The 57,494-nt window shown below is 66.5% G+C and carries 48 protein-coding genes and 1 tRNA gene (1 of these 49 running past the window's edge); 14 read left to right on the top strand and 35 right to left on the bottom strand.

All coding sequences use genetic code 11. From position 1 onward, the window contains the following. Positions 1-2,085, bottom strand: partial view of a methyl-accepting chemotaxis protein gene (locus V3B48_RS01870; protein ID WP_032127542.1) — the 5' portion only. 138 nt of this gene lie to the left of the window's left edge; only the first 2,085 of its 2,223 coding nucleotides appear in the window; the start codon lies at positions 2,083-2,085; the stop codon falls past the left edge of the window. Positions 2,086-2,365: 280 nt separating this feature from the next. Between V3B48_RS01870 and V3B48_RS01865 the strand changes: the two genes are divergently transcribed. Further along, positions 2,366-2,758 carry a ribonuclease inhibitor gene (locus V3B48_RS01865; RefSeq protein ID WP_329893054.1) on the top strand — a complete coding sequence of 131 codons (393 nt, stop codon included), beginning with the start codon at positions 2,366-2,368 and terminating at the stop codon, positions 2,756-2,758. Between the two features lie 28 nt (positions 2,759-2,786). Here the strand turns inward: V3B48_RS01865 and V3B48_RS01860 are convergent, their stop codons facing one another. After that, positions 2,787-3,779, bottom strand: coding sequence for a glycosyltransferase (locus tag V3B48_RS01860; RefSeq protein WP_329893053.1), 993 nt, complete (start codon positions 3,777-3,779; stop codon positions 2,787-2,789). Further along, positions 3,779-5,056, bottom strand: a complete 1,278-nt coding sequence (locus V3B48_RS01855; RefSeq protein ID WP_032127545.1) for an O-antigen ligase family protein — start codon at positions 5,054-5,056, stop codon at positions 3,779-3,781. The genes V3B48_RS01860 and V3B48_RS01855 overlap by 1 nt, the downstream gene beginning before the upstream one ends. A gap of 340 nt (positions 5,057-5,396) precedes the next feature. Between V3B48_RS01855 and mutS the strand changes: the two genes are divergently transcribed. From mutS to V3B48_RS01840, 3 genes are all read left to right on the top strand, one after another. After that, on the top strand, positions 5,397-7,952 hold the full coding sequence (gene mutS, locus V3B48_RS01850) for a DNA mismatch repair protein MutS (RefSeq protein WP_329893124.1): 2,556 nt from the start codon (positions 5,397-5,399) through the stop codon (positions 7,950-7,952). A 327-nt stretch (positions 7,953-8,279) separates the two neighbouring features. Continuing rightward, positions 8,280-9,791: a catalase gene (locus tag V3B48_RS01845; RefSeq protein WP_329893123.1), complete on the top strand. Its 1,512-nt coding sequence runs from the start codon at positions 8,280-8,282 to the stop codon at positions 9,789-9,791. Between the two features lie 108 nt (positions 9,792-9,899). After that, entirely contained in the window at positions 9,900-10,502 is a 603-nt protein-coding gene (locus V3B48_RS01840; RefSeq protein WP_049424483.1) for a DUF937 domain-containing protein, read from the top strand. A 72-nt stretch (positions 10,503-10,574) separates the two neighbouring features. Here the strand turns inward: V3B48_RS01840 and V3B48_RS01835 are convergent, their stop codons facing one another. The 3 genes from V3B48_RS01835 to V3B48_RS01825 all read right to left on the bottom strand — a co-directional run bounded on the left by V3B48_RS01835 (position 10,575) and on the right by V3B48_RS01825 (position 12,532). Continuing rightward, the gene (locus tag V3B48_RS01835; protein ID WP_032127549.1) at positions 10,575-11,762 is read right to left on the bottom strand and encodes a cellulase family glycosylhydrolase; all 1,188 of its coding nucleotides are present in this window, start codon (positions 11,760-11,762) and stop codon (positions 10,575-10,577) included. Positions 11,763-11,875: 113 nt separating this feature from the next. After that, complete coding sequence (locus V3B48_RS01830; protein WP_004149153.1) at positions 11,876-12,283, bottom strand: RNA-binding S4 domain-containing protein; 408 nt, start codon at positions 12,281-12,283, stop codon at positions 11,876-11,878. 9 nt (positions 12,284-12,292) lie between these two features. Next, complete coding sequence (locus V3B48_RS01825; protein WP_032127550.1) at positions 12,293-12,532, bottom strand: hypothetical protein; 240 nt, start codon at positions 12,530-12,532, stop codon at positions 12,293-12,295. A gap of 62 nt (positions 12,533-12,594) precedes the next feature. On the opposite strand from V3B48_RS01825, the gene V3B48_RS01820 reads away from it, so the two are divergent. Then, on the top strand, positions 12,595-14,055 hold the full coding sequence (locus tag V3B48_RS01820; protein ID WP_049399635.1) for an MATE family efflux transporter: 1,461 nt from the start codon (positions 12,595-12,597) through the stop codon (positions 14,053-14,055). A gap of 69 nt (positions 14,056-14,124) precedes the next feature. Here the strand turns inward: V3B48_RS01820 and V3B48_RS01815 are convergent, their stop codons facing one another. The 11 genes from V3B48_RS01815 to ffh form a co-directional block, all read right to left on the bottom strand. Further along, complete coding sequence (locus V3B48_RS01815) at positions 14,125-14,535, bottom strand: DUF1801 domain-containing protein (RefSeq protein ID WP_032127552.1); 411 nt, start codon at positions 14,533-14,535, stop codon at positions 14,125-14,127. Positions 14,536-14,573: 38 nt separating this feature from the next. Continuing rightward, on the bottom strand, positions 14,574-15,008 hold the full coding sequence (locus V3B48_RS01810; RefSeq protein ID WP_329893052.1) for a DUF1801 domain-containing protein: 435 nt from the start codon (positions 15,006-15,008) through the stop codon (positions 14,574-14,576). A 79-nt stretch (positions 15,009-15,087) separates the two neighbouring features. Then, entirely contained in the window at positions 15,088-15,468 is a 381-nt protein-coding gene (locus V3B48_RS01805; protein ID WP_049462347.1) for a DUF6404 family protein, read from the bottom strand. A gap of 82 nt (positions 15,469-15,550) precedes the next feature. After that, positions 15,551-15,952: a 50S ribosomal protein L19 gene (rplS, locus tag V3B48_RS01800; RefSeq protein ID WP_005408597.1), complete on the bottom strand. Its 402-nt coding sequence runs from the start codon at positions 15,950-15,952 to the stop codon at positions 15,551-15,553. 154 nt (positions 15,953-16,106) lie between these two features. Continuing rightward, the gene (gene trmD / locus V3B48_RS01795; protein ID WP_032127555.1) at positions 16,107-16,865 is read right to left on the bottom strand and encodes a tRNA (guanosine(37)-N1)-methyltransferase TrmD; all 759 of its coding nucleotides are present in this window, start codon (positions 16,863-16,865) and stop codon (positions 16,107-16,109) included. Positions 16,866-16,873: 8 nt separating this feature from the next. Continuing rightward, positions 16,874-17,386, bottom strand: a complete 513-nt coding sequence (gene rimM, locus V3B48_RS01790) for a ribosome maturation factor RimM (protein ID WP_110711630.1) — start codon at positions 17,384-17,386, stop codon at positions 16,874-16,876. A gap of 44 nt (positions 17,387-17,430) precedes the next feature. Further along, positions 17,431-17,691, bottom strand: coding sequence for a 30S ribosomal protein S16 (gene rpsP, locus V3B48_RS01785; protein WP_005415733.1), 261 nt, complete (start codon positions 17,689-17,691; stop codon positions 17,431-17,433). A gap of 188 nt (positions 17,692-17,879) precedes the next feature. Beyond that, positions 17,880-18,482 carry a suppressor of fused domain protein gene (locus V3B48_RS01780; protein ID WP_329893051.1) on the bottom strand — a complete coding sequence of 201 codons (603 nt, stop codon included), beginning with the start codon at positions 18,480-18,482 and terminating at the stop codon, positions 17,880-17,882. Positions 18,483-18,610: 128 nt separating this feature from the next. Continuing rightward, positions 18,611-19,393, bottom strand: a complete 783-nt coding sequence (locus V3B48_RS01775) for an aminotransferase class IV family protein (RefSeq protein ID WP_121503898.1) — start codon at positions 19,391-19,393, stop codon at positions 18,611-18,613. Beyond that, entirely contained in the window at positions 19,390-20,466 is a 1,077-nt protein-coding gene (locus tag V3B48_RS01770) for a nitronate monooxygenase (protein WP_279913862.1), read from the bottom strand. Before V3B48_RS01770 ends, V3B48_RS01775 begins: the two co-directional genes overlap by 4 nt. Before the next feature lie 146 nt (positions 20,467-20,612). Beyond that, positions 20,613-21,989: a signal recognition particle protein gene (ffh, locus tag V3B48_RS01765; RefSeq protein WP_005408591.1), complete on the bottom strand. Its 1,377-nt coding sequence runs from the start codon at positions 21,987-21,989 to the stop codon at positions 20,613-20,615. 122 nt (positions 21,990-22,111) lie between these two features. Between ffh and ccsA the strand changes: the two genes are divergently transcribed. After that, positions 22,112-22,906 (top strand): cytochrome c biogenesis protein CcsA, encoded by a 795-nt coding sequence (ccsA, locus tag V3B48_RS01760; protein WP_032127560.1) that lies wholly within the window; start codon positions 22,112-22,114, stop codon positions 22,904-22,906. Positions 22,907-22,996: 90 nt separating this feature from the next. Here the strand turns inward: ccsA and V3B48_RS01755 are convergent, their stop codons facing one another. The 4 genes from V3B48_RS01755 to radA all read right to left on the bottom strand — a co-directional run bounded on the left by V3B48_RS01755 (position 22,997) and on the right by radA (position 29,367). Next, positions 22,997-23,458 carry a hypothetical protein gene (locus V3B48_RS01755; RefSeq protein WP_329893050.1) on the bottom strand — a complete coding sequence of 154 codons (462 nt, stop codon included), beginning with the start codon at positions 23,456-23,458 and terminating at the stop codon, positions 22,997-22,999. A gap of 176 nt (positions 23,459-23,634) precedes the next feature. Then, the gene (locus V3B48_RS01750) at positions 23,635-25,941 is read right to left on the bottom strand and encodes a tetratricopeptide repeat protein (protein ID WP_329893049.1); all 2,307 of its coding nucleotides are present in this window, start codon (positions 25,939-25,941) and stop codon (positions 23,635-23,637) included. Between the two features lie 48 nt (positions 25,942-25,989). Further along, positions 25,990-27,846 (bottom strand): ATP-binding protein, encoded by a 1,857-nt coding sequence (locus V3B48_RS01745; protein ID WP_329893048.1) that lies wholly within the window; start codon positions 27,844-27,846, stop codon positions 25,990-25,992. A 144-nt stretch (positions 27,847-27,990) separates the two neighbouring features. After that, positions 27,991-29,367, bottom strand: a complete 1,377-nt coding sequence (gene radA / locus V3B48_RS01740) for a DNA repair protein RadA (RefSeq protein ID WP_014646395.1) — start codon at positions 29,365-29,367, stop codon at positions 27,991-27,993. A gap of 149 nt (positions 29,368-29,516) precedes the next feature. Here radA and V3B48_RS01735 point away from each other — a divergent pair, with 149 nt between their 5' ends. Further along, complete coding sequence (locus V3B48_RS01735; protein ID WP_329893047.1) at positions 29,517-31,577, top strand: bifunctional diguanylate cyclase/phosphodiesterase; 2,061 nt, start codon at positions 29,517-29,519, stop codon at positions 31,575-31,577. Between the two features lie 119 nt (positions 31,578-31,696). On the opposite strand, the gene cyoD is transcribed toward V3B48_RS01735, so the two are convergent. The 4 genes from cyoD to cyoA are packed head-to-tail and all read right to left on the bottom strand — an operon-like array spanning position 31,697 to position 35,713. Next, positions 31,697-32,038 (bottom strand): cytochrome o ubiquinol oxidase subunit IV, encoded by a 342-nt coding sequence (gene cyoD / locus V3B48_RS01730; RefSeq protein ID WP_005408584.1) that lies wholly within the window; start codon positions 32,036-32,038, stop codon positions 31,697-31,699. Next, positions 32,038-32,676, bottom strand: coding sequence for a cytochrome o ubiquinol oxidase subunit III (gene cyoC, locus V3B48_RS01725; RefSeq protein WP_012510428.1), 639 nt, complete (start codon positions 32,674-32,676; stop codon positions 32,038-32,040). Before cyoC ends, cyoD begins: the two co-directional genes overlap by 1 nt. Further along, positions 32,673-34,670: a cytochrome o ubiquinol oxidase subunit I gene (gene cyoB / locus V3B48_RS01720; protein WP_049462341.1), complete on the bottom strand. Its 1,998-nt coding sequence runs from the start codon at positions 34,668-34,670 to the stop codon at positions 32,673-32,675. Before cyoB ends, cyoC begins: the two co-directional genes overlap by 4 nt. A 2-nt stretch (positions 34,671-34,672) precedes the next feature. Beyond that, entirely contained in the window at positions 34,673-35,713 is a 1,041-nt protein-coding gene (gene cyoA, locus V3B48_RS01715) for a ubiquinol oxidase subunit II (RefSeq protein WP_049424459.1), read from the bottom strand. Positions 35,714-36,065: 352 nt separating this feature from the next. Here cyoA and V3B48_RS01710 point away from each other — a divergent pair, with 352 nt between their 5' ends. Continuing rightward, positions 36,066-36,701: a GyrI-like domain-containing protein gene (locus V3B48_RS01710; RefSeq protein WP_285302730.1), complete on the top strand. Its 636-nt coding sequence runs from the start codon at positions 36,066-36,068 to the stop codon at positions 36,699-36,701. Positions 36,702-36,772: 71 nt separating this feature from the next. Here the strand turns inward: V3B48_RS01710 and V3B48_RS01705 are convergent. The 3 genes from V3B48_RS01705 to V3B48_RS01695 form a co-directional block, all read right to left on the bottom strand. Further along, positions 36,773-36,848, bottom strand: a tRNA-Thr gene (locus V3B48_RS01705). A gap of 50 nt (positions 36,849-36,898) precedes the next feature. Continuing rightward, positions 36,899-37,903: a 2-hydroxyacid dehydrogenase gene (locus tag V3B48_RS01700; protein WP_329893046.1), complete on the bottom strand. Its 1,005-nt coding sequence runs from the start codon at positions 37,901-37,903 to the stop codon at positions 36,899-36,901. Between the two features lie 97 nt (positions 37,904-38,000). Further along, positions 38,001-40,874, bottom strand: a complete 2,874-nt coding sequence (locus tag V3B48_RS01695) for an autotransporter domain-containing protein (RefSeq protein ID WP_329893045.1) — start codon at positions 40,872-40,874, stop codon at positions 38,001-38,003. A 256-nt stretch (positions 40,875-41,130) separates the two neighbouring features. Between V3B48_RS01695 and V3B48_RS01690 the strand changes: the two genes are divergently transcribed. The 5 genes from V3B48_RS01690 to V3B48_RS01670 are packed head-to-tail and all read left to right on the top strand — an operon-like array spanning position 41,131 to position 47,134. Then, positions 41,131-41,640, top strand: coding sequence for an RNA polymerase sigma factor (locus V3B48_RS01690; RefSeq protein ID WP_029379863.1), 510 nt, complete (start codon positions 41,131-41,133; stop codon positions 41,638-41,640). Continuing rightward, on the top strand, positions 41,637-42,605 hold the full coding sequence (locus V3B48_RS01685; protein WP_032127573.1) for a FecR domain-containing protein: 969 nt from the start codon (positions 41,637-41,639) through the stop codon (positions 42,603-42,605). Before V3B48_RS01690 ends, V3B48_RS01685 begins: the two co-directional genes overlap by 4 nt. An 11-nt stretch (positions 42,606-42,616) precedes the next feature. Beyond that, on the top strand, positions 42,617-45,415 hold the full coding sequence (locus V3B48_RS01680) for a TonB-dependent receptor (RefSeq protein WP_071227738.1): 2,799 nt from the start codon (positions 42,617-42,619) through the stop codon (positions 45,413-45,415). A gap of 46 nt (positions 45,416-45,461) precedes the next feature. Beyond that, the gene (locus V3B48_RS01675; protein ID WP_329893044.1) at positions 45,462-46,418 is read left to right on the top strand and encodes a hypothetical protein; all 957 of its coding nucleotides are present in this window, start codon (positions 45,462-45,464) and stop codon (positions 46,416-46,418) included. After that, complete coding sequence (locus tag V3B48_RS01670; RefSeq protein WP_329893043.1) at positions 46,415-47,134, top strand: hypothetical protein; 720 nt, start codon at positions 46,415-46,417, stop codon at positions 47,132-47,134. The genes V3B48_RS01675 and V3B48_RS01670 overlap by 4 nt, the downstream gene beginning before the upstream one ends. A gap of 83 nt (positions 47,135-47,217) precedes the next feature. Here the strand turns inward: V3B48_RS01670 and V3B48_RS01665 are convergent, their stop codons facing one another. From V3B48_RS01665 to murJ, 7 genes are all read right to left on the bottom strand, one after another. Then, positions 47,218-47,883 (bottom strand): lysoplasmalogenase, encoded by a 666-nt coding sequence (locus V3B48_RS01665; protein ID WP_049462335.1) that lies wholly within the window; start codon positions 47,881-47,883, stop codon positions 47,218-47,220. Next, entirely contained in the window at positions 47,880-49,763 is a 1,884-nt protein-coding gene (locus V3B48_RS01660) for a peptidase M61 (protein WP_329893042.1), read from the bottom strand. Before V3B48_RS01660 ends, V3B48_RS01665 begins: the two co-directional genes overlap by 4 nt. 222 nt (positions 49,764-49,985) lie before the next feature. Continuing rightward, entirely contained in the window at positions 49,986-50,936 is a 951-nt protein-coding gene (ispH, locus tag V3B48_RS01655) for a 4-hydroxy-3-methylbut-2-enyl diphosphate reductase (protein WP_049424359.1), read from the bottom strand. Positions 50,937-50,963: 27 nt separating this feature from the next. Continuing rightward, positions 50,964-51,488, bottom strand: a complete 525-nt coding sequence (gene lspA / locus V3B48_RS01650; RefSeq protein WP_329893041.1) for a signal peptidase II — start codon at positions 51,486-51,488, stop codon at positions 50,964-50,966. After that, positions 51,488-54,319 carry an isoleucine--tRNA ligase gene (gene ileS / locus V3B48_RS01645; RefSeq protein ID WP_329893040.1) on the bottom strand — a complete coding sequence of 944 codons (2,832 nt, stop codon included), beginning with the start codon at positions 54,317-54,319 and terminating at the stop codon, positions 51,488-51,490. Before ileS ends, lspA begins: the two co-directional genes overlap by 1 nt. After that, on the bottom strand, positions 54,316-55,263 hold the full coding sequence (locus V3B48_RS01640; protein WP_032127582.1) for a bifunctional riboflavin kinase/FAD synthetase: 948 nt from the start codon (positions 55,261-55,263) through the stop codon (positions 54,316-54,318). Before V3B48_RS01640 ends, ileS begins: the two co-directional genes overlap by 4 nt. Before the next feature lie 75 nt (positions 55,264-55,338). Then, positions 55,339-56,943: a murein biosynthesis integral membrane protein MurJ gene (murJ, locus tag V3B48_RS01635; RefSeq protein WP_049462332.1), complete on the bottom strand. Its 1,605-nt coding sequence runs from the start codon at positions 56,941-56,943 to the stop codon at positions 55,339-55,341. Between the two features lie 117 nt (positions 56,944-57,060). On the opposite strand from murJ, the gene rpsT reads away from it, so the two are divergent. Then, on the top strand, positions 57,061-57,330 hold the full coding sequence (gene rpsT, locus V3B48_RS01630) for a 30S ribosomal protein S20 (protein WP_005408560.1): 270 nt from the start codon (positions 57,061-57,063) through the stop codon (positions 57,328-57,330). Positions 57,331-57,494: the final 164 nt, after the last annotated feature.

The raw sequence follows: 57,494 nt of genomic DNA, 5'->3' as shown, positions 1-57,494 counted from the left end.
CGCCCCCGTGCGGAACACCGAAACCGCCTCGGCCAGCAGGTTGGCCTGCTCCTCCATCGAGCGCGCTGCAGCACTGGCTTCTTCGACCAGCGCCGCATTCTGCTGAGTGGTCTCGTCCATCTGCACCACCGCCTGGTTGACCTGCTCGATACCCGAACTCTGTTCCTGCGAAGCGGCGGAGATGTCGGCCATGATGTCAGTCACGCGCTGCACCGAGGCCACGATCTCGCCCATCGTGGTGCCCGCCTGGCGGACCAGCGCCGAGCCATCGGCGACCTTGCCGACCGAATCCTCGATCAGCCCCTTGATCTCCTTGGCCGCACCCGCCGAGCGCTGCGCCAGCGTACGCACTTCGCTGGCCACCACTGCAAAGCCCCTGCCCTGTTCCCCGGCACGCGCAGCTTCGACCGCCGCGTTCAATGCCAGGATGTTGGTCTGGAAGGCGATGCCGTCGATGACCGAAATGATCTCGGCGATCTTCTTCGACGAGGCCTCGATGGCCGACATCGTGGTCACCACCTGGCCCACCACTTCACCGCCCTGGGACGCAACACCATGCGCGCCGATGGCCAATTGATTGGCCTGCCGTGCATGCTCGGCATTCTGCTTCACGGTGGAGGTCAGTTCCTCCATCGATGCTGCCGTTTCTTCCAGGTTTGCCGCCTGCTGTTCGGTACGCCGCGACAGGTCGGTGTTGCCCGAAGCAATTTCACCTGCGGCCAGATTGATGCTGGAGGCGCTGGACTGGATGCGGCCGACGATCTGCTTGAGCTGATCGACGGTGGCATTGCAGTCATCACGCATGCGCGCGAACACCCCATGGAAGTCGCCCTGCATGCGCACGGTCAGGTCGCCGCGCGAGATCGCCTGCAGCAGGGTCGACACCTGCACCAGGTTCTCGTCGGTGGTCTGCATCAGGCGATTGAGCCCGGCCACCATGTCGCGGAAATCGTAGGCGAAGCGGTCTTCATCGCCGCGCAGGCTGAAGTCACCGGCCGCTGCAGCGGTTGCCAGCCGGCGGATCTCGCTGTTGATCGCCGACAGGCTGGACTTGGTCTCGTCCATGGCCTGGGTGATCGCCGCCTTCTCGCCGGGCAGCGGGTCCATGTCCACCGACAGATCGCCGCGTGCGTAGTGTTTCATCACCTCGATCAGCCGGTTCTGTACCTGCACGTGCGATCCAACCAGCGCATTGGTCTCATGCACCATGCGCCCGTAGTCACCGGGGAACGCGCTCTCGTCCATGCGGTAGCTGAGGCTGCCGGCATCGTGCTGGCGGGCCAGCTCCCCCTGTGCCGCCATCACCGACTGCAGCTGTGCCTGCATGCGCTGCATCGACTTCAGCAGCTGGGTCACCTCGTCGTTGCCGGTGGCGTCGATGCTGCTGTCCAGGCGGCCACTGGCGATGCCGTCGGCCAGCTTCACCGCTCCTTCCAGCGGGCGGGTCAGGCTGCGGGTGATCGCCCAGGCCGCCAACGTCCCCAGCAACAGGCTCAGTGCCCCGAACGCGATCGACAGGGTGCCGGTCCACGATTCGGTTGCGCGGTACTCTTCGCGGCTGCGTTCGGTCAGTGCTTCCTGGTGGCGCAGCAGGGCCGAAATGGATTCATTCCAGGCCGTTGCCAATCCGTGCTCGGCCAGCAGCTCCTTCGCTGCACCATCGAAATCCCCCGCCTTCATGCGCTCATGCAATTGCTGGGTTGATGCATCGGTGGCCTTGCGGGCCGCCTCGATGCGCGCGACCAGGGTATCGCCGGTAGCGTCACGCGGAATCTTGATGTACTTGGCCCAGATACCGTCATAGGTCCGCGACAACTCCTGGGCACGCTGGTAATCCTTGTCGAACTCGTCACCCCGCTTGATCACCATCAGGCGACGATGCATCAGCACCGCGTTGTTGGTATCAAGCATGTCATTCAACAGGCGCATCTTCACCATGTTGACGTCCACCACTTTCTCGAACTGGGCGGATTTCAGCTGATTCCCATACAGCACCAGGCCGACGATGGCCATGATGAACAGCAGCAGCAGACCGAAGCCGGCGCCAAGCCGGGATCCCACACGGAGATTACGTAAGGCAAGCATCTCAATTCCCTTGATCGTGGCCGTACGTTCGATGGCGGCGCAGCGGAGGGAAACTTTACGGGACTTTATATATGGACCGATCCAAATATATGGAACTGTGCAGGCAGTCAGAAAATGCGGCGACCGATAATGGCGCCATAACCTTATCGAATAGCGCTGACACGCCAGCGCCCGATGAAAATCACGAAGGATTAACGCCATAATAACGCCACCCCATCCAGGGCGGCCCGGATTATCTGCGCCGGACACAACCGTCGCCCCGGAGGGCTACAGTCTGCAGATGACACGGATCCTGCACATCGAAGGCGCGTCCATCAACGACATCGCCAGCCTCTACGTGGAAATCAATAGTGTATTCATGGCCGACGAAAACTGGCAGCTGGGCGCAAGCCTGGACGCGCTTGATGACCTGCTGCACGGGGGCTACGGCGCGCTCGCCGGTCATGCCACCGCCACGGTAGTGTGGCGCGACATCGCCCACAGCCGCGAGGCACTGGGCCGCGAGACCACACGCGCCTGGCTGCAGTCGAAACTCGATCAGGGCGGCAGGTTCAACGGTCCGGCCATCCACGCTCAGTTGACGGCACTGTCACTTGGCCAGGGACAGACCTACTTCGAGATCGTCATGGAGATCTTCGGCAGCCATCCGCAGATCACCCTGGTGCCAAGCTGAGCACTCTGCAGCAACCAGCCCCATCAGCTCAAAGCTTGGCCAGGGCCTCGCCCAGACGGCGTGGGAACGCCACTTCGCTGGCCAGGTGCCATGCGCGTGCATTGGCGCCCAGCCGGGTCCACTCGGCCTCGTCCATCGCCAGCGCACGCTCGACGGCCTGTTCCAGCGCCTTCTCATCCACATGCCAGGTCCTGGACAGATGGCAGGGCTCGCCCTCGTGCGCGGCAACCAGGATGCCGCGGCTGTCGTCGATCATCTGGTTCATCGGCGCGCCATCGCAGGTGATCACCACCGCCCCGCAGCTCATCGCTTCCACCAGGTAATGGCCCCAGCCTTCGGTCTGCGACAGGCACAGGTGGAACGCATGTTCGTTCTGCAGGCGCTGCACCTCCTGGTCGGGCAGGCGCTCGCGGACGATCCGCAGGTTCGCGGCCCCGCCCTCATCTTCGTCCGAAGGGCCGCCGCGCAGGATGGTCAGCAAGGGCCACTCCGGATGGCGCTTCCAGACCTCGACCAGCGTTGCCGTGCCCTTCATGCGGCTGGTACCGGCCGCATGCAGGAAAGTGCGCGACCTGCGCGGCACCGCCGGGTCGTAGCGGTCACGGCTGCAGAAACCGACTTCCAGCGCGCGCATGCCCAGTGCGTTGAAGATGCGCGTAGCGTCTTCGGTCTTGGTCAACAACGCATCGAACCGCGGCAGGATCCGCAGGCTGCGTGCGGACACCCATTCCGGATTCGGAATCAACAGATTGACCTCGGCCAGTCCGAAGCTTGCCGGCCGGACATGCTCCAGCGAGATGTTGATGTCGAACCGGGCCGGCGTGCGCCCCAGGCTCAGCCACGAGGCCAGCAGCCTGCGCAGGCGCATCCCGCGGAGCTTCCAGGCCCCCCCATTGCGCACCGCGTCCAGACGGCTGACCGTCACCGTGTGCCCGAGCTGCTGCAACGAGCGCTCGATCACCTGGATGTCATGGGACAGGCCACGCTGGTTGTCGGCGGCCAGCAGGTGGATATGCGCCATCAGGAGGGACTCCCTGGCCGGCGCAGGTCGCGCGCAGGCAAGGCGGTCGCCAGCATGAAGCCCAGCACCAGGTAGAAATAGAACGAATGCGGCATCGCCCGGTAGAACACGTTGTCCGTGAACGCCGACAGCGCATAGACGATGACCACGGCAAGTCCGGCGGTGGCGATCATCGCGGTGATGTCGTCGGCGTGGCCGAGACGTCGCACGAAATGAATGCCGGGCAGGATGAAGACCAGCAGCATGATCAGCAGCAACGGCACGCCACCGGTCACCGCCGCTTCCAGGTACTCGTTGTGCGGGTGGTTGTAGCGGAAGATCGACTCGGACACCTCGCCGCGGGCGATGCCCTCACGTGCATAGGTACCGAACTGGTTCAGGCCCACCCCCGCCACGGGATGCTCGGCGAAGGCGTCGACCGCCACGCCCCACATGGCGATGCGCTCACGGACCGAGCCGACCTCGTTTTCCTGGTTGAAACCGGAGATCTCGCCACTGACCTCACCGAAGCGCTGGATCACCTCATGGTTCAGCACCGAGGTGGCACCGACCACGCCAATGACCAGGGCACCGACGAAGGCCAGTGCCCCCCGCCAGCGCCGGGTGCGCCGGACGTGCACCGCAATCACCATCAGCATGGCGGGAATGAACGCCAGGATCGGCCCGCGGCTCTGCGCCAGGATCGAACCGTAGACGCCAACGGCGATGGCCACGCCGTGCAGCCAGCGTTCGGCCGGATGCACATTGGGCTGGATCAACCGGATGACCGAGAACAACGCCATGCACAGCGTCACCATGGTGAACTCGATCGCCGTCCATTCGCCGCCACTGAAACCGTGCGCGCGTTCAAGGCCCATCACGTGGTGCTGCACGATGCACGACCCGCCGAAGACCAGGGTGGACACGGCGAAGATCTTCCAGATCAGGCGCCAGTCCAGCGCAGTGGCGAACACGGCAGCGGTACCCAGGTAGAGCAGTGTCTGCGCCGGCAGATCCAGCTCGTTCCAGCGCAGCCCGTGCCAGAGGATGCTGTAGAAGGCATAGGCCAGGCGCAGGAAGCAGACGATCACGATGAACCGGGCGATGCGGTAGCGCAGGCGGACATCGGGCTGGCGGCGGATCAGAACCACGCCGGTGACCAGCAGGGCCAGCAGCAGCACCGCCTTCAGCAAGGTGTAGGGTGCGGAGCCGGCAAGCGGAACGATGGCGACCAGGATGCTCAGCAGGACGGTACGCCAGGTGTAACGAGGTTCGGCGGCCATGCAGGCTGCAGTCATGCTTGTTCTTTCCATCAACGCCCGCCCGGGGGATAAGTCGCCCCGGTTTCCATGGAGGCCGCTTGGCGGAAATCGCCGGGGCTGACACTACCGTGGGCCCCTGGGGAAATCAACCAAAGTGCCGGCGCAGGGGCGCAGGCGTTGGCACACGGACAGCCCCCGGGCCCAGCGCGGGTGCCGCGGATCATCGACCGCCCCAGGTCGCTACACTAATGTCCTCTCCGGCCATGCCTGCGCGTGGCCACGCCCCGACGCCCTGCCAAGACGCGAAACGCCCCAAGTGACTGATACAAAAGACAACACCAGCAACGCCAAGGCGTCCAAGGAACACACCCCGCTGATGAAGCAGTTCTTCGCGGCCAAGTCCGATTACCCGGACCTGCTGCTGTTCTTCCGCATGGGTGACTTCTACGAACTGTTCTATGACGACGCCCGCAAGGCGGCGCGCCTGCTCGACATCACCCTGACCCAGCGCGGCAGCTCCGGCGGCGCACCGATCCCGATGGCCGGCGTGCCGGTACATGCCTATGAAGGCTACCTGGCACGGCTGGTGGCGCTGGGCGAGTCGGTGGCGATCTGCGAGCAGATCGGCGACCCGGCGCTGGCCAAGGGCCTGGTCGAGCGCAAGGTGGTGCGCATCGTCACCCCCGGCACGGTCACCGACGAGGCGCTGCTGGATGAACGCCGCGACACCCTACTGATGGCCCTGTCGCGCAGCAAGCAGGGCTACGGCCTGGCCTGGGCCGACCTGGCCGGCGGCCGCTTCCTGGTCAACGAGGTGGAAACCGACGACGCGCTGGAAGCCGAACTGGCGCGGCTGGAACCGGCCGAGCTGCTGGTGCCCGACGAGGAGAACTGGCCGGAGTTCCTGCGCCAGCGCACCGGCGTGCGTCGCCGCGCGCCGTGGCTGTTCGATGCCGACAGCGGCCGCCGCCAGCTGCTGAATTTCTTCAAGCTGCATGACCTGAGCGGCTTCGGCATCGACGACAAGCCGCGCGCCACCGCTGCGGCCGGTGCCCTGCTTGGCTATGTCGAGGAAACCCAGAAGCAGCGCCTGCCGCACCTGACCTCGATCGCGATGGAAACCGCCGGCGAGGCGATCGCGATGAACGCCGCTACCCGCCGCCATCTGGAACTGGATACGCGTGTTGATGGCGACACCCGCAATACGCTGCTGGGTGTGCTCGACAGCACGGTGACGCCGATGGGCGGGCGCCTGCTGCGGCGCTGGCTGCACCGCCCGCTGCGCCTGCGCGAGGTGCTGGTACAGCGCCACCATGCGGTGGAAACCCTGATCGATCGCGGCAGCGATGCGGACATCCGCGAGCAGTTCCGCCGCCTCGGTGACCTGGAACGCATCCTCACCCGTGTCGCGCTGCGTTCGGCGCGGCCGCGCGATTTCTCCACCCTGCGCGACGGCCTGGGCCTGCTGCCGGCGGTGCGCGAGGTGCTGGCACCACTGGATTCGCCGCGCCTGCAGACGCTGCATGCGGCGCTGGGCGAACACGACGAGTGCGCGCAGCTGCTGGCCAGCGCCATCGCCGAAATGCCGCCGCTGAAGCTGAGCGATGGCGGCGTGCTGGCCGATGGCTTCGATGAAGAGCTGGACGAACTGCGCCGCCTGTCCACCCACGCCGACCAGTTCCTGGTCGACCTGGAACAGCGCGAGCGCGAAAGCAGCGGCATTCCCACCCTGAAGGTGGGCTACAACCGCGTGCACGGCTACTACATCGAGATCAGCAAGGGCCAGTCCGACCGCGCGCCGGTGCACTACACCCGCCGCCAGACGCTGACCAATGCCGAGCGCTACATCACCGAAGAACTGAAGGCGTTCGAAGACAAGGTGCTGTCCGCGCGTGACCGCTCGCTGTCGCGCGAGAGGTACCTGTACGAGCAGCTGCTGGACACCCTCGGCGGCCAACTGGAACCGCTGAAGCAATGCGCCGCCGCGCTGAGCGAACTGGACGTACTGGCCGCCTTCGCCGAACGCGCGCAGGCGCTGGACTGGGCGCGCCCGGAGCTGCGGGCCGAGCCGTGCCTGAAGATCGAGCGTGGCCGCCACCCGGTGGTCGAGGCGGTGCGCGAGCAGCCGTTCGAACCCAATGATCTGGATCTGCATCCGGACCGTCGCATGCTGGTCATCACCGGCCCGAACATGGGCGGTAAATCGACCTACATGCGGCAGAACGCGCTGATCGTGCTGCTGGCCCACATCGGCAGCTTCGTGCCGGCCAGCCGTGCGCTGATCGGCCCGATCGACCGCATCCTGACCCGCATCGGCGCCGGCGACGACCTTGCCCGCGGGCAGTCGACCTTCATGGTCGAGATGGCCGAAACCAGCTACATCCTGCATCACGCCACCGCCCATTCGCTGGTGCTGATGGACGAGATCGGCCGTGGCACGTCCACCTACGATGGCCTGGCGCTGGCCGACGCGGTGGCCCGTCACCTGGCCTACCAGAACCGCTGCTACACGCTGTTCGCCACCCACTACTTCGAGCTGACCGCGCTGGCCGACGAGCAGCACGAGGGCGGCCGCAGCGGCATCGCCAACGTGCACCTGGACGCGGTCGAGCACGGAGAGGCGCTGGTGTTCATGCACGCGGTAAAGGATGGCCCGGCGAACCGCAGCTTCGGCCTGCAGGTGGCGGCACTGGCCGGCCTGCCGCGCGCCACCGTGGCACAGGCACGGCGTCGCCTGGCCGAGCTGGAACAGCGCGGTGGTGAAAGCCATGCCGCCGAGTTGGCGCCGCAGGCGTTGGATGCGCCGCAGCAGTTCGGCCTGTTCGCAGCACCGTCGAGCAAGGCGCAGGACGCGCTGGCGGCGATCGACCCGGACGAACTGACACCGAAGCAGGCGCTGGAAGCCCTGTACCGGTTGAAGGCACTGCTGTAGCCGCAGCGCACGCCCATGGCCTCCCGCTCGCCTTGCGGGAGGCCTGTTGAAAGACTGTGCAAATCCGATTCTGCGTTTCAATTGACAGAATCTATCAACCTGAATGGATCATTCGATTATTCATTTCATCTGGCCATAGCTAAAGTCGAGTGAAGATGTTTCTCCCACGTCTTCACCGCCACCAGGAGCCAGCCGATGAGCCAGTCCGACAACAACAACGCCAAGTGCCCGTATCACACCGCCCCGTCGCCGGAGCAGGGCGCCGAGCAGCAGCGCGAGCTGAGCACCACGCCCAAGCAGAAGCACGGCGATGATCCGGTCACGCCGATGACCACGGCCTTCGGCGCACCGGTGGTGGACAACCAGAACAGCAAGACCGCCGGCCCGCGTGGCCCGCTGCTGATGGAAGACGTCTGGCTGCTGGAAAAGCTGGCCAACCTCAACCGCGAGATCATTCCCGAGCGCCGCATGCATGCCAAGGGCTCGGGCGCCTTCGGCACCTTCACCGTCACCCACGACATCAGCAAGTACACCCGCGCCAAGCTGTTCGAAAAGATCGGCAAGCAGACCGAGATGTTCGCCCGCTTCACCACGGTGGCCGGCGAGCGCGGTGCCGCCGACGCCGAGCGCGACATCCGCGGCTTCGCGCTGAAGTTCTACACCGAAGAAGGCAACTGGGATCTGGTCGGCAACAACACCCCGGTGTTCTTCCTGCGCGACCCGCGCAAGTTCGCCGACCTCAACAAGGCCGTGAAGCGCGACCCGCACACCAACCTGCGCAGCGCGCGCAACAACTGGGACTTCTGGACGCTGCTGCCCGAAGCCCTGCTGCAGGTGACCGTGGTGATGAGCGACCGCGGCATTCCGCGCAGCTTCCGCCACATGCACGGTTTCGGCTCGCACACCTACAGCTTCACCAACGCCGACAGCGAACGCTTCTGGGTGAAGTTCCACTTCGTCAGCCAGCAGGGCATCGAATCGCTGACCGACGCACAGGCGCAGATCCTGGTCGGCCATGACCGCGAAAGCCACGGCCGCGACCTGTTCGCCGCGATCGAGAAGGGCGACTTCCCGAAGTGGAAGCTGTTCATCCAGGTCATGCCGGAGCTGGACGCGGAAACCTACCGCGTGCATCCGTTCGACCTGACCAAGGTGTGGCCGAAGAGCGACTACCCGCTGATCGAAGTGGGCCAGTTCGAACTGAACCGCAATCCGGTCAACTGGTACCAGGACGTGGAGCAGTCGGCGTTCGCGCCGAGCAACCTGGTGCCGGGCATCGGCCCGTCGCCGGACAAGATGCTGCAGGCGCGCCTGTTCGCCTATTCCGATGCGCAGCGCTACCGCCTGGGCGTGAACCATCACCAGATTCCGGTGAACGCCGCGCGCTGCCCGGTGCACAGCAACCACCGCGATGGTGCGATGCGCGTAGACGGCAACTACGGCGGCCTGCCGCACTACGAGCCGAACAGCTACGGCCAGTGGCAGGAGCAGCCGCAGTACCGCGAGCCGCCGATGAAGATCCGTGGCGACGCCGACTTCTGGAATTTCCGTGAGGACGACGCCGACTACTTCAGCCAGCCCGGCGCCCTGTTCCGCAGCTACAACCAGGCACAGAAGGACCGCCTGTTCGCCAACACCGCCCGCGCCCTGGGCGATGCGCCGGACTTCATCAAGCAGCGCCACATCGACAACTGCAGCAAGGCCGACCCGGCCTACGGTGCCGGTGTTGCCGCGGCGCTGAAGGCGCTGGCCAGCCAGCCGTCGGATCCGTTCAAGCCGGCGCAGCCGGAAGCGGACTTCCCCACCGCCACCCCGGGCGCCGAAGACATCGAGCTCTGATCGCCCTCCCCCGTGAACGGCACGCCGCCTCCCCGTGAGGCGGCGTCGCCGTTTTAACGGTCCGCGTCGTACCTTCTGCACGCCCAACCCCAATCAAGGATTCCGCAGATGAGCCTGACCGACGAACTTCTCGCCAAATTGCAGGGCGCCCCGCTGCAGCAGGTGTCGCAGCAGCTCGGCATCAGCGATACCCAGGCTTCCGGCGCGATCAGTGCCGCGCTGCCGGTGCTGATGGGCGCGCTGGGCAACAACGCCTCGCAGCCGCAGGGCGCGCAGGCGCTGCTCGGCGCCTTGCAGAACAACCACAGCGGCCTGGACCTGGGCAGCGTGCTCGGCTCGGTACTGGGTGGTGGTGGCGGTGGTGCCGCCAGCGACGGTGCCGGCATCCTCGGCCACATCTTCGGCGGCAGCCAGCAGAAGGTGGAAACCGGCCTGGCCCAGGCCACCCAGCTCGACAGCGGCCGCACCAGCCAGCTGCTGCAGATCCTCGCGCCGATCGTGATGGCCTTCCTCGCCCAGCGCCTCGGCGGCGGCCAGGCCGATGCCGGCTCGCTCAGCCAGGCCCTCGGCCAGGAAAAGCAGCAGGTGCAGCAGCAGGGCGGTCTTGCCGGTGGCCTGCTCGGCAGCCTGCTGGACCAGGATGGTGATGGTCAGCTGGGCGTGGGCGATCTGCTCAAGCTGGGCGGCAATCTGCTCGGCGGCAAGCGCTGAGGGAAAGCCTGGCCGGACATGGGCCGGCGCTACCGGCATCGCCATGAGTAGCGCCGGGCCAGGCCCGGCGGCTTACCGGTTGCCCGCCTTCAAACGCTGCAGGATCGGTGCGAACAAGGGCGCCTGCATCGAGCGCGGCGGCTCGACATGGCCGCCCTTTTCCTGCGCCTGCCAGTACGACCACGGCAGCGGCTTGTCGCCCAGTTCGTAGTCCATGCCGTCCCAGCCATCCTCGCGGAAGGCGTAGAAGGCCCAGTGCACCTTGTCCTGCTCCAGCACCTGCAGCACATCCTGCAGGTAGCGGCTGCAGTCCGGCCACCGCCGCATGCAGCCGAATTCGGCCACCACCATGCGGTTGGCACCGACGCCATGCGAGGCGGCCCACGTCATCGGCTGCTGCAGGTAACGGCGTACACGCGCCGCATCCCAATGCTCGCTGCCTGCACCGAACGGCACCTGCGCCGGATAGCGCCAGGGTTTGGCACGCGTCTGGTTCGGTGCACTGGTTGCTGCATACGGCTCGTACATGTGCACGCTGTACAGCAGCTTCGAATCCGCCAGCGGTGCCGGCCAGTAGTTGAAACCGTCGGCGGCGGCATACCAGCCCGCATCCAGCATCAGCGGCATCGCGGTGTCGACCTCGCGGATGCTGGCGATCAGCTCCGAGTAGAAGCGGCGCAGATCGCGTGGGCCGTCCTGCACACCGGCATACCACCGCTGCATCGCCTCAGTGGACGCATGCTCGGCCAGGCCTGCACCGTACTCGGGCACCGGCTCATTGATGAGGTTGTAGGCGGCCAAGGCAGGATGACCCTTCAGCGCCGTGGCCAGGTCATGCCAGAAGCGACGGGCCGGCACATGGTTGTCGAAGGACTGCCACAGGCGCTGGTCGACCACATCGCCGTTGTGCTGCTTCCAGCGCAGCAACGGCAGCGACAGCGGCGTCAGCACCACTTTCAGCCCGGCCGCATCGGCGTCATCCAGCACCCGCCGCAGCGTGGCCAGGTCGGCCGGAACCAGTCCGCGATAGTCATCGGCGTTGCCGATCAGGAAGTCACGACCGCCCTGCCCCTTCCACTTGTCCGGCACCAGCCGCACCCAGGTCGCACCGGTCGCACGCAGCGCCTCGAAGTATTTCCGGTCCGGAGGCGACATGTTCATGCTGTTGCCACCGCGTTGCGGAACGTCCCAGAAGGTGATGTCGGCAGCGTGCAGTGGCGCAGCAGCAAGCAGGGACAGGCATAACAGCAGACGACGCATGGGCAGGCCTCCGATAGGTGAAAAAACAGCCTGCCCAGCGCAATCCGAACGCGCCGTGACCGGCGCCTTGTTTCGCACCGCGATAGGAACAATCCGTTGGAATCAGGATTTCGCTAGAGCGCGTCGATGTCACCCAAGGCCCGGATCAAACGCCGCGCGCGCTTGTCCGGCTTGTGTTCCGGCGGCTGGAAACCATCGCGTGCGGCAATGCGCAGTGCACGCTGTTCGGCACGGCGCGCCTTCGAAGCCTCGCTCTCGGCGTACAGCTGCTGTGCCGTTGGCGCCGGCCCGCGCTGGTCGCTCAGGCCCAGCACCTGGATCTCGAAATGCTCCTCGCCGCGGTCGACCTGCAGCTGCTCACCCACGCGCACCGCGCGCGAGGACTTCGGGCGCTGCCCGGCCACGCTGACCTTGCCGGTCTCGATGGCCTGCTTGGCCAGGCTGCGGGTCTTGAAGAAACGGGCCGCCCACAACCAGATGTCCAGGCGGACACTGGGCGACAACGGGGAAAGCTCAGGCATCGGTGCGGACTACTCCGGTGGCTTGTTCAGAGGACGCGGATGGTCGGGGTCGGTGCGGCAGCCGCTGCCCCCAATCAACGTGGGTACACCAGCGGACAGGTCCTGGCGCTGGCTGCCGACCAGGCACTCGGGTCGGTCGGTCGGCCGCACCTGGGTATCGCCCAGCCGGTCACCTGTCGAACATGCGGCCAGTGCGGTGCCGATCAAGGCCATCGCCAGGCTCCATTTCACCTGCAGTCGTTGATGCATTGCCACATCCTGCAAACCGGCTTGGTGCTAGTGTGCGCCTCCCGGGAATCGATCACCACTCCATGGCCAAAGCGCCGCTTGACCTGACCTCCGGCCCGATCGGCCGCAACCTTCTGCTGTTCTCCCTGCCGATCCTGGCGGGCAACATCGCGCAGTCGCTGAACGGTTCGGTGAATGCGGTCTGGGTGGGGCGCTTCCTCGGCGAGGCGGCATTGACCGCCACCGCGAACGCCAACAACATCATGTTCTTCCTGATCGGCTCGGTGTTCGGCTTCGGCATGGCCTCGACCATCCTGATCGGCCAGGCGATCGGTGCGCGCGACATCGCGCAGGCACGGCGCGTGGTCGGTACCAGCGCCACCTTCTTCATCGGCCTGTCGGTGATCATCGCCATCGCCGGCTGGTTCATGGCCCATCCGCTGCTGGCGGCGATGGGCACGCCGGCCGCCTCGCTGCCGCTGGCCGAGGCCTACCTGCAGATCATCTTCCTGGCGATGCCGACGCTGTACGCGTTCGCCTTCCTCACCGCCGCGCTGCGCGGTGCCGGTGATTCACGCACGCCGTTCCGTTTCCTGATGGTGTCGGTGGCGCTGGACATCGTGCTGAACCCGGTGCTGATCTTCGGCATGGGGCCGTTCCCGGCGCTGGGCATTGCCGGTTCGGCCTGGGCCACGCTGGTCGCGCAGACGCTGTCGCTGGCCGGCCTGCTGCTGTACATGCGGCACAAGCGCCACACCCTGTGGCTGGGCCGCGCCGACATGCGCCTGTTCAAGCTCGACCTGACCATCCTCAAGGCGCTGGTCATCAAGGGCGTGCCGATGGGCCTGCAGATGGTGCTGATCTCGCTGTCGGTGATCCTGCTGATGACCATGGTCAACCAGTACGGCACCGACACCGGCGCCGGTTACGGCGCTGCCCTGCAGCTGTGGAACTACCTGCAGATGCCGGCGATGGCGATCGGTGCGGCGTGTTCTTCGATGGCGGCACAGAACGTCGGTGCGCAGCGCTGGGATCGCGTGCGCGGCACCGCGCGCCAGGGCGTGCTGTTCAACTTCCTGTTGACCGGCGCGCTGATCCTGCCGCTGGTGGTGTTCGATCGCCAGCTGCTGGCACTGTTCCTGCCGCCGGCCAGCCAGGCGCTGGACATCGCCCGCCACCTCAACCACGTGGTGATCGGCTCGTTCCTGTTCTTCGGCGTCAGCTTCGTGATCTCCGGCGTGGTTCGCTCCACCGGCGCAGTGATTCCGCCGCTGCTGATCCTGGCCGGTTCGCTGTGGGGCGTACGCGTGCCGTTCGCCGAACTGCTGCAGCCGTACTGGGGCGCCGACGCGATCTGGTGGAGCTTCCCGGTCAGCTCGCTGGTGTCGATGCTGCTGTCGCTGGCCTATTACCGCTGGGGCGGCTGGCGCAAGGCGAAGATGATGGGCAAGCCCTCGCACGCCGAAGAACTGGCCACGCCGTCGGAGATTCCGGCCTGCCCGCCGTCGCCGGTGGCCGACCCGGATGCCGCGCCACTGCGGTAGTGCCGGCCGCTGGCCGGCAACCTCAAGCCCCTCCGGAAGCATCGCGCAACAGCCGGCCAGCGGCCGGCTCTACCGTTTCTTCTTTTTGGCAGCGTTGAACGTGGCCGCCGCGCGCAGCAGTGCCTTCAACGCCGCGGCATCCGGCATCGCGCCTTCATGGATGTCGATCGCACGTCGCGTGTTGCCGTCCAGGCTGGCGTTGAACAGGCCCTTCGGATCGGCCAACGCCGCACCGTTGGCAAAGGTCAGCTTCACCGCCTGTTTGTAGGTTTCGCCGGTGCACAGGATGCCGTTGTGCTCCCACACTGGTGTACCGCGCCACTTCCAGGTTTCCTGCACGTCCGGCAGCGCCTCATGGATCAAGGCACGCACGCGTGCCAGCGCCTCGCCACGCCAGTCGCCCAGCTCGGCGATGCGTGCATCGATCAGTTCAGCGGCCGGGGTTCCGGCATCGGCAGGGTTCGGCGCGTGCGTGGCCATCAGCGGTTCTCGTCGGCAGGGAGATCGGAACGATGCACTTACATGCGCTCGCCGGGCAAAGCCGCGGCCTGGCGCACCCAGTCGAGGAACTGCGCCTCATCCAACGCACCCTCCTGCTGGATGTGCAGGTAGCGCGTATCGGCACTCTTCGACGGCTCCGGCGGCACCGGCTTCAGCGCAGCGCCGCGGAAGAACGCCACCTTGATGTAGCGGGTGAAGCAGTGGAAGCTGAGAAACCAGCCTTCGCCCGGCGCAACCGCATACATCGGCGAATTCCACTTCACTGCCTTGTGCACACCGGGTACAGCCTGTTCGATCAGCGCGTCCAGCTGTGCTCCGATCGGCCGCTTCCAGTCCGGCATCGCCGCGATATAGGCCTGCACCGGCGCATCGCCTTCGCCCTTGGCGATCTGCGGGTTGCCGCCTGACAACAGCGCAGGCGCGGCGGAAGGTGCGGTTCGCTTGGCAGGCATCGCACGGCACGTCCATCGGGATGAAACCGCAGCCTAGCGCGGCCTGTCCCCAACGGTCACGGCGCAGTGCGCCATCGGCTCAGTCCGCTTGCCGCGCCCGGAACTGCTGCCAGTCCGGCAGCTTGCGGTGGCGGCGCAGCGAACGCATCAGCGCCGCCATCACAATGCCGAACAGCGCACCGGCCACCAGGCCGGCCGCCAGCAGCAGGGCCAGCGGGCGCTCACTGCCCTGCCACAGCATCAGCCACATCAGCGCGGTCCAGAACAGCCCGAACAGCAGGCCCTGCACCAGCGCATTGGTGCCGAAGCCGGCCAGGATCGGCGGTGGCAGTGCGATGCCCATGCGCCACAGAAGGCGATGCAGCAGCGGTGCCGACTGCACGCGCGCCAGCCCCTTGCCGTCGAGGAAGCGCAGCGCCGACTGGATCACGGCGGGATAGCGCGGATTGATGTCGTTCATCCCCTGATCGTGGCCGATGCGATGCCGGAAACGCAAACGGCCACCCGAAGGTGGCCGTCGCGGCAACAACCGAAGTTGTTTATCAGGCCTTTTCGGCCAGACGGGCAGCCTTGGCGGCAGCAGCGGCAGCCAGGTCTTCCTTGATGCGGGCAGCCTTGCCTTCCAGGCCACGCAGGTAGTACAGCTTGCCGGCGCGGACCTTACCACGACGCTTCACTTCGACCGAGTCGATGATGGCGCTGTGGGTCTGGAAAACGCGCTCGACGCCGTAGCCGTGCGAGATCTTGCGGACGGTGAACGAGGAGTTCAGGCCGGCGTTCTTGGTGGCGATGACAACGCCTTCGTAGGCCTGCACGCGCTCGCGGCTGCCTTCCTTCACCTTCACGTTGACGACAACGGTGTCGCCCTGGCTGAACTTCGGCAGTTCACGGGTGATCTGGGCGGATTCGAATTCCGCGACGATGGACTTGTTCAGCTTGCTCATGGGTTACACCGATTCTTGTTCGGGTGGGCGTGTCGTATCGACAACGTAGGCTCATGCAGTCACCGGACTGTGCTGCACGTTTGTTTTGGGTACTGCGCACGCCGGCCGGGGCCGACGGGAATTGGCCATGATAGCCGATAACGCCAGCCCTGCGCTAGGGGCTGGCCTTGTGTTTCTGGGCCTGACGGGCCTGCTCCAGCAGCTTGCGGTCGGCCTTGCCCAGCGCCTGTTCATCCAGCAGGTCCGGGCGCCGCTGGGCGGTACGGACCAGCGACTGCTGGCGGCGCCAGGCCGCGATGGCCGCGTGGTTGCCCGAACGCAGCACGTCCGGCACGTCACCCAGCGGGTGCTGGGCCGGCTGGCTGTAATGCGGGCAGTCGAGCAGGCCGAGGTCGCCCTCGAAGCTGTCCTGCGCCGCCGATTCCGCGTCGTTCAGGGCACCGTCCTGCAGGCGGGCCACGGCGTCGATGATCACCGCCGCGCCCAGCTCGCCACCGGACAGCACGTAGTCGCCGAGGGAAATCTCCTCGTCGACATTGGCCTCCAGGAAACGCTCGTCGATGCCCTCGTAGCGGCCACAGAGCAGGACCATGCGCGGCAGTGCCGCCAGTTCCCGCACCTTGGCCTGGGTCAACGGCGCCCCCTGCGGGCTGAGGTAGATCACCCGCGTCGGGGTCGGATCAGCATCACGGATCGCCTGCAGGCAGGCCTGCAGTGGCTCGATCAGCATCACCATGCCGGGGCCACCACCGAACGGACGGTCGTCCACCCGGCGGTAGTTGCCTTCGGCGTAATCACGGGGATTCCAGCCATGCAGGCTGAACAGGCCCTTCTCCTGCGCGCGCCCGACCACGCCCAGTCCAGCGGACTGGGCGAGGAACTCGGGGAACAGGGTGATGACGTCGAAACGCATGCTCACACTCAGAACTCGGGATCCCAGTCGACCACGACCAGGTTGGCCTCGAAGTCGACCGACTTGACGAAGTCCGGCTGCACGAACGGAATCATCCGCTCGCGGTCACCACGGACCACCACCACGTCGTTGGCGCCGGTGCTGAACAGGTGCGAGACCTGGCCCAGGGCAACGCCCTCGGTGGTCCTCACGTCCAGGCCTTCCAGGTCCACCCAGTAATACTCATCGGGCTTCGGCGGCGGCAATGCACTGCGGGCCACGTAGATCTCGGTGCCGTGCATCGCTTCAACGGTATCGCGGTCCTCGACGCCGGGGAAACGGGCGACCAGGTGCTTGCCGCTGTCGCGGCCGCGTACACCTTCAATCGTGGTTTCCACGCCGGACGGGCTGCGCACGATCCACGGCTGGTAACGGAAAATGGCGGAACGTGGCTCGGTCCAGGACTCGAGCTTGATCTCGCCGCGCACACCAAAAGCGCCGACAACCCTGCCCAGCAGGATGCGGCGCTCGATATCTTTCATCTGCTTCAACCAAGAGGGCCACGCCGAAGCGTGGCCCGTCAGGATCAGGCCGCAGCGGCCTGGGACTTGGTCGCTTCCTTGATCAGGTTGCGGACCTTGTCGGTCGGCTGGGCGCCGTTCTTGACCCAATGGTCAACGCGGGCCAGGTCCAGCTCGATGCGCTTCTCGGCGCCCTGGGCGACCGGGTTGTAGAAGCCAACGCGCTCGATGTTGCGGCCGTCGCGCGCGCTGCGCACGTCGGTGACGATGATGTGGTAGAACGGACGCTTCTTGGCGCCGCCGCGGGTCAGTCGAATCTTGACCATGGTGTTTTTTCCTATTGCCCAGTCGCCAGGATGGCGAGGTAAGCGGGCGATTATAGCGGCAGAGCCCGGCCGAGCCAACCCCAAGGGTGGCCTACCTTCACGGTAGCGCCGGGCCATGCCCGGCGGTCTTCGTTCAGCAACGTGATGAATCTCCGGCTGACCACGCCGACGTCCCCAAGGCAATAACGTCAGAGTGCTCCAGTGACAGGCTCCCGATGCATGTCCAGCACGTCCATCTCCTGCTGCTGCAGCAGGTCATCAAATACTTCGCTGCCAATCCGCTCGACAAGTTGTCGCTCGGATTCGTGGATGGCGATGCACTGCAGCCAGTTGATTGCCACCGGCGGGAACTGCAGTCCCGGGAACCTGGCGTCATTCCAGAAGAAGGGCGGCACCAGATAGACGTGCGGCATCCGGGTCGATGGGAAGTAGTCCTGCAGGATGTCCGGAATCACGCTACCAGGCCGCACCGCCGTACGATCACGCATAATCGCGAAAGCCGTCGAGGCGACGACGTTGTCCAAATGCAGCGCGTCCTGTTCTGCACACGTGCACAGCTCGACGCGGGTTTCCAGTTCGTGACCCTCCGCATGACGTAAAACAAAATCCGACAGGCCGATGGAGGAGATGGACTTCAGCCCTGTTTCCGGAGAGCTGAACGTCGTGAGGATATCGACCGAACGCTGGCGATGATCATCGTGAAAGGCCTGGACCATGGGCCGCCCCTCACCGCCCATGATCTTGATTGCGTGCATCGCTACCGCGCGATGCTGCTCGGTGACCGTGCCCATATCTGATTGGAACTCCTGAGTGTTGTTCGCTGCGGAAGCATCAGCCGGGCATGGCCCGGCGCTACCCGCTACAACGCTTCAAGGTAGCGCCGCGTCATGCCGAAGGACCGGCAGCCCGCGCGCCTCGTTCAGGAAAGCGGTTGCCACGGCACGCCCGCCAGCACTGCCCTGCCCTGTTCAGCCAGTGCCTGCGAACCCGGCAGGACATGCCCGTCGATGGCGTCCAGCGCCCATAGGCCGCTGGCGTTGCAGGCAAAAGCGGCCTTCACGCTATCCAGTTCAGCCAATGCCAACGGCCGCGTCAGCTGTGCCCCCGGCCAATGCTGCTTCAACAACGTCTCGGCAGTACCGCGCAGGGCCGGCGCCTGTGGCCAGAGCAGGCGCTCACCATCGTGCACGGCCAGGTTCCAGGTGCTGCCTTCACTCATCTCGCCATCGGCGGTAACGAACAGCACATCGTCGAACCCTTCCGCCATCGCCGCACGGCGCTCGGCAAACAGGCCGAAGGTGCCGACGTGCTTGATCTGCGGCAGCTCGCGCTGCCACATCACGCTGCGCACCCGCTTCGGTGCGGTCAGCGCCACCGGCGCGGACACCGCCACCAGCACGTCCACCGGTACGGCCGCCAGCGGATTGCGGAAATCGAAGCGGCGCGAGTACACCGTCACCCGCAGCGACGCATCGGCCAGGCCGGCCTGCTGCAGGGCGTGCGCCATCCACGCCTGCACCTGCGCGGCATCCAGCTCGCTGCCGAACAGTTCGCGCGTGGCCTGCGACAGCCGCGCCAGATGCAGGTCCAGTCCCTGCACGGCGTGACCGCGCACCTGCAGCGAGGTGAAGTGGCCATAGTTGACCAGCGCAGGCAGCAGATCCTCCACCTGCACCGGTTGGCCGTTGCAGGTCACGGTCATCGCAGCAGCGCCTGCGCCTGTTCCCACATGCCGCGCAATACGTCGGCGGCCGGCTGTGCCGGGGCCATCCACGCCGACTGCCCGGCCCAGGCCTGCATCGCCGCCAGACGATTTTCCTGCACGGCCTGCCTGCGCATCGGCGCGGTCAGGCCGCGCTGCACCGGGTACGGGCGTGGCGCCGGTGCGCCTTCCGCAGCGGCGGCGCGCACATAGGGGGTCGCCAGGCCACGGCCCAGGCGGCCGCTGAAGGCACGGGTCGGCCAGGTATCTTCGGGTTCGCTGGCCGCCAATCCATCGGCCCACGCCGAAGCAATCGCCGCTTCGGGCGTGCGCAGGAAGGCAGTGCCGATCTGCACGGCACTGGCCCCCAGGGTGAGTGCGGCAGCAATGCCACGGCCGTCGGCGATACCGCCGGCGGCGATCACCGGAATCTGCAGGTGATCGGCCAGGCGTGGCAACAACGCAAACAGGCCGACCAACTGACGCTCGGCCATCGCCGGATCGAACGCACCGCGATGGCCACCGGCCTCCACGCCCTGTGCGACCACCGCGTCGGCACCGGCGTCCTGTGCCGCACGCGCTTCGGACAAGGTGGTCGCACAGGCGATCCAGGCAATGCCGGCATCCTTCAACTGCTGTACGTGGCGCGGCAGCAGCACGCCCATGATGGTCGAGGCCACCGCCGGGCGCGCCGCCAGCAGTGCGGCGAACTGTTCTTCGAAGTCGGCGGGCGTGGCATCGGCGGCGCTGGCCGGCACGTCCGGCCCCCACTGCGCGAGGAAGGCGCGGCTGGCGGCTTCAGCGGCGACATCACGGGTCGGTGCCGGGTCCGGCACCCACAGGTTCACCTGTGCGGGGCCCGTCGAGGCAGCGCGGAAGTCATCCATCCAGTGGCCGATATCGACCGATGACGACAGCACTGCGCCCATCGCCCCCATGCTGCCGGCATTGGCCAGCGCAGCCGACAACGGCACCGGGCAGGCGCCGGCCATCGGGGCCAGCAGGATCGGAACGGATACGCCAAAGCGCCGGCAGAACGCCTCGACGCGGGAAGATACAGCGGAACTCTGCATGACGGCCCATCGTTTCGGACAGGCCCCCATGGTGCGCGCAGGACGGGGGTAGAGTCGAGCTTGCTCGACTCTACCTCGACCGGGGCACCGGCAGAAAAGCAGTCGAGCATGGCTCGACTCTACAAAAAAAGCCGGTGTTCAACGCATCAACGGAACGGCATGCCGCGGCCGCCCATGGCGCCCATCATGCCCTTCATGCTGCGCAACATGCCCTTCATGCCGCCGCCGGCCATCTTGCTCATCATCTTTTCCATCTGCATGTACTGCTTCATCAGCTTGTTGACGTCGGCCGGGGTCACGCCCGAGCCCTTGGCGATGCGCGCGCGGCGCGAGCCGTTGAGCAGGTTCGGGTTGCGCCGTTCCTTCTTGGTCATCGAGCTGATGATGGCGATCATGCGCGGCACTTCCTTGCCCTGGCTGACCTGCTGCTTCAGATGGTCGGGGATGTTGCCCAGGCCCGGCAGCTTGTCCATCAGGCCACCGATGCCGCCCATGTTCTGCATCTGCTCCAGCTGGTCACGCATGTCGTTCAGGTCGAACTTCTTGCCCTTGGCGACCTTCTCGGCCAGCTTGGCGGCCTTGTCCTTGTCGACCTGCTGCTCGACCTGCTCGACCAGCGACAGCACGTCGCCCATGTCGAGGATGCGGCTGGCGATACGATCCGGGTGGAATACGTCCAGGCCTTCCGGCTTCTCGCTGACACCGACGAACTTGATCGGCTTGCCGGTGATGTAGCGCACGCTCAGCGCGGCACCGCCACGGGCGTCACCGTCGGTCTTGGTCAGCACCACGCCGGTCAGCGGCAGGGCGTCGCCGAAGGCCTTGGCGGTGTTGGCCGCGTCCTGGCCGGTCATGGCGTCGACCACGAACAGGGTTTCGGCCGGATTCACCGCCGCGTGCAGGGCCTTGATCTCGGCCATCATTGCTTCGTCGATGGCCAGGCGGCCGGCGGTATCGACCAGCAGCACGTCGACGAACGACTTGCGCGCATCGTCGATGGCGGCGCGGACGATGGCTTCCGGCTTCTGGTCGGCGCTGGACGGGAAGAACAGCACGCCGACCTGCTCGGCCAGGGTCTTCAGCTGCTCGATCGCGGCCGGACGGTAGACGTCGGCCGAGACCACCATCACCTTCTTCTTGCGCTTTTCCTTCAGGTGCTTGGCCAGCTTGCCCACGGTGGTGGTCTTGCCGGCGCCCTGCAGGCCCGCCATCAGGATGATGGCCGGGGCCGGAACATTGAGGTTCAGGTCGCTGGCTTCGGCGCCCATCACCGCGGTCAGCTCGTCGCGCACGACCTTGATCAGGGCCTGGCCCGGGGTCAGCGACTTCAGCACTTCCTGGCCGACCGCCCGCACCTTGATGCGTTCGATCAGGGCCTGCACCACCGGCAGCGCAACGTCGGCTTCGAGCAGCGCGATGCGGACCTCACGGGTGGCCTCGCGGATGTTCTCCTCGGTCAGGCGGCCGCGGCCACGCAGGCGCTCGATGGTGCCGGAAAGGCGCTGGGTCAGTGACTCGAACATGCGGCGCAACCTGTCTGAAAGCGGGGGACAATAAGGCAGACAGTATAACGGGTCCGCTCCCCTCCCCGGACTGCGACCACAGGGCCGTCGCCACCACCGCAGGGGTATGCGAAACTGCAACGATGTTAATCGTTCTCATCGCCGCCCTGCTCTACCTGGCCGCCAGCGCCCTGCTGGTGCGTGCGCTTGGCCGCGATGAAAGCACCGGCTCCCCCGCCTGGCTGTGGCCCGCCCTGCCGGCGATGCTGCTGCACGGCGGCTACCACGTGATGGTGGCCATGCGCACCAACGGCGGGCCGGACATGCACTTCTTCGCCGCGCTGTCGCTGGTCGGCCTGGGCATGGCCTGGCTGACCTCGCTGGTCGGCGCGCGCGGGCGCATGTCGGCGCTGGGCGTGGTGGTGTTCCCGCTGGCCGCGGTACTGCTGCTGGCCTACCACGGCTACGGCCACGAACCGAGCAAGGTGCTGGGCTGGCGCCTGGCCAGCCACGCCTGGCTGGCGCTGCTGGCCTACGCCACGCTGAGCATCGCCGCGCTGCTGGCGATCATGCTGTGGCTGCAGGAACGCGCCCTGCGCCGCCGCGAGTTCCGGCCGTGGCTGCGCGCCCTGCCGCCGCTGGCCGATCTGGAATCGCTGCTGTTCCGGGTGATCACCGTCGGCTTCGCGCTGCTGACCTTGACCCTGGTCACCGGCGTGCTGTTCGTCGACGACCTGCTGGCGCAGAAGCTGGTGCACAAGACCGTGCTGAGCGTGCTGTCGTGGATCGTGTTCGGCGTGCTGCTGATCGGCCGTCGCCGCTACGGCTGGCGCGGCATGAAGGCGGTGCACTGGACGCTGGCGGCAATGCTGTTGCTGCTGCTGGCCTTCTTCGGCAGCCAGTTCGTGATCGAACTGGTGTTCGGGCATTCGCGATAGCGGTGTGCCGGCCAACGGTCGGCACCCACCCTGGTGGTACCGGCCGCTGGCCGGCAACAGGACCGCACCCTGCATGGATGCCGCAGACGGTCAAGGCACCGGCTGGGCCAGGATCTTCCGTACCGAGCGACCGCTGTTGGTGATGATGTCATCCACCTGCCAGCAGCCTTGGCCCTGGCGCATCATCGGCAGACGGGTCACGTAGGCCTTCTTCCATACGGAATAGCGCATCTCGACCTGGCCGGCGGTGGCCGACGCCTCTTTCCAGCTGTAACGCACCGGGGTTTCGATGTCGCCATCCTGCGCATCCAGCCACGGGTCCGAATCGATGGTGCAGATGCCTTCCTCACGCACCTGGCAGGCGCGCTCGCCACGCAGGGCCTTGCCGAAGGCCGGGCTGACCAGCGCCGGCGGCGGTTCCAGCAGATCGCCATTGCCGGTGGTTGCCTCGTAGAAGGCACGGGCGACAGCCACTGGTTCCTGGCAGGCCGGTGCGGCCTGCGCGGTGGGGGCCAGCAGCCCGGCGATCATGAACATCCCTGTCTTCCGCATGTATTTCTCCTTGAGGTAGTGCCGGGGGCGGGGCGGGGCACACCCAACAGACGCCGCCGGGCCGCCGGCCGCCGCGCCCGGTTGTCCCCCCCGGCGCGGGCCGCCCGCCCCCCCCCCCCCCACCCCCCCCCCCCCCCGCCCGCCCCCCCCGCCCCCCCCACTACCCGATACCAGGCTTACAAGCCGTAACGCTCGATCACGTCCAGGTGCGGCTGGCGATCCTGGTCGCAGGCTTCGGCCAGCCGCAGCCAGCAATGCGGATGCGGCCACTTCGCGGTTTCCTGCTGCAGGAAGCGGTGCAGCGCCAGCGGTGCATGGTCCTGCGGCTGGGCGACGGTGAACAGCAGGCCCGGCAGCGTGCCCTCCTCCTCGTCCGGATCGGTCACGGTGTAGTCCGGGCGGCTGTGCGACCACACCTGCCAGCCCTGCGCCTCGGCCGCTGCGACAAAGGCATTCCACGCGTCTTCGCCCGGGTGCGCGCCGTCGATCAGCCAGCTGCGGGCGAAGCCGCCGCGCTCCAGGACATGCACCTGCGCATAGGTGGGGATGAAATTCTCGCGCGCTTCCTCCTCCTCCGGCGCCGGGTGCACCAGCGCAGCATCGAACACCACCCAGTCGCCCACCTGCTGGGCGCGGTTGGCCGGTGCGTTCTCGACGATACGCGCGGTGACCGGGCCACTGCGGCGCGCGTAGTACTCCATCGGCTCGCCGTTCTCTTCGCTGCGGATGATCACCCAGCCCCACGGCTCCTCGACCACGCCGTCCTGGCTGGACAGCTCCATGCCGATCGCCGCCGCCGAGCGGCGCACCGCATCCCAGTCGCGTGCCGCGCTGGCCGCGCTCATGTGGTCCCAGTGTGCGGCGTTGGGTTCTTCCAGCAGCTCCACCAGCTGCGCATAGCAGGCCTGCGCCTCGCTGAAGCGACCGGTTTCCATGTACATCCGCGCCAGCGTACCGCGTGCGCCATGCGAGCCCGGCGAGGCCGCCAGCAGCGCCTGCGCGGCCTGCTCCAGTGCCGGCCAGTCGGACACGCGACGGGCGCGCTGCACCTCGCACCAGTGCGCGAACACCGGCACGCTGCCACGATAGAGATCAGCCAACTGGCGCAGGCCTGCATCGTCGCCCTGCTCGGTCAGCCAGCGCATCAGCGTGTAGGCGGCCGGGCCATCATCCTGCGCATGTGCGCGCACGAAGCGCCACAGCAATGCGCGCGCTTCCGTCTGCGCCCCACAGGCGCTCAGCGCGGAGGCAGCCATCTCGGCCAGCGCCTCGTCATCTGGCAGCTGCGCCTGTGCCTGCAGCAGCCACTGCGCCTCACGTTCGGGATCGCGCGACTGGTTCTGCTCTCCCTGCTCGTTCAGCCAAACCAGTAGTTCAGCGGCTGGCACCGGCAGCGGCGCCACATCCGGCAACGCATCGATGCGTGCCGCCAGGCCGGCCACCAGCGCAGCCGCCCCACGGTCCTGGCGCAGCTGTGCCAGATGGGTACGCGCCAGTTCCAGCTGGCGCATCGCCACCCAGCGTGCGCCACGCTGCAGGGCCAGCTCCAGGCTCAGCGCAGCGACTTCGATCAGCAGGCGGTGCGAGCCAACCTCGGCAAAGTGTTCGATGATGGTGTTGAAGCGCGTACCCAGGTCCCAGGTATTGCGTGCGGGATCACGCCGGCACAGCGCTGCGGCGGTGTTCGCCCACAGCCGCCAGTAGGTAGGCGTCAGCTCGCTCCACGGCACCAGCTGCTGCAAGGCCTCTTCGTCGCGGTCCAGCTGGGCCAGCGCCCACGCCTTGGACAGGCGGCGCGGCACCGTGCAGTTGGCCGGCTCGTACTCGCCGGACGCGGCCACTTCGGCCTCGCGCTTCTCGATCAGCAGCAGCGCTTCTTCGGCGCGGCCCATGCCCAGCAGGATCTTGATCTGCATCTCCGGGAAGCTGTCGAACACTTCCTTGCCGCAGGCCTCGATCGCGTCGGACTGCACCTGCAGGTAATCCAGTGCCTCCTGGCCGCGGCCATCATCAAGCAGTGCATCGGCCTTCTCGCAGCTCAGGCACTGGAAGCAGGCCCAGCTCGGGTCGATGCGGCCCAGTGTTTCATCGCACACCTCGATACGCTCGGGCACCCAGCCGGGGCCATCGATGTTGCCGTAGCAGGCGGCAAGATCCTGGGTCACGCAGATCGACTGCGGGCACTCCAGGGTGTCCTCGCGATGCGCACGCTCGAACAGCGCCACGGCTTCGCCCAGCGCGCTCTCGCCTTCGACGCGGTTGCCGACGCGGTTGCGCAGCGCCCAGTGGCCGACGTAGACGTCGACCCACGGGTTGTCCAGCGCCTTGCCCAGCGCTCGCGCTTCGGGCAGCAGCGCGTCAACGCGGTCGACACGCAGTTCGCTCACCTCGTCGGCGAGGCGGTTCAGCAGGTGCGCATTCTGCGCCTGGCCGGCCTGGCGCAGGTCACCCTGCAGTTTTTCGACCCAGTTCCAGATGTCCATGGGGTAAGTACTCCTTTCTAGCGAAGGCTGGATGAGAGGATGCGGTGCTCAGCGCAGCATCTGCTGCAGAGCACCGGCGATATCGGTGAAGGCGCCGTTGAGATCCGGGCCGGGCGTGGCGGTCGCGCGGGCCAGTGGACGGCCCTGCGCGGCGACGATGATTTTCAGTGAGCGCAGCAGGCGCGCTGCGGCTTCGGCCTGCGGGTGGCCCTCGCGCTGGGCGCGCAGCAGCGCCTGCACCGCGGGGTTGTCGAGGTTGAGGTACAGCCGCGATGGCGCACGCGATTCGATGCGCGCGGTGAACTGACGCGCCAGCCGCAGCGCCGCCATTGAAACGCGCTTGTCGTTCTCATCGTCTTCCAGGCGCTGCTTCAGCTCGGCTTCGCGGTCGGGCACCACCACCACCGGCAGCGACTCGGGACTGAAGCGTGCCGGCAGCAATTGTTCGCCGTCACCCAGCTGCTCGCGCAGCCATGCCAGCTGCGCCTCGTCGAGGCTGTCATCGCTGCGGAACAGCGCACGGTTGCCCTGTTCGGTGCCCAGTTCAACCAAGCGCAGGCCCTTGGCCTGGGCCCAGCGCCGCAGGAACGGCACTACTGCATAGCGATGACCATGCGCGACCGGCACGCCCATCGCACGGAACAGCATTTCCTCGAAGCCGCCACCGTTGTCGAGGATCACATGCACGGCACCGCGTGCGGGCAGCGCACTGGCAGGCAGATCGCCCTGTGAGGTCGGCACGCGCACGTGTTCCAGCAACAGGTCGAACAGGCGGTCATCGCACAGCGCCGCACCCAACAGCGCCTCGTTGTGGCGGCTCAATACACGTCGCCACGCTTCCGGCTGCTGCCGCGCGACGTCGGCCAGGCCGTCGATCAGCGCCTCCAGCAACGCATGCTGCACGGCGCGGTACTGGTCATCGCGCTGCAGGTCTTCGCGGCTGGCGGTGGGCGTGAGCCGCGAGGATTCGATCACCCCGCCGATGAAGCCCGCCCACGGCGGCAGCAGGTCACGCGCATCGTCGTCCAGCAGCATGCCGCGCACGAACACCGACAGGTTGCGGTTGTCACTGGTGCCGTAGGTGGCACCGTCCTGCACCCACAGCAGGCCGGTGGCATCACTGCTGCCATCAGCGCGCAACGGCACGGTGACGATCGGCTCGAAATCATGTTCGAAACGCGCCGCGAACTGCAGCGCCTGGCGACGCGCCTGCACCGGATGCAGGGCCACATCGCTCTGGCCGCGCCACGGCGGCGGCTCGGGGTTGAGCGCCTCGCCTGCAGCGCCGATGAAGATCGGCTCGGACAGCAGCGCGCAGTAGCGACCCAGCACTTCGTGCAGGCGCGCCTCGTTGGCCAGCGGCAGGAAGTCCGGATGCAGCTCCAGTTCCACCTCGGTGCCGACCGCGCGTGCCGGCACTTCGCTGACGGTGTACTGCTCGGCGTTGCTGGACACGTACAGATGGCCCAGTTCCGGCGTCTGGTACGAGGTGGTGCGCACGCTGACCCGGCGCGCCAGCACGAAGGCCGACAGGAAGCCGAGGCCGAACATGCCGATCAGGCCCTCATCGTCCTCGCCACCCTGGCGCAGGCCGCGGGTGTAGCCGACGCCGACGGTCGCCAGGTAGTCATGGATCTCCTGGCGGGTCAGGCCGGCGCCGGTATCGATGATGCGCAGCACGCCGGCAGCGGCATCGACCTGCACCGAGATGCGCGATGGCACTTCGATGCCGGGCTGTTCGATGCGGCGGCGGATGATCGAGTCGTGCGCGTTCTGCACCAGCTCACGCAGCGCCACCACCGGGGTGGAATAGAGGTGCTTGCCCAGCACCGTCATCAGTCCATTGAGATCGACCCCGGCGCGACGGATTTCGGCGTTGGGGGCGGTGAGCGCGGTGTCCTGCATGTAATCGTTTACTCCTGGGCACGGAAAGACGCCAGAGGGCGCCTTCGTCGAGCGGGAAAAACTAGCACAGGGAGGCTGACCGTTACCGTGTCGGCCGCCGTATTCCACGTGCGCGGTGGTGACGCCGGGCCATGCCCGGCGCGATCACGCCGCGTCGATAGCCTCGGACAGACGCTCCACCGCGATCACTTCCATGCCCTTCACCGAGCCGCCCTTGGGAGCATTGGCCTTGGGCACGATGGCGCGCTTGAAACCATGGGTGGCGGCCTCGCGCAGGCGGTCTTCGCCATTGGGTACCGGTCGGATCTCGCCGGACAGGCCAACCTCGCCAAACGCAATCGTCTTTTCCGCCAGCGGCCGGTCCTGCAGCGAGGACAGCACCGCCAGCAGCACCGGCAGGTCGGCAGCGGTCTCCTGCACGCGGATGCCGCCGACGACATTGACGAACACGTCCTGGTCGCCGACCAGCACGCCGCCGTGGCGATGCAGCACCGCCAGCAGCATGGCCAAGCGGTTCTGCTCCAGGCCGACCGCGACACGGCGCGGGTTCGACAGCGGCGAGGCATCCACCAGCGCCTGCACTTCAACCAGCAGCGGCCGGGTGCCCTCGCGGGTGACCATCACGCAGCTGCCGGGTTGGTGGGTACTGCCACCGGACAGGAAGATCGCCGACGGATTGGAGACTTCCTTCAGGCCCTTGTCGCCCATCGCGAACACGCCCAGCTCGTTGACCGCACCGAAGCGGTTCTTGAACGCGCGCAGCAGGCGGAAGCGGCTGCCGCTCTCGCCTTCGAAGTACAGCACCGCATCGACCATGTGTTCGAGCACGCGCGGGCCGGCGATACCGCCCTCCTTGGTCACGTGGCCGACCAGGAACACGGCGGTGCCGGTCTCCTTGGCGAAACGCACCAGCCGCGCCGCGCTCTCGCGCACCTGGCTGACCGAGCCGGGCGCGGCGGTCAGGCTCTCGGTCCACAGGGTCTGCACGGAGTCGGCCACGATCAGCCGCGGGCCGGCCTTGGACGCATGCTGCAGGATCGACTCGACGCCGGTCTCGGCCAGCGCATTGACACCATCCAGCGGCAATTCCAGCCGGTGTGCGCGGCCGGCCACCTGGGCCAGCGACTCCTCGCCGGTGACGTACAGCACCGGCAGCTCGGCCGCCATCTTCGCCACCGCCTGCAGCAGCAGGGTCGACTTGCCGATGCCCGGGTCGCCACCAACCAGTACCACCGCGCCCTCGACCAGCCCCCCGCCCAGCACGCGATCGAACTCGCCGATGCCGGTCGAGACACGGCGATGCTCGGTCTGCTCCACGTCCTTCAGGGCGGTGATCTTCGGCGGGTCGATCTTGCCGGCCCAGCCAGCCCGGCGCGAGGCCGGCGCTTTGGCCGCCGCCGCGCTCTCCAGCACGATTTCCGACAGCGAGTTCCAGGCGTTGCACTCGGTGCACTGGCCCTGCCACTTGCTGAATTCGGCGCCGCATTCATTGCAGACGTAGGCGGTGCGGGCTTTTGCCATCGGATGATTTCCAGCAACGGGAACAGGCGTGGCAGGATAGCCGAGCCGGGTCGCAGGTGCTGCGACCGCTCAAGTCCCGCCCACCCGCGCCGATAGCTGTCGCGGGCGTGCGCCTTGCGGGCGCCCCTCCCTCCCCCTCTGGATTCAACATGACTGGCAGTTACAGTCAGAGCCTGGTCGCCATCTCCCTGCTGGTGGCCATTCTTGCTTCGTACACGGCGCTGGACATGGCCGGCCGCCTGGCCACGGCCGAGGGCCGCGTGGCCCGCTGGTGGCTGGCCGGCGGCGCGGCGGCGATGGGCCTGGGTATCTGGTCGATGCATTTCATCGGCATGCTGGCCTTCGACCTGCCGATCCCGGTCGGCTACGACCTCGGCATCACCCTGTATTCGCTTGCAGTGTCGATCGGCGCTTCGGCCTATGCGCTGTGGCTGGTGTCACGACCCAGCCTGCCCTGGCGACGACTGCTGGCCGGCGCCGTGCTGATGGGCCTGGGCATTGCCACCATGCACTACCTCGGCATGGCCGCGATGCGCATGCAGCCGGGTATCGACTATCACCCGGGCTGGTTCGCCGCCTCCATTGCAGTAGCCATCGGTGCCGCCGGCGCCGCGCTGTGGATCGCCTTCCGCCTGCGTACCGAGCAGCGCCACACCATGCGCCTGCGCGCACTGGCCTCGCTGGTGATGGGCCTGGCCATCGTCGGCATGCATTACACCGGCATGGCCGCCGCACGCTTCCCCGAAGGCAGCATCTGCGGCGCGGTCGGCAGCGGCGGCATCGACACGCGCTGGCTGGCAGTGCTGGTGATCGTCACCACCGTGGCCACGCTGGGCATCGCCCTGGTCGCCTCGCTGTTCGATCGGCAGATGCGCGTGCGTACCGGGTTGCTGGCCGATTCACTGGCACACGCCAACGACAAGCTGATCCAGGCCGCCCTGCATGACCCGCTGACCCAGCTGCCCAACCGCATGCTGCTGCAGGACCGCATCGAGCAGGCCATCGAAAAAGCGCGCCGCCGCGGCCGCGCAGTGGCGGTGATGTTCTGCGACCTGGACGGCTTCAAGGCGGTCAATGATGCCTATGGCCACCAGCTCGGCGACCGTCTGCTGGTGGCGGTGGCACAGCGCATCGGCGGCCTGCTGCGGCCGCAGGACACGTTCGCGCGCCTCGGCGGCGACGAGTTCGTGATCGTGCTGGCCATCGACACCCCGGACGATGCGGTGGTGGTGGCCGAACGCATCATCGCCGCCGCCGGCGAACCATTCACCCTGGATGCCGCCGAACTGCAGGTCAGCGCCAGTCTCGGCATCGCCCTGTACCCGGATGACGCCAGCAACGAGCGCGAACTGATGGCGCACGCCGATGCGGCGATGTACCACACCAAGGAAACCGGCCGGAACGGCTATACCTTCTTCACCCCGTCGATGCAGCTCAGTGCCAACCGCCAGCTGCGCCTGCTGCAGGACCTGCGCAAGGCGATCGCGCGTGACGAGCTGCTGCTGCACTACCAGCCGAAGTTCCCGGCCGCTGGCGCACCAGCTACCGGCGCCGAGGCCCTGCTGCGCTGGCAGCACCCGGAACTGGGCCTGCTGGCGCCGGATGTGTTCATTCCCATCGCCGAGCGCAGTGGCCTGATCCTGCCGATCGGTGACTGGGTACTGGACCGTGCCTGTGCACAGCTGCGTGCATGGCACGAGGCCGGGCATACGGAATGGTCGATGGCGGTGAACCTGTCGCCCTTGCAGTTCTCCTCGCCGGCCCTGCTGGACAGCGTGCGCGAGGTGCTGCAGCGGCACCGGATCGAGCCGGCGCGGTTGACCCTGGAGATCACCGAGACCACGGCGATGAAGGATGTCGACGCCAGCCTGGCGATCCTCAACGACCTGACCGCGATGGGCGTGCATATCGCCATCGACGATTTCGGCACCGGCTACTCCAGCCTGCTGTACCTGAAGCGGATGCCGGCCACCGAACTGAAGATCGACCGCGCGTTCGTGCATGACCTGGAACGCAACGACGAAGACGCCGCCATCGTGTCGTCGATCATTGCGCTGGGACGCACCCTGCAGCTGCAGGTGGTGGCCGAAGGCGTGGAGACGCAGGCGCAGCGCGAATACCTGAGCGAACTGGGCTGCGACCAGCTGCAGGGCTATCACCTGGGCCGGCCTATGGATGCCGAAGAGTTCCTGCGCCGGGTGGCGGGGTAGAGCCGGCCTCCGGCCGGCTTCCCGCGATTGCCGGCCAGCGGCCGGCACTACCCATATCCGCAGACAAACAAAAAGGCCGCCCGAAGGCGGCCTTTCTGCGTGGCAACGTCGCGAGGACGTCAGTGCATCATGTGCACGTTCATGTTGTGCATGACCCACAGGGTACCGACCACGATGATGCCGATCACCACCACGGTGAAGGCCGCAGCGTTGACGTTCCAGCGGCTTTCCGAAGAGCGGTCCAGGTGCAGGAAGAACACCAGGTGGACCAGCATCTGCAGCACCGCGGTGATCGCGATCACCACACCGTTGACGGTGCGCGAGAAGTCGCCCGACATCACCATCCAGAACGGGATGACGGTCAGCACCACCGCCAGCACGAAGCCGATCAGGTACGACTTCACGGTGCCATGGCTTTCGCCGCCGGTGCCGTGGTCGTGTGCATGGTTGTCATGTGCCATTACAGGGCTCCATTGAGGTAGACGACGGAGAACACGCCGATCCAGATCAGGTCCAGGAAGTGCCAGAACAGGCTCAGGCACGCCATGCGGGTCTTGTTGGTCGGGGTCAGGCCGTACTTCTTCAGCTGCACGAACATCACCAGCAGCCACAGCAGGCCGGCGCTGACGTGCAGGCCGTGGGTACCGACCAGGGCGAAGAACGCCGACAGGAAGGCACTGCGGTCCGGACCGTAGCCCTGATGGATCAGGTGCTGGAACTCCCACACTTCCATGCACATGAAGCCGAAGCCCAGCAGCCAGGTGATGCCCAGCCACAGGTACATCTGGCCCATCTGCTTGCGGTGCATGGCAATCATGCCCAGGCCGAAGGTCAGCGAGGAGGTCAGCAGCAGCGCGGTTTCCCATGCCACGAACGGCAGTTCGAACAGGTCCTTCGCGGTCGGGCCACCATCGGTACCGCCGGCCAGCACCACGTAGGTGGCGAACAGCGAGGCGAAGATGAGGCAGTCGCTCATCAGGTACACCCAGAAACCGAAGACGGTGTTGCCGCCGGTGTCGTGGTGCTCGTGGTCGTCATGGCCATGGGCCGCCGCTTGCGCGGCGTGCCCGTGGCTCAGGGTCGAGGTATTGGTGCTCATGCCTTCAGCTCCGACTTCACCAGGCCCTGGTTTTCCAGGTGCTTGCGGTGTTCGTTCTCGATGCGTTCCACCTCGGCGGCCGGGACCCAGTAGTCCACGTCCTGGTCGAAGGTGCGGTAGATGAACGTGGCGATCATGCCGACGAAGCCGACGATGGCCAGCCACCAGATGTGCCAGATCATCGCGAAGCCGAACACCAGGCTGAAGGCACCGATGACAACGCCCGTGCCGGTGTTGCGCGGCATGTGGATGTCGGTGTACTTGGCCGGCTTCGGCCAGGCTTCACCACGCTGCTTGCGCTCCCAGAAATCGTCCAGCTCGGTGACTTCCGGCAGGCTGCCGAAGTTGTAGAAGGCCGGCGGCGAAGAGGTTTCCCACTCCAGCGTACGGGCATCCCACGGGTCGCCGGTCAGGTCGGCGGTCTTCTTGCGGTCGCGGATCGACACGGCCACCTGGATGATCTGGCACAGGATGCCGGCACCCACGATGAAGGCACCTGCGGCAGCGACCAGCAGCAGCGGCTCGTAGGCCGGGTTGACGGTGCTCTGCAGACGACGGGTCATGCCCATGAAGCCCAGCACGTACATCGGCATGAAGGTCACGTAGAAGCCGATGAACCAGCACCAGAACGCGCACTTGCCCCAGAACTCATTGAGGCGGAAGCCGAACATCTTCGGCCACCAGTAGGTGATGCCGGCGAACATGCCGAACACCACGCCGCCGATGATGACGTTGTGGAAGTGGGCGATCAGGAACAGGCTGTTGTGCAGCACGAAGTCGATGGCCGGGATCGCCAGCATCACGCCGGTCATGCCGCCGATGGTGAAGGTGACCATGAAGCCGATGGTCCACAGCACGGGCGTGGTGAACTGCACGCGACCGCGGAACATGGTGAACAGCCAGTTGAAGATCTTCACGCCGGTCGGGATCGAGATGATCATCGTCGTGATGCCGAAGAAGGCATTGACGTTGGCACCCGAGCCCATGGTGAAGAAGTGGTGCAGCCACACGATGAACGACAGCACGCCGATGCAGGCGGTGGCGTAGACCATGCCCTTGTAGCCGAACAGCGCCTTGCGCGAGAAGGTCGCGATGACTTCGGAGAACACACCGAACGCCGGCAGGACCAGGATGTACACCTCCGGGTGACCCCAGATCCAGATCAGGTTGATGTACAGCATGGCGTTGCCGCCACCGTCATTGGTGAAGAAGTGCGTACCCAGGTAACGGTCCAGGGTCAGCAGCACCAGGGTGATGGTCAGCACCGGGAAGGCCGCAACGATCAGCACGTTGGTCACCAGGGCGGTCCAGGTGAACACCGGCATCTGCATCAGCTTCATGCTGGGGGTACGCATCTTCAGGATGGTGATGAAGAAGTTGATACCGCTCAGCGTGGTACCCAGGCCTGCGACCTGTAGACCCCAGATGTAGTAGTCCATGCCTACGCTTGGACTGTATTCGATGCCCGACAACGGCGGGAACGCCAGCCAGCCGGTGGCAGCGAACTCACCGATCCACAGCGACAGCATGATCAGCACCGCACCGGACACGAACAGCCAGAAGCTGAGCGAGTTGACGAACGGGAACGCGACGTCGCGCGCACCGATCTGCAGCGGCACGGCCAGGTTCATCAGGCCGGTGATCAGCGGCATCGCCACGAAGAAGATCATGATCACGCCGTGGGCGGTGAAGATCTGGTCGTAGTGGTGCGGCGGCAGGTAACCCTCGGACCCGCCGACGGCGAGCGCCTGCTGGGTACGCATCATGATGGCGTCGGAGAAACCGCGCAGCAGCATGACGAAGGCGACGATGAGGTACATCACGCCGATCTTCTTGTGATCCACCGAAGTGAACCACTCCTTCCACAGATAGCCCCACAGCTTGAACTTGGTGATCAGGGCCATGACGCCCAGGCCACCCAGCACCGCGCCGACCAGGGTGGTCAGCACGATCGGATCGTGGGGGATCGACTCAATTGAGAGTTTACCCAACATGTTCATTCTCCCGAGCCCGCATGGCCGGCGTGGCCTGCGTGTTCGTGTTCGTTGGCATCCAGGTTTTCACCCGATTCCTTGGAATCATGCGCGTCACTGGGGGCATGGCCCTCGTGCGCTTCATGGCTGGCGGCATCGGCAGCGGCGGCACCGGCGTGTTCGTGCTTCATGCCGTAATGCTTGTTGTCGCCCATGTGCTTGGCGATGACCCAGTCGAACAGGCCTTCTTCGGTCTTGCCGAAGTAGGTGACCGGATACCACTCGGCGTTGCGTGCTTCACCCAGCGCCTTGAACGAGGCCTTGTCCAGGGTCTGCTCGCCGGCGCGGACCTGGTCCAGCCACTGGCGGTATTCGGCATCGGTGACCGAGTAGGCGGTGAAGTGCATCTTGGCGAAGCCCGCGCCGCTGTAGTGCGAGGACATGCCCGGGAATTCACCGGTCTCGTTGGCGATCAGATGGAGCTTGGTCTCCATCGCAGCCATCGAGTAGATCATGCTGCCCAGGTGCGGGATGAAGAACGCATTCATCACCGAATCGGACGTGATCTTGAAGTTCAGCGGCGTGTTGACCGGGAACTTGATTTCGTTGACGACCGCCACCTTCTCTTCCGGATAGATGAACAGCCACTTCCAGTCCAGCGAGATCGCCTCGATGGTGACCGGCTTGACGTCCGATTCCAGCGGCTTGTACGGGTCCAGCGCGTGCGACGAACGCCAGGTCAGGACCGCCAGCACCAGCACGATCATGCAGGGAATGGACCACACCACCACCTCGATCGCCGTCGAGTGGGACCACTTCGGCTCGTAGCGGGCCTTGGTGTTGGAGGCGCGATACTTCCACGCGAAGGTCAGGGTCATGATGATGACCGGGATGACGACCAGCAGCATGAGCACGGTGGCCGTGATCAGCAGGGTCTTCTCATCCTGGCCGATCTGGCCCTTCGGACTGAGGATGGCCACCGCATCGCAGCCGGTGAGCATCACCAGCAACGACAGCAGCAGGCCCGGGCGCAACCAGCGCCCAAGGGTTTTCAACGGAATCATCGGTCGATCCAATTGCGAGGGAATGCCGTTCCCCGTCCTGCCTGTTCCGGCCAAAGCCGGTCCCACCGGTCCGGAAGACAGGCAGGGAGGTGGGGTCGAGTCAGCCTTTCAATTTTAGGCCGTCACCCACCATTTAAGAAAGGCATTGACAATGATCGAGCGCAGGAAAGGCCCGTTTCTGGCTGCGACACGTTGTCGCACCGCGCAACCGCGGCGGGCAGAACACCCGGGGGCGGCATCCTAGCATCGGGCGATGGCGGCTGCTCCGCCCGTGTTCGGCAAAGTCATCTGAACCTGTTCAGGCGTGCTGGCGGGTGCCCGGCGTGGGATGCTCGGCGCAGGAGGAAGGCCCGTGGACAAGTTCGACTTCAAGAAGCGCGATCGCGCGTTGTACCTGCCCCCGGCGGGCCGGTTCGTGACGGTAGACGTACCGCCCCTGCCCTACCTGATGGTCGACGGCCACGGTGATCCGAATACCGCCCCCGCCTACCTGCAGGCCGTGCAGTGGCTGTACGCGGTGAGCTATGCACTGAAGTTCGCACTGAAGGCCGGGGGCCAGGACTACGTGGTGCCACCGCTGGAAGCCCTGTGGACCGCCGAGGATCCGTCGAGCTTTGTCGCACGCCGCAAGGATGAGTGGAGGTGGACGGTGATGATCCGTACGCCGGACGGGATCAGTCCAGCGCAGTTGGAGGCTGCCATCGCCAAGTCGGCGAAGAAACTGGGCGAGGTCCCGGCCAGCCTTCGCCATGAAATTCTTGAAGAAGGCCTCTGCCTGCAGACCCTGCATGTAGGCGCCTACGATGACGAGGGTCCGGCCCTCGCCCATCTGCACAACGAACTGATGCCTTCGCTGGGCTACGCCTTCGCCGGCCCCCATCACGAGATCTACCTGAGCGATCCGCGCAGGATCGACGCGGCGCGGTTGAAGACCGTGCTGCGGCAGCCGGTGCGCGCGCTTGAGCCTGATAAGGGTTCGCGCTCATGACACAAGGCCAGTGATTGCTTCAAATGCCAAAACAAAAAGCCCCAACCAAGGCCGGGGCTTTTCATTACAACTGGTGCCGGAAACAGGAGTCGAACCTGCGACCTACGCATTACGAATGCGCCGCTCTACCAACTGAGCTATTCCGGCGGAGCCCGCGATTTTACGGGCTGGGCGACCCGGCGGTCAATCCATCCGGCTCAGCCCACCTCTACCCGGTTGGCGCACACCCGCCCGGCCACGAAATCCTGCAGGTTCCCCAGCGTGATCGCCGAGATCTCCTGCAGCGCCTCCACGGTGAAGAAGCCCTGGTGGCCGGTCACCAGCACATTCGGGAAGGTCATCAGGCGCTGGAAGGCCTCGTCGTCGATGATCTCGCCAGACAGGTCCTGGAAGAACAGCGCGCTTTCCTGCTCGTACACGTCGATGGCCAGATGACCCAGCCGGCGTGACTTCAGCGCGCGGATCACCGCATGGGTATCGACCAGCCCGCCACGCGAGGTGTTGACCAGCATCGCGCCCGGCTTCATCCGGGCCAGTGATGCATCATTGATCAGGTGATGAGTCTCAGGCGTCAGCGGGCAATGCAGCGACACGATGTCGGCACGCGCCAGCAGTTCATCCAGCCCAACCATTTCGCCGATACCGCCGAACGCGGGTGACGGATAAGGATCGTGCCCCAGCACGGTGCAGCCCATGCCGTTGAAGATGCGCGCGGTGGCCAGCCCGATCTTGCCGGTACCCACAATGCCAACCGTGCGGCCATGCAAGGTGCGTCCGAGCAGGCCATCGAGCATGAAGTTGCCCTCGCGCACGCGGTTGTAGGCGCGATGGGTCTGCCGGTTGAGCGTCATCACCAGCGCCAACGCATGCTCGGCCACCGCCTCCGGGGAATAGGCCGGTACGCGTGCGACGAACAGATCCAGCGCTTTCGCGGCTGCCAGGTCCACATTGTTGAAACCGGCACAGCGCAGCAGTACGGCCCGCACGCCCATCGCATGCAGGGCGTGCAGCACCGGCGCATCCAGGCGGTCGTTGACGAACACGCATACGGCTGCGCAATCCTGCGCCAGCGCGGCCGTGTGCACGTCCAGCGCCACATCGAAGTACACGAACGCAAAGCTGTCCCCAGCCGCATCGCGCTGGTTCGCCTCATCAAGGAAACGACGGTCGTAGGGACGGGCACTGAAGACGGCGATCTGCATGGACGGGCCTGGGTGGAATGGCAGACCGACCTTACCGCAGCAGCACCCGCGTTGGGATGGCACCGGCGATGCCGTCATCGCCGGTGCCGGGTGCCACTTAGAACTTGTAGCCCAGGCCCAGCATCACGCCGTTCTGGATCTGCCCGTCGCGGCGCTCACCCACGTAATCGGCCATGATCGACAGCCGCTCGCTGGCACGGCTGGTCACACCCAGGTTCCAGGCCAGCACCTGCTCGCCCACCGCCTGGCTGCTGGCGCCGAACACCAGATCCGGTGCCGCGGCGAAGCCGGTGCTGTAGCGGGCCTGCGAATCGCCCAGTTCCTTCTGCCAGACCACCCGGGCGCGCGGGGTGATGCGCTCGCCGTTGTTGCCTTCGAAGGTCTTGAACAGCTGCAGGCCCGCACCCACGCGGATGCTCTCCAGGCTGCCGCTGCGGCCAACCAGCGCACCGGCGCCCTGCCCTTCGTTGAAGCGGGTGGCCGAGGTGCGCGCGTAGTCCACCACCGGCAGCAACGGCTGGATCACCAGGCCCTTGGCGGTGGTGAAGGAGAACGCATGTTCCACCCGTGCGGAGATCGCATCGTTGCTGTACTTGGCGCGCAGTGGCTGCTGCAGGCCATCGATGCCGTTGATGCTGCGACGCGTATCGTGGCGCAGATCGGTGTAGCGCACGGCCGCCGACAGATAGCCGCGCGCGTACGTCGCATCGAGGTAGCCGCCCACGTCCAGCGCACGCACGTCACCAGTGAAACCAAAGCCATCGCTGGCCTTGGTCGACATGTCCGCCGCAGCCACGCTGACGCCCAGGGTCACGCGGTCATCGGCCACGCGGGTATCGGCACCGACCACGATGCCACCGATGGTGTGGCTCAGGCCGGCCACGCCACCGTCGGCATCGAGGCGGCCATGGCTGGCGAAACCACGCGCCCAGATGCCATGGCTGCGTCCAGCATCAGCGCTGCCCGCAACGCTGCCCGACGCCGGCTCGACCAGGTGCATCGCCAGCTGGTTGAACAGGCTGCCATGGCGCATGCCCGGCTGGGAGGAGACCGACTGCGCCACCTGCGAGGCCAAGCCATCGGCATCACCGCCGCTGCGCATGGCCGACTGGTGCTGCTGCACGACGTTGCCGATGCTGCCCACCAGCGCGGTGTCGGCCAGTCGCAGGCTGGCGTGCGCATCACCGCGCAGAGCACCGGCCTGTTGTGCGATCACATCGCGGTCGGCGAACTGCAGTGCGCCCAGCAGCGATCTCAGTCCCTTGTCCTGGCGATCGGAGGCGGTCGCCAGCGCGCGGCCCAGGCCGTCGCCGGACGTGCCATTGGCGAACAGGCCCAGCTGGTCAAAGCCCGGGTTGGCGGTCAGCCACAGGCCATCGGCCGTCTGCTTCACGTTGAAGCTGAGCAGTGAATTGTGGCGCGGGCGGAACACTTCACCGGCAGTGATGCTGGCACTGTATCCGGCGTCCCCCAGCCGCACGACATCCTGGAAGCCCCCCTGGTAGATCGGCCCTTCCACCAGATCGCGGCGGTAGGCACCGGCATAGAAGCCCTGGGCCACATTCAACGCAAGGTGTGCGCCCTGCGCGATCACCAGCGCGCCCTCCTCGGTGCCGCCGTCGTAGAAGCTGCCGACGCGCAGGCGGCCACTGCCGGTACCACCGGCTTCGGTAACATCAAACAGCACCTGGCCGCCGGGCATGATGTTGACGTAGCCGTGGGTCACCAGATCCCCACCGCGCGGCATCAGCGTGCCGAACACGCGCAGGCGGTTGAAGCCATCTTCGCGGTAGGACGGGCCGGTGCCATCCAGCAGCGCATCGCTGTCGGTGCCGACCGATGCGATATCACCGTGGCCAACCACGATGCTGCCCGGCATCACCCGCAGCTCGGGGGTGCGCAGCGCACCACCCTCCAGTGCGATGGTGCCGTTGTCCACCAGAATGAAATCGGCGCCGGTGGTTTCAGCGGTGCGCCAGGTGGCGCCATTGCTGACACGGATCACGCCGGCGGAGTTGGCCAGGGTCGAGGCATCCAGATCGGCCAGCCGCAGCTGCCCGCGCAGTTCATCCTGGAGGTCGGGGTCGGCGAGCAGCTGCTGCAACGACTGCGCGCCGATACCGTTCGCCCCCCGCGTGGAGAAGTTGTACAGGCTCACCGCATAGTTGATGTAGGTGCTGGCCCAGTCGGTATTCCAGCGCGCGAAATCGTCGTCGACGAAGGCCTGCAGCTGGCGCGCGGTGCGCAGGTAGCCCGGGTTGATGTCGCCGCTGACGTTGCTGGTGACACGAAGGGTGTCACCCGGATCGCGATAGCCCGCCGTGTTGATGATGCTGTTGCTGCGGATGTCCTGGCCCGGGAATGACTCCAGCTTGCTCCCACTGCCATCCGGATCGAAGGTAACCGACGTACCCGTGGTACGCGCCGGGTCGCGGAATACCAGCAGGCCATTGGGCTGCACCACTTCATACATGGCCTTGTGCAACAGGCCCGCATCCATGCCACCGCCGTAGTTGCCTGTGTAGATCTGGGTCATGCGCGGCGACGGCGCATAGGTGATCCTGCCACCACTGCTGGCGGCATGGATCTGCACCGAGTCGACCAGCGGCAGATCGCCGCCGAGGTAACGGTTGACGCCACCGGACTGCATGATCGAGCAGGACGAAATGCAGTGGCCGGACACGATGGTGTCCAGGCCCTGGGTACGGATCACCGCCTGCAGCCACTCGCCGGCAATCAGCGCGCCACCGTTGGACGTTCGCAGCACGACTTCGCGGATCGGACGGCCTTCAGCCTGCGCCTTGGCCAGCAGTGCGGGCAGCGCCACCACATCGGCGACGGTGACGCCGCCGCTGAGGAAGACGCGATCGTCCTGCACGTGATAACTCATTGCCATGACGTCATCAGCTGCCGCGATGGCGCCAACGCCCATCAGCCCGGCCAGGGCCAGGCTCAACTTCGAATACTTCATGCGTTCTCTCTCTCCACCCGCAACACGCGGGTAGAACGATCAACGCCGCAGCGGGGCGATCTCCCCCAGTGGAACGGATCCTGAAAAATGAATACATTCACAATGAGAATCCGATCGATGCACACTCTTCCCCATCCGGTCATCGTCGCGTAAAACTCGATGACGCATTCGCCACCGACAGTCGAGGCCAGCCCTGTCCACCCCGTCTCCCCTGATCCATCGCGCGCCGGAGCCGCCCGCACCTGCGGATGCCTTCATCGCGTTCGTACGCGAAGAGCGCGCACCGCTGTGCGCGTTCCTGCGCACGCGGGGGGTCGGGCCTGAGGATGCCGAGGATATCGCGCAGGACTGCATGGAGCGGCTGATCCGCTATCGCGCACAGGGCCCGGACGAACTGCGCCTGCTGCTGTATCGTATCGCCCGCAACCGCCTGGCAGACCGCGGACGCTCGCCGCAGTCGCGGCCGCATCTGCCGCTGGCCGAACACGATGGCAGCGACGAACCGTCCAGTTCCTCGCCCGATCCATTGCGCCAGGCCGAGTCAGGGCAGATGCTGTCCCTGCTGCGGCAGGCCCTGTTCAAGCTGCCCGAACGCGCACGCGAGGTCTATCTGCTCAACCGCATCACCGGCATGAGCTACACCCAGATCGCGCGGCATTGTGGAATTACTGCCAAGACCGTGGAAAAACATATCGCCCGGGCCCTGCAGGGCCTGCGTCAGGAGTTGGGATCGGATCCGCTGCACAACGACAGGGATGGCCAATGAGTGGCACCCCGCACAGGGATGATGCACAGCTGTTTGAACGCGCCAGCGCCTGGGTAGCCCGCCTGGAAGCCCCGGACTGCACATCGGCCGAACGCGAAACGTTCGAGGACTGGCTGGCCGAAGATCCGGCCCACGTCAAAGCCTGGGTGCAGGCCGAAACCCTGTTCCAGCAGGGTGCGGAGCTTGCGGCTGACCCCTGGCTGCGCACCGCCGCGGCACGGGCGGCGCGTCCGCCGCGCCGGCGCTGGTTGCCGGGTGTGGCCGCTGCCGCCGGTGTCTGCATGGCGATCGGCATCGGCTGGATGGTTGCCGTCGACGGCAACCCGACGCCACAGGTCTACGCCAATGATTCGCACCAGGCACAGCAGCAGACGCTGGCCGATGGCAGCGTCGCCATGCTGGATGCCGGTACCACCCTCCGCGCCCGCTTCGGCTGGCGTCATCGTGATCTGGTGCTGGAGCGGGGTCGGCTGCAACTGCAGGTCGCACCGTCGAACAAGGCGCTGCAGCTGCACGCCGGCGGCAGTACGATCCGCGACATCGGCACGACCTTCCAGGTGGAACGCCTGCGCGACGGCCTGGTCGAGGTCGCACTGCTGGAAGGTGCCGTGGAAGTCAGCAACGGCGCAGCGCAGCACACGCTGGCACCCGGCCAACAGCTGCAGGTATTGCCCTCCGGCCGTATCCAGCCGGGCCCTGCCCTCTCGTCCAACGCAGCCGCTGAAGGCTGGCTGCGCGGGCAACTGGTGTTCGATGCCACGCCCCTGTCGATCGTGGTCGAGCGCATGAACCGTTATGGCCGCACGCCACTGGTGATCGTCGATCCGGAGATCACCGACCTGGCGGTAAGCGGCACCTTCCGCGCCGGTGATGCACAGGAGCTGCTGTCGGCGCTGGAACTGGGTTGGTCCGTGGCTGGCCAGACGCGTCCGGATGGCGCGCTGGAACTGCGCCGCACCTACTGAGGAGACCGGCAGTGAAGGCAGGTCCGGGTGCGCTGCAGTGGGGGCTGCTCCGCGCCCTGCTATGCCTTGCACTGGGTGTTGCCGCACTACCGATGGCCGATGCCGGCGAGCCCGCCGGCACGCTGGAGATCGACGTGGGCGCTGGCCCACTGGTGCCGGCACTGCAGCAATGGGCCCGGCAGAGTGGCACCGCCCTGCTGTTCGACGCACGTGAACTGGATGATCTGCGCACCGGCGGCAGCCGTGACCAACGCGATACCGGGGCCTCCCTGAAGCAGCTGGTCGCCGGCCTGCCGGTGAACATCCTGCGCACTTCATCCGGTGCCTTTGTCGTGCGGCGCGTCCATCCCGAGCCCCCTGCCACGCCGCCGAAAGCGGTCGCAGCCCCGCGCCTGCCGCGCCCGGCTCCCAAGTCCGCCGACACGCCACACCAGGTGGAACTGGCGCCCATCCATGTCACCGGCAGCCGGCTGCCGCGCTCTTCGGTGCAGACCACACTGCCGGTCACCACCATCGATCGCGACGATATCCTGCGCAGCGGCTACGGCAATCTGTTCGACCTGCTGCGGCACCTGCCCGGCATGAACGGCCATCCGGCCATGAGCACCTCGCGCGGCGGCGATTCGCAGTACCTGCCGGTGGGCGCAGCGGCCACCACCAGCCTCGACGGCATGGGCCCGCGGGCGACGCTGTTCCTGGTCAACGGCCGGCGCCTGCCGCGCTATCCGATGGTGTCGCTGGAACAGGGTGGGCTCACCGACCTCGGCGGCATTCCGCTGAGCTTCGTCGACCGCATCGAACTGGTACGCGGTGGTGCCTCGGCCATCTATGGGGCCGACGCCATGTCCGGCGTGGTCAACATCATCCTGCGTGACCAGGCCGATGGGCCCGAAGCCATGCTGCAGACCGGCCTGAGCAGCCGCGGCGATGCGGGCCAGTACCGCCTGCAGGCCGCCACGGGCGGCGCGCGTGGCAACGGGGACCGCTGGTTTGCCGGACTCGATCTGCACCGTGTCGAACATGTCGCCGGTGACCAGCGTGACTGGCACGCGGAAACCTCGCTGTATCCGATCGGCGCGATCTTCGGCAACTGGTACGTGCCCGCCCGGCGCTGCGAGCCGCCCCTGAAGCGGCGCGAGGATGGCTGCTGGTTTGACAGCGCGCGGCCGCGGTCGCTGCAGCCCGCCTCGGATACCGCGTCGGCCTTCCTGCACTACCGGCATGAACGTGGTGAGGGACGCTATGCCTATGTCGAGGCGCGGGCCAGTCACAACCGCCAGCGCTTCGATCTGGGCCCGACCGCCGTTGCGGTGGTCTCGCGCGGAATCACCTTCAACAGTGTGCTGCGTGAGGCCGGCAACGTGCGCCCCAGCGTCCGCGCCACCGATGCCGACCTTACCTTCGGCATCGGCCGCGACCAGGGCCGGCGCAGCTGGGAGGCGGGCATCAGCGCGCAGCGCAGCGACGTGACCTTGTCCACTGCAGGCACCGTGCGCACGACACGCCTGCTTGAAGCAACGCAGGCGCGCAGGTTCACTCCCGGTTTCGACGCGCCGCCGGCGGCCGAGGCGGACACGCTGTTTCCGTCCATCCGCAACCGCGGCAGCACCGCACAATGGCAGGGCTGGTGGGGCGTGCAGCGTGAGCTGATGGCAATGCCCGGCGGCAATGCGCAGCTGGCCACCGGCATCGACCTGCGCCATGAACGCTGGACCTCGCGCCCGGACGCACTGCTGAGTCAGGGCGACCTTGCGCTGGGCCTGCCACAGCAGCGACGCCGCCTGTCGCGACAAAGCAGTGGCGTCTACGCCGAGCTGGGCCTGCCGCTGGCCCCCACGCTGCGCGCGGACCTGGCTGCACGCTGGGACCGCGACGGCGGCTTCATGGCGTTCTCGCCTCGTGCCGGGCTGCGCTGGAGCCCGACGCCGCACTGGTCGTTCCTGCTGGCCAGCGGGCGCGGCTATCGTGCACCGAGCCTGTTCGAGCAACGGCGGCCTCCCGGCTACTTCGGCTCGATCACGCTTCCGGTGTCCAGTGCCCTTCCGGAATGTGCGATCGCCACGCGTGGTGGCGGCTGCAGCGTCACGGCCAACGTGGTTGAGAACGATGCACTGAAGGCCGAGCGATCACGCAGCCATTCGCTGGCAGCCACGTGGACGCCCAACGACACATTCTCGCTGTCGCTGACCCACAACATCGTGGAACTGCGCAACGAGATCCTCGCCCTGCAGCCGAGCGATGCAGTGTGGAACCGCAGCACGTGGGAACTGGATGAAGACGGCCACCTGGGCAGCCTGCGCCTGTCGTTCGACAACATCGGCCGCACCACCTCCCGCAACTGGGTGCTGCGTGGCGAGTACCGCATCGACAGCGGCAGCAACGGCCAATGGTTGTTTTCGCTCGATGCGCTGAAGCAGCAGGAACTGCTTCGCCGCCGTGACCATGAGGCCGCCGTGGACCTGCGTGGTCATGTGACACCCGAGCTGGCTGCGGTGTTGAACGTGCAATGGCAGAACAGCAACTGGGACATCGCGCTACGCGGCAACCAGATCGGGCGCACGCGTGCCTGGCTGCCGGGGGCGGAGTGCCCGCAGAAGCAGGTCGACCGGAACCACTGCATGAACCCACGGCAGCTGCGCTGGAACCTGCACCTCGCACGCCGGCTGGGGCCGCGCATCGTTGCAGCGCTGGACGTGCACAACGTGCTGGACACGCAACCGGTGAACTATCTGGTCGGCAATGGCGGGCAGATGCCCGGGCTGGACGATCCGCTCGGCCGCTACTACCTGCTTACCCTGCAGTTCCGCTGAAGCGTAGTAATCTACGCGCCCTGTTCCACCGCGGTCCCCTTCCCCCATGAAAGCCTATCTCTGGTTCTGGGGCGCGTTCCTGCTGTTCTTCGCGTTGCCTTTTCCCTGCATTCTCTATTTCGGCACTTCGTGGCCGGTAGCGCTGGTCGACCGCAGCGCACCGTGGCTGGCACTGTTGCTGCTCGCACTGTCGATGGTCCTGTGGCTGATGCTGCTGTTCGCCTTCCTGCACTACCTGTTGCTGGGGCCGCCACGCGCACTGCACCGGGTGCAGTCGATCCTGGCCGACGGTGAACCGCGCAGTGCGCTGATCGAGCAGGCCGAACAGACCGGCGTGCAGGTACGTGGGTTCGCGCAATGGAAACTGCAGTTGTCCTTCAAGAACCTGTCCGGTACGCCGGTCCGCGAACAGATGCTGGTGGTCGACAGCAAACCCCAGCTGCATCGCTTCGAGGCCGGCAGGCACATTGATGCACGCCTGGGCCGGACACCCGGAGCATTCCCCAACATCGTGCTGGACGGTGCCCAGCCCGAACTGAATGTCGCCAGCCTGTGGCGGCGCGGCATCGGTGCAGCACTCGGCATCGCCATCGTTGCCGCTGCCTATGTGTGGGCCTACCAGCTGCAGAGCGAGGGGCTGGGCTGGACCTTCCTGTCGTTCGGTCACCCGCTGCTGGTGTGCCCGCTGGTGCTGTGTGGCTATGCGCTGGGCCTGCGCCTGCTCGGCCGCCTGCTGCACGCCGATGCCCGCGGCGATGCGCTGAAGTATCGCGGCATCGGCGTGGAGGCCAGGGTGTTGAAGGTGCGTCAGACCGGCACCTACCTCAACGAACAGCCGCAGGTGGAGTTCCAGCTGGAATACATCGACCGCGAAGGCAACGTGCAGCAGGCTCGCGTGCGCCGCTTCATCCCGCTGATTGAACTGGCCAACATCCCGCACGAGCATGTGACGCTGCTGTACGACCCGGATGACCGCAGCAACGTGCGCCTGGAGGGAGTATGAAACAGCCGCCCTCAACCCGCACAGTGTTCCTGGTACTGCTGCTGGTTCTGGCGGGCGTGGCCGTTGCCGGCGGCGCCCTGCAGACCATCAGCGAAACGCTGGGGCATTCGGTACAGCCGGACCGGTTGTCCGCGTCCGTCTCGTCCCAGTCGCCGCGCGAGCAATCCGCATCGCTTGTGCCGTCCCCGGCGCCCTTCCCCGCCGCGAGCACCGCTGGAGCGCCCGAGCGCAACAACCGCCTGTTCGATGCGGACTACCTGCTGGCTGCCCGTCAGGCACTGGAGCAGATGCCAGCGCTGGCCGGCCAGCGGCTGACGGTCTTCCACAGCATCCACTTCTACGACGATGGCCGCATCAACCTCGATCTGGTCGATCCGCAACAGCCGGGCCACGTCGACAGCTATCACTTTGAACGTGGCCAATGGCGCAAGGGCAATCCGGTGAACCCGCAGCAGTTTGCGCCGACCATCAGCCTGCAGCGCAGCAGCACATCCCTGGCCAGCATCGATTTCGAGGCTGTTCCGCGCGTGGCGCAGGCGCTGCAGGAACAGCGCAATGCGCTGCAGAACCCCGCATCTGAAGTCGGCCACGTCTACGTGATCGTGCGCAAAGCCGGCAAGCTGGTATGGCTGCCGGACGAAGTCGCCGGAGACCGCGAATCGGTGCGCCTGCAGTTCGATGCGCAGGGCGCCCTGCGCGGCGTGAGCCGCCGGTAGGCCACACAAAAAAGGGGACGGAGGGGATTAAGTCGTATGTGCCTTGGTGCGGTTTGCGACTTAATCCCCTCCGTCCCCTTTTTCTATTTCACCGAGCGCGCGATGGCGTACTGCGCGGCGTAGTACGTGGACAGCACCAGCAGGCTGGCCAGCGGCAGGCCACCGGCGAAGCGGTCCCAGGCCAACAGTGAATCGCTGGCGACGAACAGCACGGCACCGGCAGCGGCCCAACGGGCACTGGCGGCCTCCATGGCGTCAGGCTGCGGGCGGCGCCACTGCCGTGCCAGCGCCAGCACCGCCATCGATGCCAGCACCACCACGTACGCCAGCACCGGAATACGCATCGGTGCGGGCAGGTGTGGCCACAGGCCCAGCACGTTGAGCACGGCAAACGCACCGAGCAGGACGCTGGCGCCGACCAGCCCACGCCCGGCACGCAGGCCTCCGCGGAAGGCGATGATGTAGCAGACATGCGCTAGCAGGAATGCGACCAGCCCCGGTACGAACGCATCCATTGGCAACATCAGCGCGATGTCACCCACGCACGAGAGCAGCATGCCGGCCAGCACCGCGCGGCGGTAGAACGGCTGCACCGGATCATGCACGCGCCAGACGATGGCAGCGATCAGCAGCGTGGTGGCCGGCTTGGCCAGCCAGTGCAGCCAACGCCCATCGCCGTGCAGGAATGCGCCCACGATGGCGAGGATCGCCATCAACAGGATCACGCCATCGCGGGCGCGCGGCTTCATCGCGCCTTCCACAGATCCGCCAGGCGGTCAGGCTTGCCGGCGATGCGCTCCAGCACCGGGTACTGCAGGCCACCGTGGTAGGCGATGCTCATCGTTTCGATGCGATCGAACTGCTTCACCAGCAACACGATCGGCGCCTTGTCCTTTGCTGCGGCGGCGACTGCATCCTTCAAGCGCTGGCTGCTGTATTCACGGCCGCCAACCGCGATCACCTTCATGCCCGGTGCAAGACCGGCGTTGAACGCCGGACTGTCCCAGATCACGTCACCGACCGTGCCGTTGTCGAGCACGGTCGCACCCAGTGAGTACGCCAGCAACGCGGCCTTGGCGCGCTTTTCCTGCGCCTTGTAGGCGTCGTTCGGGGTATCGCGGTAAACCAGCTTCCAGCCCGCCAGTTCCAGGCCACCGGTCAACGAACCATGGCCATCCAGGCGCCCGCGCAGGAACGTCGCCCAGTCGTACCGCGCGATACCGTTCAAGGTCGCGACCACATCATCGAAGGTGTAGGGATTGACGTCCCAGTCGCCGTTGCCGACCCCGAAGAAGGCGCGCGCGAAATCATCCAGGCTGCGCCGGTTACCACTCAGTTCGCGCAGCTTGCCCTCCACTTCCAGCCACAGCATCTGGCCGCCGGAGTAGTAGTCCTCGCTCATCTGGTAGTTGCGGTAAGGCAGCGTGCGGCGCTGCGCGATGGTCGGGTCGTTGGTGGTGTCCTGCAGCGGGCGCCAGGCCAGTCCGGGGCGGCCACGATCATAGGTCGCGGCCACATTGGCCAGCATGTCGCGCGCCTGCGCGGTCGACCACAGGCCCGAACGCGCCGCCAGCACCTGTCCCCAGAACTGGGTCTGGCCTTCGTATACCCACAGCAGGCTGTCGCCCATCGGCGTGTTGAAGTTGGCGGTGGCGAGATCCGCGCCGCGACGGTACTTGCCGTTCCAGGAATGGGTGTACTCATGCGGCAGCAGGTCGCGCATCCACGCATTGCTGTCCCACTCGGTGAAGTACCCCGGGTCGGCGCTGTTCTCGCTGGAACGATGATGCTCCAGACCAATGCCGCCGAGGCGGTCGGTCAACGCCAGCAGGAATTCATAGTGGTTGTAGTGGCGCGCACCGTAGAGCTTGTCGGCCTGCTGCACCAGCGCACGATGCACGGTGATCTGCGCGTCGGTCGGCTTCAGCGACTTTGCGTCGTCGGCGAACACATTGAGGTGCACCGGCACCTTCGCACCCGGGTCGAGATCGATGCGCTGGTAGTGCTCGCCGGCGAACAACGGCGAATCGACCAGATGGTCATACGAGATCGGCTTGAACACCACGGTGTCACCGTCGCGTCGCGCGGTTTCCAGGGCAGTGGCGAACGACCAGCCCTTGGGCAGGGTCACGCTGGCCTGCGCCTGCAGGTTGCGCGCATCGACGCCGGCCGGATACAGCGAATTGGCGTTCCACTGCAGGTTGAGCATTTCCGGGGTCATCACCACCCGGCCCTGGCTGCCGCCCTGCGAGGACAGGAAATCGAAGTGGGCGACGATCTCGCTCACGCCCTCGGGCACGTTCACCTTGAACGCATAGACGTTGAACTGGTCGCGCTGCCAGGCCAGCGGCTTGCCGTTGGCGGTCACGCGCAGGCCGGCCAGCTTGTCGATCGGACCGGTGGGCGAATGGTTGCCGGGAATCCACTGCGGGTACAGCAGGGTCATTGGGCCGGGCTTGGCCGGCACCGTGGCGGTCACCTTGAAGATGCGCCGGGCCAGATCGCGCGCGTCCACATCGATGCGCAGCAGACCGGGTGCCGCGGCATCGCCCGGCGGCGAGGTCTGCGCCAGCGCGGGCGTGGCCGCCAGCGCGAACAGCAATGACATGGCCAGGGCTCGGGTCTTCATCGGGCAGGTTCCAACAACGGAGAATCTTCCGATGCTAGGCCTGTGCGATGCAGGGCCCCATGGCCAAAGGTCATGGGCGCGCGCCCATCTGTGCATGCCCAGAAGCGTGCGAACCAAGGTTCGCACCCACCTTGTGCTGGTTTGCACCCACCTTGTGCTGGTTTGCACCCACCAGAGCAGTTTCAGTAGATCCACGCCATGCGTGGATGAGGCGCTTCGCGGTCAGTCGACCAGGCGCAGGCGCAGTTCCTTCGGCAGCGCGAACACCATCGATTCCGGTTCGCCGTCCAGCTCGCCCACGCCGCTGGCGCCCAGCTCGGCCAGGCGCGCCAGCACGCCATCAACCAGCACCTGCGGCGCCGAGGCACCTGCAGTCACGCCGATGTGCTGCTTGCCAACCACCCACTGCGGGTCGATCTCGTGCGCGCCGTCGATCAGGTACGACTCCACGCCCTCACGACGGGCCAGCTCGCTCAAGCGGTTGGAGTTGGAACTGTTCGGCGAGCCGACCACCAGCACCAGGTCGCAGCGTTTGGCCAGATCGCGCACGGCGTCCTGGCGGTTCTGCGTGGCGTAGCAGATGTCGTCGTTCTTCGGGCCCTGCATCGCCGGGAAGCGCTCACGCAATGCATCGATGATGCCGCGCGTATCGTCCACCGACAGCGTGGTCTGGGTGGTATAGGCGAAGTTTTCCGGCTGGTTGATGTGCAGCGTGGCAACCTGCTCGACATCCTCGACCAGATAGATCTGGCCGGTGCCGGCTTCGCGGTTCCACTGGCCCATGGTGCCCTCCACTTCCGGGTGACCGGCGTGGCCGATCAGCACCACGTCACGGCCGGCACGGCAGTGGCGGGCGACTTCGAAGTGGACCTTGGTCACCAGCGGGCAGGTGGCGTCGAACACCTTCAGGCCACGACGCTCGGCCTCCTGGCGCACGGCCTGGGACACGCCATGCGCGCTGAAAATGACCGTGTTGTTGTCCGGCACTTCATCGAGTTCCTCGACGAAGATCGCACCGCGCTGCTTCAGGTCGTCGACCACGAAGCGGTTGTGCACCACTTCATGGCGGACGTAGATGGGCGCGCCCAGCGTTTCGATCGCGCGCTTGACGATCTCGATCGCACGATCGACGCCGGCACAGAATCCACGCGGGTTGGCGAGCAGCACATCCATCAGTTCAGTCTCCCGGCAGCGGCCGGCTTACGGTTTCGGGTTGGCATTATCCGCCTTTTTGGCGGACTTGCCGTCGAACAGGCCAAACAGGGCGATGCCGATGGCACCCACCACGATGGCCGAATCGGCGATGTTGAACGAGGGCCAGGTGTAGCTGCCCACGTACCACTGGATGAAGTCGACCACGTGGCCGTGCACCTGGCGGTCGATCACGTTGCCGATGGCGCCGCCGATGATCAGCGCGTACGGCACCGCGGCCTTCCAGTTGCCGCGGGCAGTGCTACGCAGCCACCAGGCCATCAGGCCGCTGATGACGATCGCCAACACGGTGAAGAAGTGTTTCTGCCAGCCACCGGCATCGCTCAGGAAACTGAACGCGGCACCGGTGTTGTAGGTGCGGTACCAGTTCCAGAAGCCGTCGATGACCGCCACTGGCTGGAACTCCGGCAGGCTCGACAGCACCCAGGCCTTGGACCACTGGTCCAGGCCGATGATGGCGGCCGACAGCAGCAGCCAGACCAGGGCGTTCGGATGCGGACGGGGCGCGGCCATCAGAACCAGCTCCGCACTTCACCGGCGCCGGTGATGTTGCTCACGCAGCGGCCGCACAGTTCCGGGTGGTCGGCGTTGCTGCCGACGTCGGCGCGGTGGTGCCAGCAGCGCACGCACTTGGCCTTGGTGGTCGGCTGGGCGCTGACGAACACCTCGTCGGTGGTCGCCGGGCGCACCTGCACGTCGCCACTGATGAACAGGAAACGCAGTTCATCGGCCAGCGGCTGCCACTTCGCGGCCTGCTCTTCGCTGGCGGCGATGGTGATTTCCGCTTCCAGCGCGGCACCGATCGCGCCGTTGGCACGCATCGGCTCGAGCACCTTGGCCACCTGCTCGCGCACGGCCAGCAGCTGGTCGAAGTCGGCGGCGTTGAGCTGGGCATCGGCCGGCAGCGGCGCCAGGCCGTCGTACCAGGTGGTGAACAGCACATGGCCGGCATGCTCGCCCGGCAGATAGCCCCACAGCTCGTCAGCGGTGAAGGTCAGGATCGGCGCCACCCAGCGGGTGAACGCTTCGGCGATGTGGTACATCGCGCTCTGTGCCGAACGGCGACCGTGCGAATCGGTCGGCATCGTGTACAGGCGGTCCTTGGTCACGTCCAGGTACAGCGAGCCCAGGTCCACGCTGCAGAAGTTCAGCAGCAGCTGCACGATCTCGGCCATGTTGTAGCCGTCGTAGGCCGCCTTGATCTTCTCCTGCAGCTCCCACGCGCGATGCACGATCCAGCGGTCCAGCGCGACCATCTGGTCGAGCGGCTGCAGGTGCTGGGCCGGATCGAAACCGTCCAGGTTGCCGAGCAGGAAGCGTGCGGTGTTGCGCAGGCGACGGTAGGCGTCGGCGTTGCGCTTGAGGATCTCCTGCGACAGCGACATCTCGTTGCTGTAGTCGGCCGAGGCGATCCACAGGCGCAGGATGTCCGCGCCCAGCTTGTTCATGATGTCCTGCGGCTCGATGCCGTTGCCCAGCGACTTGGACATCTTGCGGCCGTGCTCGTCCACGGTGAAGCCGTGGGTCAGGCACTGCTTGTACGGCGCGCGCTTGTCGATCGCCACGCCGGTCAGCAGCGAGGACTGGAACCAGCCGCGGTGCTGGTCGGAACCTTCCAGGTACAGGTCGGCCGGCTTGCCGAAGCCACGCGCCGCAAGCACGCCTTCATGGGTCACGCCCGAGTCGAACCAGACGTCGAGGATGTCGGTGACCTTCTCGTAGTCGGCCGCTTCGGCGCCCAGCAGTTCAGCAGCATCCAGCGAATACCACACGTCGATGCCCTCAGCCTCGACGCGGTCGGCGACCTGCTGCATCAGCTCCACCGAACGCGGGTGGATCTCGCCGGTCTGGCGATGGGTGAACAGTGCGATCGGCACACCCCAGGTGCGCTGGCGCGAGATGGTCCAGTCCGGACGACCGTCGACCATGCTCTGGATGCGCGCCTTGCCCCAGGTCGGGAACCAGCCGACGGTATCGATGGCGGCCAGCGCATCGTTGCGCAGGTTGGCCTTGTCCATCGAGATGAACCACTGCGGGGTGGCGCGGAACACCACCGGCGTCTTGTGGCGCCAGCAGTGCGGGTAGCTGTGGCGGATCGGGTGGAAGGCCAGCAGCGAACCGTTGTCGCGCAGCACGCTGACGATGGCCTCCTGCGCCTTCCACAGGTGCTGGCCGGCCAGCACCACGTCACCGGCCGGCGGGGTCGATTCCAGGTACACACCACGGCCGTCGATCGGGGTCACCTGGCCGGCGTTGTACTTGTCCAGCAGGCCGTACTTCTGGCTGACCACGAAGTCTTCCTGGCCGTGGCCGGGGGCGGTGTGCACCGCACCGGTACCGTCCTCGTCGGAGACGTGCTCGCCGTTGAGCATCAGGATCTCGCGCTCCGGGTAGAACGGGTGCGCCAGCAGCTGATTCTCCAGCGCGGCACCGGTGGTTTCACCGTGCAGCACCACGTTTTCGACGCCATAGCGCTGCAGCGCGCGCTCGGCCAGGGCCGCGGCCAGCACTAGCCAACGGCGCTTGCCGTTGTGCGCCGGGCCTTCGGCCAGCACGTAGTTGATCTCCGCGCCCAGCGACACCGCCAGCGAAGCCGGCAGCGTCCACGGGGTGGTGGTCCAGATCGGCACGGCCACTTCCACATCGGCCGGCACGCTCACGCCGAACGCCTGGCCGATGGCCTGCGCATCGCGCGCGGCGTAGGCCACGTCGATCGCCGGCGATTCCTTTTCCTGGTATTCGATCTCGGCCTCGGCCAGCGCCGAGCCACAGTCGAAGCACCAGTACACCGGCTTGGCGCCACGCACCAGGTGGCCGTTGGCCACGACCTTGGCCAGCGCACGGATTTCGTTGGCTTCGAAGTCGAAGCTCAGGGTCTTGTACGGGTTGTCCCAGTCGCCGGTCACGCCCAGGCGCTTGAAGTCCACGCGCTGGATGTTGATCTGCTCTTCGGCGAACTCGCGGCACTTCTGGCGGAATTCGACGGCGTCGAGCTTGGTGCCGACCTTGCCCCACTTCTTCTCGACCGCGATTTCGATCGGCAGGCCATGGCAGTCCCAGCCCGGCACGTAGGGCGCATCGAAGCCGGCCAGGTAGCGCGACTTGACGATGATGTCCTTCAGGATCTTGTTGACCGCGTGGCCGAGGTGGATGCGGCCGTTGGCGTACGGCGGGCCATCATGCAGCACGAACAGCGGGCGGCCGGCGGCGTTGTCGCGCAGCTGCTGGTAGAGCCCCTGCTCTTCCCACCGCGCCAGAATGCCCGGCTCGCGCTTGGGCAGGTCGCCGCGCATCGGGAATTCGGTGGCTGGCAGGTTCAGGGTGGTCTTGTAGTCCTGGCTCACGCAGTGGCTCGCAATCTATGTTCGGAAAGGATGGCGCGCGCCTGTTCGGCATCGCGGTGCATCTGGTCGGTCAGCGCCGCCAGATCATTGAATTTCTCTTCGTCGCGCAGCTTGGCGACGAACTCTACGTCGATGTGGCGCCCGTACAGGTCGCCCTGGAAATCAAACAGGTGCGCTTCCAGCAGCGGCTCCACGCCGTCCACCGTCGGCCGCGTGCCGAAGCTGGACACCGACGGCCACGGCTGGTCGAACACGCCGTGCACCCAGGTCGCGTAGATGCCCGACAGCGCCGGGGTCTTCGGGAACCGCAGGTTGGCGGTGGGGAAGCCCAGCGTGCGGCCGAGCTGGCGCCCGCGCACCACCCGCCCGCTGATCGCGTAGGGACGGCCGAGCAGATCGCCGGCACGGGCGAAATCGCCGTCCTGCAGCAGCTGGCGGATGCGGGTGCTGGAGATGCGCTCGCCGTGCAGATCCACCGCTTCGATCTCGCCGGCGCTGAAGCCGAGCTCGGCGCCGAGCTGCTGCAGCAGGGCCAGGTCGCCGCGGCGGCGGTTGCCGAAGCAGAACTCCGGCCCGATCCAGACCTCACGCGCACTCAGGCGATTGACCAGCAACTGGCGCACGAAGGTCTCGGCCGGCATCGCCGCCATCGCCGCGTCGAAACGCAGCAGGCCGATCGCATCGACACCCAGCTCGCGCAGGATCTCGACCTTGCTGCGCGCCAGGGTCAGCCGCGGCGGCGGCGTGCCCTGGGCGAAGAATTCACGCGGCAACGGCTCGAACGCCACGGCCACGGCGGCCACGCCCAAGGCGCGCGCGCGGGCAACCGCATGGCGCACCAGCGCACGATGGCCCAGATGGAGGCCGTCGAATGCGCCGATACAGACCACGCTTCCGTTGGGGAACAGCTCCCCGCCCTCGACGCTTCTGAACAGCCTGCTCATCAACTCTCGTTCCGGCCCGACCGGGGCCGCCGCTTCAATGGTGTAACCCTGAAGTATAGCCGCCACGGGCCGCGATCAATGCCCACGCAGGTCGCGCGGGCGGAAGCCCATCGCCAGCATGGCCACCGCATAGGTCGCGCCACCGCCGCCGACCAGCAGCATCAGGCCACCGATACGGTGCCATTTGTCCATGACGGTGAAGTCGGGAACCCAATGCAGCAGGGCCAACAGCACGCCGACCATGGCCGCACAGGCCAGCAGCAGCCGCACCAGATAGCCGCCCCAGCCCGGCCGGCGCTGGTAGACATCGGTCTTGCCCAGCCAGTACCAGAGCAGGCCCAGGTTCAGGTAACTGGACAGTGCGCTGGCGATGCCCAGCGCCAGGTGCAGGCCCGGCTGCTTGCCGATGGCCGCCATCACGCCCTGCGCCTTCAGCTCGTCCGGCACCATGACCTGGTACAGCACGGCCAGCAGGGCGAAGTTGAACACCATGTTGGCCACCAGCGCGGCCACACCGGCACGGACCGGGGTCTTGGTGTCCTGGCGGGCATAGAACGCCGGCAGCACCACCTTCAGCAGGGCGAACGCCGGCAGGCCGAAACTCAGGCCGTACACCGACAGCGCGGTCATGCGGGTATCGAAGGCGGTGAACTGGCGGTACTGGAACAAAGTGGCGATCAGCGGCTCGGCCAGCAGCAGCAGGCCCAGCATGGCCGGCACCGAGATCAGCAGGGTCATCCGCAGGCCCCAGTCCAGCGAGCGCGAGAAACCCTCGCGGTCGGTGCTGACGTGATGGCGGGCCAGCGCCGGCAGGATCACCGTGCCCAGCGCCACGCCGAACACACCCAGCGGCAGCTCCAGGAAGCGATCGGCCAGCGACAGCCACGACTGCGAGCCGTCGGTCAGCTTGGCCGCGATGAGGGTATCCAGCAGCAGGTTGATCTGCGCCACCGACGAACCGAACAGGGTCGGCACCATCAGCGTCAGCACCTTGCGCACGCCCGGATGGCGCCAGCCCCAGCGCGGCAGGGTCAGCAGGTTGATGCCCTTCAGCGAGGGCAGCTGGAACAGCAGCTGCAGGATGCCGGCGGCGAGTACCGCCCAGCCCAGCGCCAGGATCTGTTTTTCCGGGGTGCCGCCCAGCCGCGGCGCCAACCATAGCGCACCGGCGATCATGCACAGGTTGAGGATGACCGGGGTCAGCGCCGGCATCGCGAAACGCTGGAAGCTGTTCAGCGCGCCACCGGCCAGCGCGGTCAACGAGACGAACAACAGGAACGGGAAGGTCAGGCGGAACAGGTCGACCAGCAGGGTCTGCTTGACCGGGTCGGTATCAGCACCACTCGAGAATGCGACCGCCAGCTGCGGCGCGAAGATCAGCGCCAGCGCGGTAACCAGCATCAGCACCCCACCCAGGGTGCCGGCGGTGCGGGCCATCAGTTCACGCAGCTCGGCATGACTGCGGGTTTCCTTCACTTCCGTGAACACCGGCACGAAAGCGGTGGCGAAAGAGCCTTCGGCGAACAACCGGCGCAGGAAATTGGGTACCCTGAAGGCAACCCAGAACGCATCGGTAACCGCATTGGTGCCGAACGTGGTGGTGATCACCTGGTCACGGACAAGTCCGAGCACCCGCGAGACCATGGTCATGCTGCTGAACGACAGCAGGCCTCGCAACATCTTCGGTGAACTCACTCAGCGTCCCTCTTGACAATCGACTTGACGTGCATTTCTCGGGCCATCATACTAGCTAGCTTGCTGTTCCCATAACACCGATTTTTTCAGGAAACCACCACCGTGGCCAATATCAAGTCCGCCAAGAAGCGCGCCAAGCAGACCGTCGTGCGCAACGCGCGCAACGTGGCTCAGCGCTCGATGCTGCGCACCGCTGTCAAGAAAGTGATCAAGGCGCTGGACGCCAACGATGCCGCCGGCGCCGAAGCCGCCTTCGCCGTTGCCCAGCCGATCCTGGATCGCTTCAGCGCGCGTGGCCTGATCCACAAGAACAAGGCTGCTCGCCACAAGAGCCGCCTGAACGACCGCATCAAGGCCCTCAAGGCCGCCTGATCCGGCGTTGCCGCCCTGCCCCTTCGGGTAGGGCAGCAGACAAGAACCCGGCCCCGGCCGGGTTTTTTGTTGCCTGCGATCCACGCGATCCGGTAGTGGCGGGGGGGGGGGGGGCCCCCCCCCGGGAGGACGCGCGCCGCCCGGCCGCCAGGGGAGAAAAAAAA

Origin of the sequence: Stenotrophomonas sp. SMYL20 (assembly GCF_036320045.1) — a bacterium.
Classification (GTDB): domain Bacteria; phylum Pseudomonadota; class Gammaproteobacteria; order Xanthomonadales; family Xanthomonadaceae; genus Stenotrophomonas; species Stenotrophomonas maltophilia_A.
Note: the sequence above shows the minus strand (reverse complement) of the source record. Positions and strands in the feature narration are given on the sequence as shown.

What these genes read in the sequence shown, in the direction of transcription:
- V3B48_RS01865 (WP_329893054.1), top strand. Translation starts at nt 2,366, where the DNA reads ATGACACGGATCCTGCACATCGAAGGCGCGTCCATCAACGACATCGCC.
- V3B48_RS01860 (WP_329893053.1), bottom strand. Translation starts at nt 3,779, where the DNA reads ATGGCGCATATCCACCTGCTGGCCGCCGACAACCAGCGTGGCCTGTCC.
- V3B48_RS01855 (WP_032127545.1), bottom strand. Translation starts at nt 5,056, where the DNA reads ATGACTGCAGCCTGCATGGCCGCCGAACCTCGTTACACCTGGCGTACC.
- mutS (WP_329893124.1), top strand. Translation starts at nt 5,397, where the DNA reads ATGAAGCAGTTCTTCGCGGCCAAGTCCGATTACCCGGACCTGCTGCTG.
- V3B48_RS01845 (WP_329893123.1), top strand. Translation starts at nt 8,280, where the DNA reads ATGACCACGGCCTTCGGCGCACCGGTGGTGGACAACCAGAACAGCAAG.
- V3B48_RS01840 (WP_049424483.1), top strand. Translation starts at nt 9,900, where the DNA reads ATGAGCCTGACCGACGAACTTCTCGCCAAATTGCAGGGCGCCCCGCTG.
- V3B48_RS01835 (WP_032127549.1), bottom strand. Translation starts at nt 11,762, where the DNA reads ATGCGTCGTCTGCTGTTATGCCTGTCCCTGCTTGCTGCTGCGCCACTG.
- V3B48_RS01830 (WP_004149153.1), bottom strand. Translation starts at nt 12,283, where the DNA reads ATGCCTGAGCTTTCCCCGTTGTCGCCCAGTGTCCGCCTGGACATCTGG.
- V3B48_RS01825 (WP_032127550.1), bottom strand. Translation starts at nt 12,532, where the DNA reads ATGCATCAACGACTGCAGGTGAAATGGAGCCTGGCGATGGCCTTGATC.
- V3B48_RS01820 (WP_049399635.1), top strand. Translation starts at nt 12,595, where the DNA reads ATGGCCAAAGCGCCGCTTGACCTGACCTCCGGCCCGATCGGCCGCAAC.
- V3B48_RS01815 (WP_032127552.1), bottom strand. Translation starts at nt 14,535, where the DNA reads ATGGCCACGCACGCGCCGAACCCTGCCGATGCCGGAACCCCGGCCGCT.
- V3B48_RS01810 (WP_329893052.1), bottom strand. Translation starts at nt 15,008, where the DNA reads ATGCCTGCCAAGCGAACCGCACCTTCCGCCGCGCCTGCGCTGTTGTCA.
- V3B48_RS01805 (WP_049462347.1), bottom strand. Translation starts at nt 15,468, where the DNA reads ATGAACGACATCAATCCGCGCTATCCCGCCGTGATCCAGTCGGCGCTG.
- rplS (WP_005408597.1), bottom strand. Translation starts at nt 15,952, where the DNA reads ATGAGCAAGCTGAACAAGTCCATCGTCGCGGAATTCGAATCCGCCCAG.
- trmD (WP_032127555.1), bottom strand. Translation starts at nt 16,865, where the DNA reads ATGCGTTTCGACGTCATCACCCTGTTCCCCGAGTTCCTCGCCCAGTCC.
- rimM (WP_110711630.1), bottom strand. Translation starts at nt 17,386, where the DNA reads ATGAAAGATATCGAGCGCCGCATCCTGCTGGGCAGGGTTGTCGGCGCT.
- rpsP (WP_005415733.1), bottom strand. Translation starts at nt 17,691, where the DNA reads ATGGTCAAGATTCGACTGACCCGCGGCGGCGCCAAGAAGCGTCCGTTC.
- V3B48_RS01780 (WP_329893051.1), bottom strand. Translation starts at nt 18,482, where the DNA reads ATGGGCACGGTCACCGAGCAGCATCGCGCGGTAGCGATGCACGCAATC.
- V3B48_RS01775 (WP_121503898.1), bottom strand. Translation starts at nt 19,393, where the DNA reads ATGACCGTGACCTGCAACGGCCAACCGGTGCAGGTGGAGGATCTGCTG.
- V3B48_RS01770 (WP_279913862.1), bottom strand. Translation starts at nt 20,466, where the DNA reads ATGCAGAGTTCCGCTGTATCTTCCCGCGTCGAGGCGTTCTGCCGGCGC.
- ffh (WP_005408591.1), bottom strand. Translation starts at nt 21,989, where the DNA reads ATGTTCGAGTCACTGACCCAGCGCCTTTCCGGCACCATCGAGCGCCTG.
- ccsA (WP_032127560.1), top strand. Translation starts at nt 22,112, where the DNA reads ATGTTAATCGTTCTCATCGCCGCCCTGCTCTACCTGGCCGCCAGCGCC.
- V3B48_RS01755 (WP_329893050.1), bottom strand. Translation starts at nt 23,458, where the DNA reads ATGCGGAAGACAGGGATGTTCATGATCGCCGGGCTGCTGGCCCCCACC.
- V3B48_RS01750 (WP_329893049.1), bottom strand. Translation starts at nt 25,941, where the DNA reads ATGGACATCTGGAACTGGGTCGAAAAACTGCAGGGTGACCTGCGCCAG.
- V3B48_RS01745 (WP_329893048.1), bottom strand. Translation starts at nt 27,846, where the DNA reads ATGCAGGACACCGCGCTCACCGCCCCCAACGCCGAAATCCGTCGCGCC.
- radA (WP_014646395.1), bottom strand. Translation starts at nt 29,367, where the DNA reads ATGGCAAAAGCCCGCACCGCCTACGTCTGCAATGAATGCGGCGCCGAA.
- V3B48_RS01735 (WP_329893047.1), top strand. Translation starts at nt 29,517, where the DNA reads ATGACTGGCAGTTACAGTCAGAGCCTGGTCGCCATCTCCCTGCTGGTG.
- cyoD (WP_005408584.1), bottom strand. Translation starts at nt 32,038, where the DNA reads ATGGCACATGACAACCATGCACACGACCACGGCACCGGCGGCGAAAGC.
- cyoC (WP_012510428.1), bottom strand. Translation starts at nt 32,676, where the DNA reads ATGAGCACCAATACCTCGACCCTGAGCCACGGGCACGCCGCGCAAGCG.
- cyoB (WP_049462341.1), bottom strand. Translation starts at nt 34,670, where the DNA reads ATGTTGGGTAAACTCTCAATTGAGTCGATCCCCCACGATCCGATCGTG.
- cyoA (WP_049424459.1), bottom strand. Translation starts at nt 35,713, where the DNA reads ATGATTCCGTTGAAAACCCTTGGGCGCTGGTTGCGCCCGGGCCTGCTG.
- V3B48_RS01700 (WP_329893046.1), bottom strand. Translation starts at nt 37,903, where the DNA reads ATGCAGATCGCCGTCTTCAGTGCCCGTCCCTACGACCGTCGTTTCCTT.
- V3B48_RS01695 (WP_329893045.1), bottom strand. Translation starts at nt 40,874, where the DNA reads ATGAAGTATTCGAAGTTGAGCCTGGCCCTGGCCGGGCTGATGGGCGTT.
- V3B48_RS01685 (WP_032127573.1), top strand. Translation starts at nt 41,637, where the DNA reads ATGAGTGGCACCCCGCACAGGGATGATGCACAGCTGTTTGAACGCGCC.
- V3B48_RS01675 (WP_329893044.1), top strand. Translation starts at nt 45,462, where the DNA reads ATGAAAGCCTATCTCTGGTTCTGGGGCGCGTTCCTGCTGTTCTTCGCG.
- V3B48_RS01670 (WP_329893043.1), top strand. Translation starts at nt 46,415, where the DNA reads ATGAAACAGCCGCCCTCAACCCGCACAGTGTTCCTGGTACTGCTGCTG.
- V3B48_RS01665 (WP_049462335.1), bottom strand. Translation starts at nt 47,883, where the DNA reads ATGAAGCCGCGCGCCCGCGATGGCGTGATCCTGTTGATGGCGATCCTC.
- V3B48_RS01660 (WP_329893042.1), bottom strand. Translation starts at nt 49,763, where the DNA reads ATGAAGACCCGAGCCCTGGCCATGTCATTGCTGTTCGCGCTGGCGGCC.
- ispH (WP_049424359.1), bottom strand. Translation starts at nt 50,936, where the DNA reads ATGGATGTGCTGCTCGCCAACCCGCGTGGATTCTGTGCCGGCGTCGAT.
- lspA (WP_329893041.1), bottom strand. Translation starts at nt 51,488, where the DNA reads ATGGCCGCGCCCCGTCCGCATCCGAACGCCCTGGTCTGGCTGCTGCTG.
- V3B48_RS01640 (WP_032127582.1), bottom strand. Translation starts at nt 55,263, where the DNA reads ATGAGCAGGCTGTTCAGAAGCGTCGAGGGCGGGGAGCTGTTCCCCAAC.
- murJ (WP_049462332.1), bottom strand. Translation starts at nt 56,943, where the DNA reads ATGTTGCGAGGCCTGCTGTCGTTCAGCAGCATGACCATGGTCTCGCGG.